44 protein-coding genes (2 of these 44 running past the window's edge) are annotated in these 57,671 nt (G+C 45.8%); 8 read left to right on the top strand and 36 right to left on the bottom strand.

From position 1 onward, the window contains the following. The 4 genes from AC1DOV_RS00925 to AC1DOV_RS00910 form a co-directional block, all read right to left on the bottom strand. A protein-coding gene (locus AC1DOV_RS00925; RefSeq protein WP_477510760.1) for a stalk domain-containing protein crosses the window boundary here: on the bottom strand, positions 1-155 show its beginning. It extends 1,309 nt beyond the left edge of the window; only the first 155 of its 1,464 coding nucleotides appear in the window; the start codon lies at positions 153-155; the stop codon falls past the left edge of the window. Between the two features lie 61 nt (positions 156-216). Further along, a complete protein-coding gene (locus AC1DOV_RS00920; RefSeq protein ID WP_477548920.1) occupies positions 217-2,688 on the bottom strand; it encodes a FecR family protein in 2,472 nt (823 codons plus the stop codon). Beyond that, a complete protein-coding gene (locus AC1DOV_RS00915; RefSeq protein ID WP_477548919.1) occupies positions 2,685-4,448 on the bottom strand; it encodes a CHASE2 domain-containing protein in 1,764 nt (587 codons plus the stop codon). The genes AC1DOV_RS00920 and AC1DOV_RS00915 overlap by 4 nt, the downstream gene beginning before the upstream one ends. A gap of 26 nt (positions 4,449-4,474) precedes the next feature. Further along, positions 4,475-7,090 carry an SLC13 family permease gene (locus AC1DOV_RS00910; RefSeq protein ID WP_477548918.1) on the bottom strand — a complete coding sequence of 872 codons (2,616 nt, stop codon included), beginning with the start codon at positions 7,088-7,090 and terminating at the stop codon, positions 4,475-4,477. Positions 7,091-7,292: 202 nt separating this feature from the next. Between AC1DOV_RS00910 and AC1DOV_RS00905 the strand changes: the two genes are divergently transcribed. Then, positions 7,293-7,715: a DUF4395 domain-containing protein gene (locus AC1DOV_RS00905; RefSeq protein WP_477510756.1), complete on the top strand. Its 423-nt coding sequence runs from the start codon at positions 7,293-7,295 to the stop codon at positions 7,713-7,715. A 52-nt stretch (positions 7,716-7,767) separates the two neighbouring features. On the opposite strand, the gene AC1DOV_RS00900 is transcribed toward AC1DOV_RS00905, so the two are convergent. From AC1DOV_RS00900 to AC1DOV_RS00855, 10 genes are all read right to left on the bottom strand, one after another. Next, the gene (locus tag AC1DOV_RS00900) at positions 7,768-8,754 is read right to left on the bottom strand and encodes an oxidoreductase (protein ID WP_477548917.1); all 987 of its coding nucleotides are present in this window, start codon (positions 8,752-8,754) and stop codon (positions 7,768-7,770) included. 183 nt (positions 8,755-8,937) lie between these two features. Further along, on the bottom strand, positions 8,938-10,242 hold the full coding sequence (locus AC1DOV_RS00895; RefSeq protein WP_477548916.1) for a 6-phospho-beta-glucosidase: 1,305 nt from the start codon (positions 10,240-10,242) through the stop codon (positions 8,938-8,940). After that, entirely contained in the window at positions 10,227-11,222 is a 996-nt protein-coding gene (locus tag AC1DOV_RS00890) for an N-acetylglucosamine kinase (protein ID WP_477548915.1), read from the bottom strand. Before AC1DOV_RS00890 ends, AC1DOV_RS00895 begins: the two co-directional genes overlap by 16 nt. A gap of 149 nt (positions 11,223-11,371) precedes the next feature. After that, positions 11,372-13,021: an extracellular solute-binding protein gene (locus AC1DOV_RS00885; RefSeq protein ID WP_339206308.1), complete on the bottom strand. Its 1,650-nt coding sequence runs from the start codon at positions 13,019-13,021 to the stop codon at positions 11,372-11,374. 59 nt (positions 13,022-13,080) lie between these two features. Further along, the gene (locus tag AC1DOV_RS00880) at positions 13,081-13,974 is read right to left on the bottom strand and encodes a carbohydrate ABC transporter permease (RefSeq protein WP_076268524.1); all 894 of its coding nucleotides are present in this window, start codon (positions 13,972-13,974) and stop codon (positions 13,081-13,083) included. A gap of 22 nt (positions 13,975-13,996) precedes the next feature. Further along, positions 13,997-14,950 (bottom strand): ABC transporter permease, encoded by a 954-nt coding sequence (locus AC1DOV_RS00875; RefSeq protein WP_477548914.1) that lies wholly within the window; start codon positions 14,948-14,950, stop codon positions 13,997-13,999. Positions 14,951-15,092: 142 nt separating this feature from the next. Continuing rightward, a complete protein-coding gene (locus AC1DOV_RS00870; RefSeq protein WP_076268526.1) occupies positions 15,093-15,959 on the bottom strand; it encodes an AraC family transcriptional regulator in 867 nt (288 codons plus the stop codon). Positions 15,960-16,184: 225 nt separating this feature from the next. Further along, positions 16,185-17,561, bottom strand: a complete 1,377-nt coding sequence (locus tag AC1DOV_RS00865; protein ID WP_477548913.1) for a sensor histidine kinase — start codon at positions 17,559-17,561, stop codon at positions 16,185-16,187. Beyond that, a complete protein-coding gene (locus AC1DOV_RS00860) occupies positions 17,558-18,238 on the bottom strand; it encodes a response regulator transcription factor (RefSeq protein ID WP_076268528.1) in 681 nt (226 codons plus the stop codon). Before AC1DOV_RS00860 ends, AC1DOV_RS00865 begins: the two co-directional genes overlap by 4 nt. Positions 18,239-18,385: 147 nt before the next feature. Beyond that, positions 18,386-19,204, bottom strand: a complete 819-nt coding sequence (locus AC1DOV_RS00855) for a protein-glutamine gamma-glutamyltransferase (RefSeq protein ID WP_441877627.1) — start codon at positions 19,202-19,204, stop codon at positions 18,386-18,388. Positions 19,205-19,385: 181 nt separating this feature from the next. Here AC1DOV_RS00855 and AC1DOV_RS00850 point away from each other — a divergent pair, with 181 nt between their 5' ends. From AC1DOV_RS00850 to AC1DOV_RS00840, 3 genes are read left to right on the top strand one after another with little or no spacing between them, the layout of a single operon-like run. Next, positions 19,386-19,910 carry a hypothetical protein gene (locus AC1DOV_RS00850; protein ID WP_477548912.1) on the top strand — a complete coding sequence of 175 codons (525 nt, stop codon included), beginning with the start codon at positions 19,386-19,388 and terminating at the stop codon, positions 19,908-19,910. A gap of 23 nt (positions 19,911-19,933) precedes the next feature. Beyond that, entirely contained in the window at positions 19,934-22,093 is a 2,160-nt protein-coding gene (locus AC1DOV_RS00845) for an ABC transporter transmembrane domain-containing protein (protein WP_477548911.1), read from the top strand. A 17-nt stretch (positions 22,094-22,110) separates the two neighbouring features. Further along, entirely contained in the window at positions 22,111-22,632 is a 522-nt protein-coding gene (locus tag AC1DOV_RS00840) for a GNAT family N-acetyltransferase (protein WP_441877618.1), read from the top strand. A gap of 229 nt (positions 22,633-22,861) precedes the next feature. On the opposite strand, the gene AC1DOV_RS00835 is transcribed toward AC1DOV_RS00840, so the two are convergent. The 6 genes from AC1DOV_RS00835 to AC1DOV_RS00810 all read right to left on the bottom strand — a co-directional run bounded on the left by AC1DOV_RS00835 (position 22,862) and on the right by AC1DOV_RS00810 (position 30,039). Next, positions 22,862-23,245, bottom strand: coding sequence for a GNAT family N-acetyltransferase (locus AC1DOV_RS00835; protein WP_477548910.1), 384 nt, complete (start codon positions 23,243-23,245; stop codon positions 22,862-22,864). 106 nt (positions 23,246-23,351) lie between these two features. Next, positions 23,352-23,888, bottom strand: coding sequence for a GNAT family N-acetyltransferase (locus AC1DOV_RS00830; protein WP_441877612.1), 537 nt, complete (start codon positions 23,886-23,888; stop codon positions 23,352-23,354). 12 nt (positions 23,889-23,900) lie between these two features. Beyond that, positions 23,901-25,691, bottom strand: coding sequence for an ABC transporter ATP-binding protein (locus AC1DOV_RS00825; protein WP_477548909.1), 1,791 nt, complete (start codon positions 25,689-25,691; stop codon positions 23,901-23,903). Further along, on the bottom strand, positions 25,688-27,451 hold the full coding sequence (locus AC1DOV_RS00820; RefSeq protein WP_477548908.1) for an ABC transporter ATP-binding protein: 1,764 nt from the start codon (positions 27,449-27,451) through the stop codon (positions 25,688-25,690). The genes AC1DOV_RS00825 and AC1DOV_RS00820 overlap by 4 nt, the downstream gene beginning before the upstream one ends. A 281-nt stretch (positions 27,452-27,732) precedes the next feature. Next, positions 27,733-28,512, bottom strand: coding sequence for a Cof-type HAD-IIB family hydrolase (locus tag AC1DOV_RS00815; protein WP_477548907.1), 780 nt, complete (start codon positions 28,510-28,512; stop codon positions 27,733-27,735). A gap of 1,077 nt (positions 28,513-29,589) precedes the next feature. Next, a complete protein-coding gene (locus AC1DOV_RS00810) occupies positions 29,590-30,039 on the bottom strand; it encodes an SRPBCC family protein (RefSeq protein WP_477548906.1) in 450 nt (149 codons plus the stop codon). Positions 30,040-30,156: 117 nt separating this feature from the next. Here AC1DOV_RS00810 and AC1DOV_RS00805 point away from each other — a divergent pair, with 117 nt between their 5' ends. Then, positions 30,157-30,963, top strand: a complete 807-nt coding sequence (locus tag AC1DOV_RS00805; RefSeq protein WP_441877602.1) for an AraC family transcriptional regulator — start codon at positions 30,157-30,159, stop codon at positions 30,961-30,963. Positions 30,964-31,139: 176 nt separating this feature from the next. After that, positions 31,140-31,961 carry a hypothetical protein gene (locus AC1DOV_RS00800; RefSeq protein WP_441877599.1) on the top strand — a complete coding sequence of 274 codons (822 nt, stop codon included), beginning with the start codon at positions 31,140-31,142 and terminating at the stop codon, positions 31,959-31,961. A 65-nt stretch (positions 31,962-32,026) separates the two neighbouring features. Here the strand turns inward: AC1DOV_RS00800 and AC1DOV_RS00795 are convergent, their stop codons facing one another. The 12 genes from AC1DOV_RS00795 to AC1DOV_RS00740 all read right to left on the bottom strand — a co-directional run bounded on the left by AC1DOV_RS00795 (position 32,027) and on the right by AC1DOV_RS00740 (position 51,270). Next, positions 32,027-33,607, bottom strand: a complete 1,581-nt coding sequence (locus AC1DOV_RS00795) for an ATP-binding protein (RefSeq protein WP_430055866.1) — start codon at positions 33,605-33,607, stop codon at positions 32,027-32,029. Positions 33,608-33,879: 272 nt separating this feature from the next. Then, entirely contained in the window at positions 33,880-35,007 is a 1,128-nt protein-coding gene (locus tag AC1DOV_RS00790) for a copper amine oxidase N-terminal domain-containing protein (protein ID WP_441881089.1), read from the bottom strand. A gap of 86 nt (positions 35,008-35,093) precedes the next feature. After that, on the bottom strand, positions 35,094-36,230 hold the full coding sequence (locus tag AC1DOV_RS00785) for a bifunctional cystathionine gamma-lyase/homocysteine desulfhydrase (protein ID WP_430056212.1): 1,137 nt from the start codon (positions 36,228-36,230) through the stop codon (positions 35,094-35,096). Between the two features lies 1 nt (position 36,231). Beyond that, complete coding sequence (locus AC1DOV_RS00780; RefSeq protein ID WP_441910624.1) at positions 36,232-37,155, bottom strand: PLP-dependent cysteine synthase family protein; 924 nt, start codon at positions 37,153-37,155, stop codon at positions 36,232-36,234. Positions 37,156-37,442: 287 nt separating this feature from the next. After that, positions 37,443-39,497, bottom strand: coding sequence for a hypothetical protein (locus AC1DOV_RS00775; protein WP_477548905.1), 2,055 nt, complete (start codon positions 39,495-39,497; stop codon positions 37,443-37,445). Then, a complete protein-coding gene (locus AC1DOV_RS00770) occupies positions 39,484-40,938 on the bottom strand; it encodes a GH92 family glycosyl hydrolase (RefSeq protein WP_477548904.1) in 1,455 nt (484 codons plus the stop codon). The genes AC1DOV_RS00775 and AC1DOV_RS00770 overlap by 14 nt, the downstream gene beginning before the upstream one ends. An 11-nt stretch (positions 40,939-40,949) precedes the next feature. Further along, positions 40,950-41,675, bottom strand: coding sequence for a hypothetical protein (locus AC1DOV_RS00765; protein ID WP_477548903.1), 726 nt, complete (start codon positions 41,673-41,675; stop codon positions 40,950-40,952). A gap of 245 nt (positions 41,676-41,920) precedes the next feature. Beyond that, the gene (locus tag AC1DOV_RS00760) at positions 41,921-46,537 is read right to left on the bottom strand and encodes an S-layer homology domain-containing protein (RefSeq protein WP_477548902.1); all 4,617 of its coding nucleotides are present in this window, start codon (positions 46,535-46,537) and stop codon (positions 41,921-41,923) included. Between the two features lie 52 nt (positions 46,538-46,589). Beyond that, on the bottom strand, positions 46,590-47,699 hold the full coding sequence (locus AC1DOV_RS00755) for a SurA N-terminal domain-containing protein (protein WP_477548901.1): 1,110 nt from the start codon (positions 47,697-47,699) through the stop codon (positions 46,590-46,592). A 132-nt stretch (positions 47,700-47,831) separates the two neighbouring features. Continuing rightward, positions 47,832-49,295, bottom strand: coding sequence for an ABC transporter substrate-binding protein (locus AC1DOV_RS00750; RefSeq protein ID WP_477548900.1), 1,464 nt, complete (start codon positions 49,293-49,295; stop codon positions 47,832-47,834). Positions 49,296-49,444: 149 nt separating this feature from the next. Continuing rightward, entirely contained in the window at positions 49,445-50,329 is an 885-nt protein-coding gene (locus AC1DOV_RS00745) for a carbohydrate ABC transporter permease (RefSeq protein WP_477548899.1), read from the bottom strand. A gap of 11 nt (positions 50,330-50,340) precedes the next feature. Next, a complete protein-coding gene (locus AC1DOV_RS00740; RefSeq protein ID WP_441881097.1) occupies positions 50,341-51,270 on the bottom strand; it encodes a carbohydrate ABC transporter permease in 930 nt (309 codons plus the stop codon). A gap of 317 nt (positions 51,271-51,587) precedes the next feature. Here AC1DOV_RS00740 and AC1DOV_RS00735 point away from each other — a divergent pair, with 317 nt between their 5' ends. Both AC1DOV_RS00735 and AC1DOV_RS00730 read left to right on the top strand, forming a co-directional pair. Next, the gene (locus AC1DOV_RS00735) at positions 51,588-52,844 is read left to right on the top strand and encodes a response regulator transcription factor (protein WP_477548898.1); all 1,257 of its coding nucleotides are present in this window, start codon (positions 51,588-51,590) and stop codon (positions 52,842-52,844) included. Beyond that, positions 52,825-54,612: a sensor histidine kinase gene (locus AC1DOV_RS00730; RefSeq protein ID WP_441881099.1), complete on the top strand. Its 1,788-nt coding sequence runs from the start codon at positions 52,825-52,827 to the stop codon at positions 54,610-54,612. The genes AC1DOV_RS00735 and AC1DOV_RS00730 overlap by 20 nt, the downstream gene beginning before the upstream one ends. On the opposite strand, the gene AC1DOV_RS00725 is transcribed toward AC1DOV_RS00730, so the two are convergent. The 4 genes from AC1DOV_RS00725 to AC1DOV_RS00710 all read right to left on the bottom strand — a co-directional run. After that, positions 54,600-55,589 (bottom strand): cache domain-containing protein, encoded by a 990-nt coding sequence (locus AC1DOV_RS00725; protein WP_477548897.1) that lies wholly within the window; start codon positions 55,587-55,589, stop codon positions 54,600-54,602. The two genes, AC1DOV_RS00730 and AC1DOV_RS00725, sit on opposite strands and share 13 nt — an antisense overlap. Positions 55,590-55,814: 225 nt before the next feature. Next, positions 55,815-56,489: a methionine ABC transporter permease gene (locus AC1DOV_RS00720; RefSeq protein WP_076268553.1), complete on the bottom strand. Its 675-nt coding sequence runs from the start codon at positions 56,487-56,489 to the stop codon at positions 55,815-55,817. Beyond that, positions 56,479-57,507 (bottom strand): methionine ABC transporter ATP-binding protein, encoded by a 1,029-nt coding sequence (locus AC1DOV_RS00715; protein WP_441881101.1) that lies wholly within the window; start codon positions 57,505-57,507, stop codon positions 56,479-56,481. The genes AC1DOV_RS00720 and AC1DOV_RS00715 overlap by 11 nt, the downstream gene beginning before the upstream one ends. Before the next feature lie 73 nt (positions 57,508-57,580). Beyond that, positions 57,581-57,671, bottom strand: partial view of a MetQ/NlpA family ABC transporter substrate-binding protein gene (locus tag AC1DOV_RS00710; protein WP_441881102.1) — the 3' end only. The gene runs 734 nt beyond the window's last position; only the last 91 of its 825 coding nucleotides appear in the window; the start codon falls outside the window, past its right edge; it ends in the stop codon at positions 57,581-57,583.

Raw genomic sequence — 57,671 nt, 5'->3', positions numbered from 1 at the left:
CTTGCTTTCTCGATGACATTGGCAACTTTAGCGACGTTCTCCGTCTCTCTTATTTCTACTGGCTGCTCATTCGCCGCGAATGCTGTTGCATGAAACGAAACTAGCATCGTCGCAAGCGCCGTGCTTGCTGCTAGCCATTTAATATTGCTTTTCATAGCATTGCTCCTTTCGATATTTAATCTATAGTTATTGGCCTTATAATATGGAAGGGTATAATTATCTCGTCAATTTGTTCCTTTTTTTCATAATGGGTATTGTAATATTTCCCTCGCCTCTTGCTAGTTCCATACTGAAATAAGATCCTTTAAGTATGAGTTTTGTATATTCACCATCATTCTCGAGCTCATATGCATCGCTCTCTAGCGGCATACTTTCAAACCAAAAGCAAGATGGCTCTTCCACGCAAAAATTTCCATTAATCATTATCTCTCCCAGTTCATAACCATGTGTGTAGATGAAAAGCTCCTTATCCTTCACTATAGCGGGCCTGTTCTCAAAATCTACGTATCTAGGAAAGGCCGTTACTTTGCTATCTAAAGAGAAATGCTGCTCGTTTTCTTGCAAATCACCTTTAACTGGGTTCTTCCAAGCATTCGGTTTTACATACACATCAATATTTGAGTTGTATGCAATGGGATTTTTAAGCTTTACAATGAGCTGCGTTTGATTATCTTGGTCAACAGCAACACTCTCAATATCCGTTATGTTGAGGAGGGGCAGCTCCGCATTTCTACATGTTCTGCCCTCTGGAAGCTCTACCGCGTCGCATTTATAAATTATCAAACCATCTTTTGGAAAATAATTCCCAAAAGCAAGGCTCGTAGTAAATGGAAGCACTAACGTATACTCATCCTCCATAAATGCCGCTTTGGTTAAAGCCTCCGGAGGATTAGCTACCCGTACCGTAATATCAAGCTCTAGAAAGTTTTCAACCTGACCATTACTGCCGTTTTTTAAAGAAACACTTAAGCGATATGCTCCAGGCTGTAAATTGCCTTCGGCAAAATAATTTCCTTTTAACATAACCATTGCCGTATCAGGACCAGTCATGCTAAATAGTAAGGCACCGCTAAGGTTATATTCAAAAAACGGGTAACACTCCTCCGTTTCTTCAATTGGGCAAACTCTAGTTATTCTGATGTACGGGGAGTTCCCCTCAGAAGGCCATTCAGGCATTCCATAACCAAAAGTTCTAAAGAATATAGTTGTGTAGTAATCGGTTTTCCCTAAAATAAATTCAATTGGCGGGTATTCACTGTTATTTATAAATTGAAACCCTTGTTCCATTTCTCCTCTTGCTGTAACTTGTTCATTCGTCTGCACATCATTGGTTTCCGAATTTTTTAATTTATTTTCATAGACCGTTATACGAATTATTGATCCGTACTGCACAGCTTCTTTTAATTTAACCACCAGCTGATTAGGTTCAGATGGATGTATATCAACCGTCTCAACGATATCTAGACTTTCAAATTCACCAGCGTCATCCTGACGCACCTCAAATTTGACGATATTTGCACTAGAATCATTAAGAGCAAGTGTTGTCGTAAATGGCAAAATAAACGTTTTATCATTTTTCATATACGATTCTAAATGATTATAAAACATCGTTAAATCTAGCGTTGGCGGCACAGGTTCTGGCGTTGGTGTTGGCGTTGGTGTTGGCGTTGGTGTTGGCGTCGGTGACGCCGTTGGCGTTGGTGTTGGTGTTGGTGTTGGCGTCGGTGACGCTGTTGGTGTTGGCGTCGGTGTTGGCGTCGGTGACGCCGTTGGTGTTGGCGTCGGGGACGTCGTTGGCGTTGGCGTCGGTGACGCTGTTGGCGTTGGCGTCAGTGACGCCGTTGGTGTTGGCGTTGGCGTCGCGACTGGATTGCCGCCTCCACCGCTGCTGCCGCCTGTTCCCGAATTGTCCTCATATACAATAGTAGAGTTGGATTGTGAACCTCCACTACCGCTTGCAGCTGCCGCCGCTTCCTCTTGCTTTTTCTTTTCAATTAGTGCTTTAACTTGCTCAATTAATGCCTTATCCGCTTTGGCGTCCTTTTGAAGCAGCAGAAGATAATGCTCCAGGCCGACCAACGGAAGATCGAGATAATTCAGCTTTTCTTTTACTCCTGCCCCATCTTTATTCAGTGGCAGCTGTTCATTCGGATTAACCGTCGTCTCGTCCGTTAGCCCTGAACCATGCTTCGTTTTTACTGCGCCTTCAAATACACCCAAGTAGCTCTCGTTATTCTCATATGTAACGGTAAACTGCGTCCCCATAACGCCCATAATGGCAGTTGGCGTCTCGATCTCAAACCTAGAATCGCCATCAAGCTTCTTCTTAATCGTGACAAGAACCTTTCCCTTTAGCAGGCTCAGGCTCGTTTTGCCGCCCAGTGCCTTTGCGCTTTTGACCAACTCACTCACAACAAGCGTGGTATCCGTGCCAATCGTGACTTCTTTATCGCTGTCCAGGTCCATCGTTATTTTCCCATCACTGCCGGTTAGTATCGTATCACCTTTTGTTATAGCCATTCCTTTAAAAGCATTAAATTTCTTGGACCCGCCGCTCTTTTTCACTTCCGCTTTGCCTGAAATGGTCGTTACTTTTCCCGCCTTTTCCGTATCCTTTGCAAAAACAGATGTCGGCATAATAATGGCCATGACTAGCAAAGTCACAAAAACTAGCTTTAACGTCTTCATTTTAGTCCCTCCAATTCATAGATTGAGATGCCCTGTTCTTTTCCTTTTACCTTGATCTCGCCAAGAGCGTTTGCAATAACACGATCTTTAACAACCTGATAGACCGCATCGCTCATAATTATTTGTCCGGGCTTTGCATTGCTCTCCAGCCTAGCTGTCGTATTAACCGTGTCTCCAATAGCGGTGTAGTCCATCCTGCTCTTCGAACCTATGTTGCCGAAGACGGCTGGCCCCGTATGAATGCCAAGACCAAACTCAACACCAAAGCCAAATCGTTCAATTAACTTGCGCTCCAATGCGGCTGAGCCCTCTTTCATTGCCCACGCCGCTTCCACCGCTCGCATTGGATGGTCTTCAAGAAGCAGCGGCGCATTGAAAATTGCCATGGCTGCATCACCGATAAACTTATCCAGCGTACCTTCAAATTTAAAGATGCAGTTGGCGGCAAGATCCAAGTATTCATTTAATATTTCAACGATTTCCTCCGGCTCCGCCTTCTCTGAGAGAGGCGTAAAGCCGCGAATATCGACAAAAAGCACAGTTAACTCACGGCGCGTTCCGCCCAGCTTTAGGCCCTCTTCACCATTTTTCAAAATCTGGTTAACGACCTCAGGCGCCACGTATCTGCCGAATATATCCGTCACTCTGCGCCGCTCCAGCAATTCCTCTACGTAATGGAACCCAACGACAATGATGCAACTAATAATTAGCAGCGGCACCACGTAGCCGATTGATATAATAATTCCCTGACCGTACAAGTAGCTGCTTCCTACTACAAACGCAACAAGAATAACCGCAACCGCCAAAAACGAGATAAGCATATTCCACTTCCGGAATAAGAAGTAGGCAAGCGAAGCCGCAAGGAGCAAAATCAACGCATTCCATTTCCAATTAAGCTCATGCTTAAGATCATTTTCGAGCAGAGCCTGTATAATGTTCGCGTGTATTTCCACCCCGTACATCATTTTTTTCACCTGCAATGGCGTCAGGTACTCATCCTTAAAGCCCGTGGCATACGGTCCAATAAGCACAATGCGATCCTGAAAATAATCCGCAGGCACATCCCCGTTCAGTACAGCAGCGTAAGGAATCGCTTCATATTGCCCTGGCCGCTCCGTATAGGGAATATGAAACTGTCCAAATGCATCAAGCGGAAGCATATCCGCACTTGCACTTTTGCCGAGGCGCTCCATGTACATTTTATAAATTGTCCAAGAAAAGCTTTCGACCTGCTCGCCTTCATACATAAAACGATACAAAGAGTTGCGTACAACGTGGTCGCGATCCGGTATCGTATTGATATGTCCAACCGCCGCTGCCGCTTCCTTAAGTGCCGGAAACGGCTCAGATATTTCAAGTGCATCAATTGCGCCCTGCTTGGCTGAAGCTTCAAATGTTCCATATACGGGAAAAACGACATTGCCCGCATTTTCCACTGCGCTGATTAGCGCTTCATCCGATGATGGATCGTCTGCCGACGGTGCAGGAAAAGTGACGTCAAACGCAATAACTGCCGGTTTTCCTTCGGAGAGCATATCGACCAATTGAGCATGAACATTTCGATTCCAAGGCCAGCTCCCAAATTCACTCACACTTTCATCATCAATAGCGATAATGGCAATTTGAGTTTCGACAGGGCTTTCCTTTTGCATAAAACGATCTTGGAAAAAATAGTCCATTCGATCAAATGTTCCTCTATACATGAAGAAAATAGCCAGTACAGCAAGTAGGCCCATAATATGTATAAGCTTTATTTTCATACTATCCTCCTTTCCCTTCTTTTCCGTCAAATGAGATGAAGCCACTTCCAATATGGAACACAGAGCACAGCTATAAGCAGAACCGCAAACGCATAACCGAGTGCAAGCTTCCCGGCTTGAAGATGGGTAAACGCTTTCCCCTCCGAGCTGTAATAGGCAGTTAAATAGGTAGGAGACTGATAGGCAAAGAAAAACGGATCTGTTGCAAGCAATATGACAAATACGAGCACCCAAGGGTGAATGCCTACTGTTTCTCCTAAAGGAACAATAGCGGTGATAAGTAAAATAACAGCTGGATCATCTCGAATGACTAGCGTAACGATAAAGGAAACGAGAATGACTGCAACAAGGAATAAGGCAGGCGTGCTGACAAAAACAGACATATACTCTCCAAGAAAGGAGGATAACAGCTCAGCAATTCCTAGCTTCTCGGCAACGCCCGCAAAGCTAAATGCAGCCCCAAGAAACAATAAAAAAGTCCAATCTATCCCTGTCGAAATCGTCTGTTTATCGAGCACGCCGCTAATAACTAAAACCGCAAAACCCATCAACATAATCCATGTACTCTCAATCCCGTGAAGCGGTTGAAGCACCATAAGCCCAATGCAGCATATAATCGTCCAGAGCGATACTCGCTCATCTTTTGTTAGCGGGCCAAGAAGCTTCAGCTGTTCACTCAGCACTTCGCCTGTGACAACTTTGGCAGGCTCGATCTTACGGAACATAAAGAGCAATACGATAATCAACACAGTGCCAAAAATAACAAACCCCGGCAGCGCATACAATAACCATTGCAGCCACGATACCGATTGCTCTGTAGAAGCAAGGCCATAAGCCATAATATTGGTGTATGAGCCTGTCATAACAAAAGGCGCGGTAAAGCCAAAGAAAATCATAGCAATCAGCCCAAGGCCAGCGGCTCCCTTGCTCCTCTCTTCAAAGCCGAGCGATTCGGCGAGCGTCTGTGCCATCGGAACGCCAAGCGATACCTTGGCAGAGGATGAAGGAAGCAGCGGATTAAGCAGGACCCCGCCTGCAATAATGCCCCAAAGCTGTCCGCGGTAATGGGCAGGAAATCTTTTTAAAGCATGGAGTGCAAAGCGGTAAAAAATGCCTGATTTTGTTATTACCGCACTTATTGCCATAATAGAAATCATGAAGAGCCACGAGCTTGACGCAAATCCCGAGAGTGCCGTTTCCGGAGAGGCAACACCCCCCATCACCCACAGCATAATCATGCCAAGCGCCACAATGTAATCCGGCATAATCGGAACAATCCACATAATGACTGCGGCTAGCGCAATTCCGATAAACCGCATGCCCGCCTCAGATAAACCGCCAATAGGATCTAATAGGAAAGAAAATATGATGCAGAGCAGTGCCGCCATGACAGCCCCTGCTTCTGCAGCACGATTCCCCTTCAACAAACGTCCGGCGCCTTTCACAAGCACCTCGCTGCGTTTTCTAGCCAGCTTTTGTTTGGCTAACCCATACGCCCGATCAGCATCCGGCAATTCAACTTTATTGAAGGATAAAGTGCTTGCTAATGCATCCGCCAGCTTCAAGTAATCCAGCGCTTGATTGTTTCTGCCCACACGTCTGCTAAGCTCCGTTCCGCACTCGTACAAAAACAAAAGCTCATGCGATTGAAATTTGTTAGGCTGATTTAAAGAGGCTTCTATAACAGCAAGCCCAATTTCCGGCGCATTTTTCTCACAGTAAGGAAGATAGGTTTGCAGCACCGTGTAATTTCCTGCAAGTATATCTCTAGGGCAGCGGCTAATGGTACGAAAAAGCTCTGCGCGCTGATGATCCGTAACCTCTCCTTCTATGCGAGCATACGTGTCTAGCGCTGCTGGCCAGTTCCCTTTATCCGCTTGGATCATGATGAATGCGACCCAGTTGCCTTGAGAAACATACCACGAGGTCGCTTTTTCCAGCCATCCAGCCATCTCCTCGTACCCATACCGTTCCTTGCTTATATCATTAAGAACTGGCTTGATACCGCTTGCAAGAGTCAACCATTCCGATGTTAATGGATCATCTTGAAAGCACTCCCGAAGGAAGAGATTTTCTGAAAGCTCCCTTTGCATCGTCATGCCATAGGTATGCTCCACAAGCCCTCTGCTAATAAGAGGAACATGTGCGCACCACTGCAGAAAACGAGCCGATAGCTCGCGCAATTGTCCAAGCTCATACGTAATTCGCTCGGATTCCGTTTTCTTAGATGCTTGAAGCTTCGCATTCGTTGCGATCAATCGTTGCGAAAGCAGCTTGATGAAATAGGATGAGAAAATTGCATTCTCAGCAACAAGGCGATCAAACATCCTGCTGTCAATGATATGCAGTACAGCATCCTCCGCAGCTACGGCCTCAGCAGACCGCGCTTCCCCAGTAAGCAGAGCCATTTCACCAAAAACCTCGCCTGGCCCAAGCACGGCAAGCGAACGCCGAACGCTGTCATCCGTTTTTGAGAATAGCTCAATCGTGCCGCTTTCTATGATGAACATTTGATCGCCATGCTCGCCTTGATGGAACAACCTCGTTCCCGCAGGAATCTGTTGTTTATCAAGCATCCCCAGCAGCTTCGCAAGCTCTACATTAGAGAGCCCTTTAAACATATCGATACCTGTGAGCTTCACTAATCTATCTACCTCTTATCAAAGAAATTAGTTCTTTAGTATTATTAATCTATTATATATGAATATTGAAAAAAATTGGTAGTTATCGAAAGTTGTCATTTAATAATATTTTTGATCGATTAATCATTTGGTTATTGCCAAACGAGCTTAAATTATCTACTATTAAATTATATAAATCCAATACGGAAAGTTGGTTTTTATAATGAAGGAGATTCCCATTCCATTTGTTCGAAGTAACCAAGTCGGTATCGTTGCCGTACTGCTTCTTGCGATAGGCCTGCAGTTGCCTTGGCTTATTGCAGCACTTTGGATTATTCAAATAATTGGACTTATCTTCGGTCCCAAAGCTAATTTATTCATTATTGCGGCTCGCCCTTTCCTAAACGGTCGAATTTCTTCCGCACAAACAGAAGCAGCTGAGCTGCAGCGCTTCAACAACTCCCTAGGTGTAGGTTTCCTCACCTTCTCGCTGCTTAGCTTTACGCTTGGCTGGACTATAGCTGGTTATATATTTGCTGGAATGATGGGAGCTGCTGCTCTAGCCGCCATTCTCGGCTTTTGCATCGGCTGCACGATCTATTTTCAATACAAGCAATTCCGCGCACGGAGATTAAAACGCGGTTAGCTTTAAAAAAAAGAGCAATTGCCCGCATGAGGGCAATTGCTCTTTTGTATCATTATAGCTTTACAATGGCTCTGCCTTTGGCTTGCCCATTCAAGAGAGTAGCTACCTGGTCGCTCACCTGATTCAGGCCAATTTCCGAGAATAGTTCGCCCAGCATACTTGGCTTATAGGCATCAGCCAATAGCGCCCATATTTTGCTGCGAATCTCCATCCCTGCCATGACGGAATCAATACCGATCAGCCGCACTCCTCTTATGATGAATGGGTATACGGTCATCGAAAGGCCCGCTCCACCTGTCAAACCGCTCGCCGCTACAGCGCCGCCATATTTTAATTGAGACAGCACCGCGGTTAATGTCTCCCCGCCCACACAATCAATAGCTCCTGCCCATATCTGCTTGTCCAGAGGCTGCTTGGAACCAGATAGAAGCTCTTCTCTTGGCAGAATTCGCTTCACGCCTAAATCAAGCAAATACTGCTGCTTATCCAGTTTCCCCGTACTCGCTGCCACCTCATATCCAAGCTTCGCCGCAATTGCAGCAGCAATACTGCCTACTCCTCCAGTTGCACCAGTAATGAGAATAGGACCATCCTCTGGCCGAATGCCATTTTGCACAAGCTCATATACGGACAAAGCCGCAGTAAAACCTGCCGTCCCCAGTATCATGGCTTCCTTCATCGACAAACCTTGCGGCAGCTTGATCGCCCATTCCGCAGGCACACGGGCATATTCGCTAAAACCGCCGAAATGATTGACGCCGAGCCCAAATCCCGTGACCACAATTTCGTCGCCCTCTTGGAATCTCTCATCTTCACTTGATACAACCGTGCCTGCCAAATCAATGCCCGGTACAAAAGGATAGCTTTTTACAATACCGCCTTTAGGCAAACAAGCTAACGCATCTTTGTAATTCACACTGGAATACGCAACCTTAATAAGCAATTCACCCTGCGGCAAATCATTTAAGTCCAACTGCTGCGTGTTTGCGATAATCTCATTTTCTACTTTGTTAATCACAAGCGCCTTAAAAGATGACATATACGCAACCCTCCATTATATAAGCTTATAAACAAGCTGAAATTATACGGAACCTATGCCTAACTCATATTTTAATTCTAATGTAACAGTTATTGCGGGCGATTGCGACTGAGCTTACTAAGCGCAAAAAAAGACGTCTCTCACCCTAATCGGCGAAGACGTCTTCGTTCATTTATATTCTGCTTACTCTGCAAAAAACTGCGGCAAATACACTTTGTTTTGCTCCAGCATTTCATCCAGCATACGCTGCGCGTCATTCGTTGAATCAACGAGCGGGTGATGTGCGAGTGCCAGCAATGCTGTATCCCTATTGCCGGATACAGCTGCCTCAATAGCCAGCTGCTCATACACTTTCACAGCATGAATGAGTCCTTTCGCTGCCGCTGGCACAATAGCTACGGGCTGCGGAATTGGACCTTCCTTCGTAACGACACAGTTTACTTCAATACAAGCGTCATCCGGCAGAAAGTCCAGCACCCCTTGATTTGGCACGTTTAACGTTTGAATATCACCGCTGTCGTTATATAGCGAGTTCATCAGCTTTACAGCCGCCTCCGAATAATAAGCACCGCCGCGCTGTTCAAGCTGCTTTGGTTTCTCCGACAGATTCGGGTCCTTGTAAATTTCGAATAGCTCATCCTCAAGCCGCTGAACCGTCTCCGCCCGCGTTTCACCTTTGGCAGCTGCTGCTTGCTGCTCGGCCAAGATTTCGCGCTGCAAATAAAAATATTTTAAATAATAGGACGGGATTGCTCGCAATGAACGAAGCAGACTGCCATTCCAAGCGTACTGAGGTACGTTTTTAGCGGAGTACCCGTCTTGGTCATTCAGCAGCTCATCCAGCTTGGATTCACCATTAACTGTAATGGAGCTAATCCAGTGCAGGTGATTAAGCCCAGCGAATTCACATCTAATGCTATCAACCGGCACTTGGTACAACGATGACAGCCATTTATATGCTGCTATTGGAGAGTTGCATAGCCCAATTGATTTGATGCGTGAATGCTTATGGATAGCCTCTGTAACCATGCCGGCCGGGTTCGTGAAATTAAGCAGCCATGCATCTGGGCAAAGCTCCTCCATATCCTTGCAAATTTCAAGAAGAACAGGAATGGTGCGCAGAGCCTTCATCATCCCGCCTGCACCCGTCGTCTCCTGCCCAATCATATTGTATTTGAGCGGAATAGACTCATCCCAGCCGCGCGCTTCCAATCGGCCGACACGCATTTGCGTCGTTACAAAGTCAGCATCCGCCAGCACCGAGCGTCGATCCAGCGTCAAATCCAGCTTAATAGGCAAGCCTGATTTCTCAATCATGCGTTTGGCAAGCTGACCGACAATAGCCAGCTTATTCCGTCCCTCCGGTATGTCTACCAGCACAATTTCCGTCACAGGAAAGGTCGCATAATTTAATATAAAACCTTCAATCAACTCTGGCGTATAAGAAGATCCTCCGCCAATAACGACTACCTTTAATCGATCACCCATTCTGCTTGCGCCTCCTTCACTGATAAACATTGTTGTAAACAAGCATATACAGACTCTTCAATAGAAGAAGTCGTTTTATCCATAGCTAGTAAAATCGCGCCTGCCACAGGCTCCATCGTCAACACGGTCAAGCTGCAATTTGGAGCTGCCCGTTTCACATGCTCCTCCAAATAAGGCGCAACGTAGCGGCTGTCGCCGCGGGTCAGCACACTGCCAACCATAACGAGATCAAATACATCATGATTCATACTCAGCTTCGAAATGACAGCACTCGCCGTCATGCCAAGCTCCTCACCCTGCCTCTGCAGAATGCTGCAAGCTACCTCATCCTTTTGCTCCGCCGCTTCAAACAGCAGCTTCGCAAGCTGGTGAGGAATCATCCTGCCCTGATTCAAGTAGTCGTGGAACATATTTTCAACGGTGTCGTAGCCTAGTTGTTCAAGGGTCAGATCCGTAAGCAAGGTAGCTTGCCCTCTGCCCTCCCATGAGCGTATAACTGAACGAAAAACTTCCACTGCCAGCAAGCTTCCTCCGCCAAAATCACCGAAAGCATAACCGAATCCGCCGCATTGCAAGCTCTCGCCATGGCGATTAACGCCAAAGCTGTTTGTCCCGCTGCCGCATATGACAACAACCCCATCCGGCTGCTTCGTACCGGCTCTCAGACCGATTACCGTATCGCAAACGATCTCGTAGTTTTCAAACCCAAGCTTCGCGATCATCGGCCTTAATATTTCAAAGTCAGCTTCGCGATCTGCTCCCGCCAAACCAAATACTGCATACGCAATCTGCTCCTGTGTTACTTTTGCATGCATCATGGCATGGATAACAGCAGCCTGAATATTGCTTCTAGCAAGTTCTACTCCTAATTGATGATTGCCGCAGCCGCTCTCACTAGCGCCCACAACCCTCCCCATTTCGTCACATACAACAGCGATCGTTTTACTGCCTCCACCATCCACACCCAAATAATATGTCAATTATATTCTCTCCCATGCGAATACTTGGTTTTGGAGGCTATTCTCTTCTCGCCATGCATGCAAACTAATCGCTTAAGCATGAACAATAGAGAATATAGCCTCCAATCCCACTGCTGCAGTTGAAGCCAGCTAGCCTGTAATTAAAAACACTATTTTTTTAATTTGCTTACGTTTTCTTGCCACTTCTCTGTCTTGTATTTCAAAAGCTTCTCATAACCAGCTTGCTGTGCATCGGCTTCAGCCTTATCCAAAATTTGATTAACTTCTGCATCGGAGGATGCATTCATAATCGCTTTCGCTCTCGACTTCTCATAGATGGAGAATACGCTTGAACCAACGATGCCCTCATCTGTATCTCCAGCAGGGTCCAAGTTAACGAACTCTGTCGTATCGAGCTGCGTTTTCCACGTAATTTCCGATTGCCAGTATGTTTCCCAGCTCCGTTTCTCCACAGGCAGTGTGGATTCAAACTTCATCTTCGAGTTGTCTACATATACCGTATTTCCTACCCATTGAAAGTTAACGATTGAAGCCATTAATGCCTCGCGCTCTTCCACGTCATTTACAAACTTATCGGTGAACAATGGCGCTTCATCAGCATCCACTCCGTCCCAATAAATCCCCTCTGGTCCCCACATACTAAGGCGCTGTCCTTCTGGACCCGTGAACCAATCCAAAAATGCGAAGATCGCTTCTGGGTTTTTAGCCGCTTTCGTAATGACACTGACGTTCCAGCCTAGCTGCTTGTAATCGCCAGGGAATATTTTGTTTTTATCAAGTCCCGCTTTATGAACCGGCCATGTGATGAAATACCCCGCACTTGGGTCCTTGGCCGCCAATAGCGCATTCCCCTTTGCACCATACTCCGTCGGGCTGGAAGCCGCGTAAACTGCTATTTTTCCCGTTACAATCTTCTGCTCCACCTGCTCAGCCTTTTGCGTAAAGCTATCTTGCGAAATCAGTCTTTCACGGTATAATCTGCTTGCGTATTGAATCGATTCCCGGTAGACAGGATCTGTAAAGATCGATACCAGCTTATCGCCTGACGGTACAGCCATCATTGCATTGTACGTATAAGGACGATTTTCAGCAAAAGCGGATGCCATAATATCGATACCCGAAGCGCTTTGTCCTACTTCCAGAGGGACTACATCCGGATATTTCTCTTTCACCAGCTTCAAGTAAGCATAAAGATCGTCCGTTGTTTCCAAGCTCGGCTTGCCAAGCTCATCATGGATCTTCTTGTTTACCAAATAACCTGCATTGCCATTAGGCTGCGTCGTATACCAGTTCGGAAACTGATACAGCTTGCCGTCGGATGAGCGAAGCATATCCAGCGTAGCCTCACCAGCCCATTTCTTCAAATTCGGATATTTATCTAAGTAATCGTCAAAAGCAACGAGCATTCCTTCTGAGCGCAGCTTCTCTACGTCTGCGTTGCGCTCCATCCAGATCACATCAGGCAGCTCTCCCGCTACAATCATCGTGTTGAACTTTTGTTTCGCATTGCCTCCTGAGCTGATTGGCACCACATTTACTTTCTTATTCTCCTTAATCCATTTCGTCGATAAATCGTCGCCCCAAGGAGGCATCGTATACCAATCATAATGGCCGTAAAAAGAAAACTCGAGCGGTTGATCCCCAAGCACAAACGCAGCTTTGCTAGAATCCGGCTTGTTGTCGGTTCCTTCCTTTACCCCGGAATTCGCCCCATTATTGCTTGAACATCCTGTTAGTGCAAGTACAACGACAAGTGTGATTGACAATGCTGCATGAAAAGCTTTACTGAATTTAGCCATCGCTTAAACTCCCTTCTGCTTGTCTATCTATGGTTAAAGCTGACGCTTTAAACCCTTGGTTATTCCTTCAAAGAACCAACGAGAACACCCTTCACGAAATACTTTTGTACAAAAGGATACACGCATAAAATCGGAACGGTCGCCACCATCATGGTTGCCATGGATAACGACTTTGAAGTTACCGCTTTCATTGCACTCATTCGGCCTTGTGCCGCTGAATCCATTTGGGACATTTGCTCCAGCATAATATTGGAGTTCAATATTTGCTGCAGCTTCGTTTGAATCGGCAATAGGTTAATATCTGAAATATAAAGACTCGGTGAAAACCAATCATTCCAGTGATACACCGCCGTGAACAACGAAAGCGTTGCAATGACAGGTCCCGATAGAGGAAGAACAATGCGAAATAGAATACCCCAGTTGCTGGAGCCGTCAATTTGTGCTGATTCCTCAAGTCCATTCGGAATGCCAAGAAAGAAGGTCCGGAATATGATCATGTTCCATACGCTGATAATTCCCGGTATGATCATAACCCAGAACGAATTCATCAAATGAAGCTCACGAATGAGCAGGTAGCTCGGAATTAATCCGCCGCTAAAGTACATGGTCAACACGCAAAAGATCATGTAATACTTTCGTCCAACTAAATTTCGCTTACTCATTCCGTAAGCAAAAATCGCTGTTGCTGCAATGGATAGGAGCGTACCTATGACCGTACGAAGAATAGAAATAATAAATCCATCTATAAGTCGTTTGTCCTTAAAAACGACCTCATAATTGTCTAACGAGAAGACGCGCGGCCAAAATGTAATTCCACCGAGCATCGTATCGGTTCCCGCATTAAAGGAAATCACTGCAGCATTCCAGAATGGATAGAAGGCTGTGAAGCCTAACACAAACAATAGAAAATAGTTGACTGCCATAAATGTTTTGTCGCCAAAGGATAATTTCATCGTTTCGCCGCCCTTTCTCTCTTTACCACAAGCTGTTGCCTGACCGGCGAGCCAAATAGTTTGCTCCTGCTAATAAGCCGACGCTAATAATTGCTTTGAATAGACCGGCAGCCGTTGCATAAGAGAAACGGGAATTTTGAATACCCAGCCTATACACATAAGTGTCGATAACATCACTTACGTCGCGCAGCACAGGGTTTCCAGCTAGCAGCAAAATATCTTCAAATCCGGCATTCAACAGGTTGCCAATTGCTAATATCGAGAACACAACAACAACGGGCATAATCGATGGAATCGTAATCGTAACAATTTGTCTCACTCTGCTGGCTCCATCAATTGAAGCCGCCTCATACAAATGCGGGTTAATGCCTGCAATAGCAGCTAAATAAACGATAGAAGCAAAGCCAATTTCCTTCCAAACACCGGTTGTGACAAGGATCGCCCAGAAATACTCCGGTAAGGATAAGAAATTGATTGGCTCTTTAATGAGATTCACGGATTCCAGCAGCATATTTAAGCTTCCGTTATCGGTGGATAACATCGATATAACGAAGCCCGATACGATAACCCATGACAAGAAATGAGGCAAATAGCTAACCGTCTGAATAATTCGTTTAAACGTACGGTTATTAATCTCATTCAGCATCAGTGCCAGCACGATTGGCGCTGGAAATCCAATGCCCAGCTTCAGCAAACTGATGACGAGTGTATTTCGCATAACCACCCAAAACTCAGGAGCATTAAAAAACATTTCAAAATGTTTAAACCCTACCCACGGACTGTGCAAGAACCCTTTGAAAATGCTGTAATCCTGAAAAGACATCAGCACCCCATACATGGGAATGTAGTTAAAGACAAAAATGAAGAGCAACGCTGGTATAACCATGAGCTGAATATCCCATTGTTTGATAAAGCGTTTCGTCTGCCCGGGCTGCTTGTACACACGCTGTTTGGTTTGTAGATCTGTTTGCAGCATGCTCCCCCCCTTTTTTCTAATGTTAGTTAAAGTAACATAAATGCGTTATCCATTCGTCATGTGTTTATTTTATCTTTTCCGCTGTGTTGATTCTCCTCTTAAACGATTGATAACTAACACTATCTTACTGTTTCCAAATGATTTAGCCTCTTGCGATTTTCGGGCAGGAGCCAATGTGCTTCTTAAATAAACGGTTGAAATTAGATAAGCTGCGAAAACCGCATTCCAGTGCGATTTCTGTAATTTTCATATCACTGGTTTCGAGCAGCATGACGGCATGCTCTAAGCGAATATGAATCAAATAAAGTAGCGGAGGCGTCCCTACTGTACGCCGGAAAATATCGCTAAAACGGGAGGGGCTTAAGTAAACAAGTCCTGCGAGTTCCTCAAGCGTCCATGGATATGCAAAGTTTTTTTGCATGTCGTAAATGACCTTGCGCATTTTGTCCAGCTGCCTTGCGCCGATGCTGTCCTTTCCCCGATTTAACCCCTCTCTGCGGAAGTAACGATTTACGCATGCATGAAAGCGGATTAAATTTGAATAAACCAAAGAACCGTAAGAGGTTTGCTCCTGATCATGTTCATCCTGAATTTCAAGAAGCAGGCTTCTAAGCTCGTTCATATGAGGCTCATTGCGGTCCAGCAAATTAGTGAAATGGACCCCCATTTCCTTATAGGGATGCAAAATTTCTGAATCATAACGGACAATATTTAGCAGCCAAGAAGCATCAAAGCAGATCACTTGCATGACCAAATCCTTGGTTTCGTAAGCGCAGTGCAAATCATTCGAGTTAATAAGCAAAATATCACCTTCTTGAAACTCAAACGTTTGCCCGTTAATGATGTAATAGCCGGTTCCTGATTTAATTAAATTGATTTCAAGCACATCATGCCAATGAAGCTTCTGATAGGTCGCATTGACGCCTATCGTTTCCAATACTTGAATGGGATAATGCTTAGCCAATATGAGCTTTTCTTTCGGAATATCCATATTTAACAACTCTGTCATAAAAACCACTCCTCAGCATGAAAATGAGCTTCACAAAGCATGTAAATGACATAAAACTAACATAAGATTAAACAATTAAAAACCTTTTTTTATTCATGTTACAAGATTTGCAACCGAATAACCTCACATAAAAGATACATATTTACAAAATAAAAATACCTCATTCCCCTTATATTTAAAGGAATGAGGTATTTTCTATATTGACAACGATAATTACATAATAACTTAAGCTCGCGGAAGGGTAACGGTAACCGTTGTTCCAACTGCCCGCTTGCTTTGAATAGCGATACTGCCTTGATGCAAAGCCACCAATTTCTGCACGATAGAGAGTCCAAGCCCGCTGCCTGAAGTAGCATCATTGCGAGCTTTGTCCGCCTTATAGAAACGGTCAAAAATGAATGGGAGATCATCCTCTGATATGCCCGTTCCCTGATCTTCGATGACAACAGTAATGACGTCGCTCTCCACTATTTTAATGCTGATCGGCCTTCCTGCATCCGAAAACTTAATGCTATTGGCAATCAGGTTTAACCACACCTCATAGAGCAATTCTTGATCAGCATGGATCGTCGTATCCGGCAGCTCAAGCTCCAAATACAAATTTTTCTCCGACCATTGCCACTCGAGTGTAATTAACAGCTGGCGCAGCTGTTCGTCTAATCGAAAGCTTGTCTTATGGAGCGGCTTATTATCCTTGTCGAGCGCAGCAAGTGTTAGAAGCTGCTTGCTCATGCGGGATAGACGTTTGCTTTCTTTTTCTATAATGGCCATATAGCTATCCGTCTGCTCCGGCGTCGTTTCCTTATCGAGCACAGCCCGGGCTAATCCCTGCATAGATGTAAGCGGCGTCTGAAATTCATGCGAGACATTCGCCACAAATTCTTGCCGCATCTGATCCAGCTGCTTTATCGCCACCGACATCACCGAGAAGTTGCGAGCCAGCTCGCCGATCTCATCCTTGCGCGAGAGCTGCAGCCCCGCTTCAAAATCACCTGCAACGATCTTTTTCGTTGCTCTCGTAAGCTCATTGACCGGCTTCACAATGAGGCGCGATAAGAACACAATTAACAGCAAGCTGATGACGAAGGTAGCACCGATCAATATCGCTGCAATAATACGTATTTCGCCAATTTGCTGCTGCAAGTCAGGGCGGATAAACAGCGCTGCATACCCATCCTGTGTCTGAACTCTCATACCTGCTGTGTTCAAAACACTATTTTTGAAATAAGAGAACAGCTCCAGCCGTCCCTTCTGCTCCTCCAGCCCCCGATAAACCGCTCCGTTCAGCACCGATTGCATTTGCTGCTCGCTCAGCTTTCCATGCTTGAACGGCGAGCCATAGGCTTGTCCTTGCAAATGGTCATGAACCAAATAAATTTGAAAGCCAAGTGCTGCAATATGCGTCAGATAGCTATCCAGATCCATTTGCGGATTTTGCTCATATTGGGTGCTGATGTTTTGAGCGATCGCGATCATTTTTTGCTCATTGCTGGATTGCTGATTATTTTGATAGTACAGCCCCGTAAATAGCAAGCCTAGAATAAGGCTAATCATAGCAACCATCACAAACGTGAACACAATTCGAACATACAGCGACTTCATCCCTCATGCACCTCCAGCTTATAGCCGAGACCCCTGATCGTTGTTATCGTGAAATCGTCCTGACAATCCGCGAAGCGCTCGCGCAGCCTTTTAATATGAACATCAACCGTGCGGCTGTCTCCTTTAAAATCCGCGCTCCAGATGAGCTGAATAAGCTGTTCCCGTGTATAAATGCGGCCTGGGTGGCTTGCAAGCTGTGACAGCAGCTCAAATTCCCGCAGCGGCAGGGTAATCACTTCATCGCCTATTTTAATTTCATAGCCTCTTCGATCAATGGAGACGTTCCCGAGCTTAATAACCTCAGAGGATACAAGGCGATAGCGGCGCAGCAGCGCTTTTATACGAAACAAAAGCTCCTTTGGCTCAAACGGCTTAACTAAATAATCGTCCGTCCCGGAGTCAAACCCTTGCTCCTTGTCCTCCATCTCCGCTCTTGCAGTCAGCATCATAACGGGAATGTCATAATGCTCTCTGATTTCGCGGCACAGCTCGTACCCATTTTTACCGGGCATCATAATATCGACGACAGCAAGATGTACCTGTTCATTCTCAAGCAAAATGGACGCTGCTTGTCCATTTTCCGCTTCGAGAACGACATAGCCGTCTTTGCCCAAAACAAAACGCAAAAGCTCCCGAATGGAAGGATCATCATCTACAATTAACACATGCATTCTCATTGGCTTGCTCCCTACAAATGATCATATTTATCATAGCTGTTTCCATTATACTCCTCCATGCACGCGAAGCGAAAACACCTGTATTCGAGAGCAGCAAACGCATCTCCTACAGGTGTCTTTTCACCTATCTCAAAGACCCGAATCATTTTAATATCTAGCCGAACCCGTGCCTATTCTTGCCGCAATGCCGAGCTGTTCGGAACCGCTTCCCCCATCCCACCAAACGTCCCTAACGTTTAAGCCGCGCAAGTATTCATAATCTGGATGTACCACAATATCCTGCAAGTAGGCAGATATAGAGGCATTCTCATAGCGCATGCGATTCAGCGCATTAATGATATCTAGGCTGGATTCAATACCGATGCCATGGCCGAAATACAAATCATCATCCAGCATAATGACATTCTCACCTTGCCATTCCGGTGTATCCGGATCATGGTGAGGGTTCTTGAAGTAGAGCGCGTCGCCGGGGTAGGCTTCATTTTTATCATAGGTAGTTATTAAGCTTAAATCACGGTCGTATTGCCAGTCTCTTAAGAACAGGTTTTTAAAATAAGCGTTGAACACAGCATCGCCAACCGTATCAAGCACTGCTTTATAAAAGATAATGATAATGGCGCCTGCGCATTCAAAGCCATACAAATGCCCATTTTCAAAAATATCGTTAATGCCAACCGAAGGCAGTACGCCTCCCTTTAGCTGAAAGCCGCCGTTTTCCGTACGCGTCCAGTATTGCTCATTGCATTTTGATCCTGCGAAGGTCGCAAAGCTCACTCCACTGGCATAAAGCGCTTTGGCTGCTTCAACCGTATGCATGCGCGTTTTCAGCTCAAATTCGAGCGCATCAACTGATGGATAGCGATAGACAACCTGGCTCTTCTGCTTCTCTTGCAGTATTTTTCGTTCAATCTCCGATAACGTCAAAGGATTAATCGAAAACGTAGGACTACCCGCAACAAGTATCACCTTAGTTTTCCTCCATTTCATTCCAAATCGATTAGGTTATTGTACGTGTAAATAGAAAAAATGTGAGTATGGATGCGGAATAGGGACGCTGCAAATGTTGTCGAATACACAATCAATCTTCTGTTCATTGTCAGATCATGGTATAATTTGGTCATTATCTTGAAAGAAGGTAATTAAGCCTATGAGCTATTATTTCAACATTTGCTCTACTGCCAAGTATCAAGAGGCCTACATCACTTTTTTGCTGGAACATTTCGTCCAGCTAAACCTGCCCTATTCCTTTCCTGTCTCTCTCAGCTACCTTTCAAGCCCTCTGTTTATGGAGAAAGAATCTATTTTATTTCGCAATCCCGATGATGAAATCATAGGCACAATAGGGTACATACACGGCACCGGAGATCAAAACTATGAAAATGAGCATATCGTTCAGATTCAGACGTTTTTTATTAAGGAAAGCTATCGAAGCACCCGATTGTTTCTCCAGGCTTCACAGTTTCTCGCTCAATACTTAGCCCAGTTGAAACAGCCTGTTACAGAGCTTCGGTTCTGGATACCCGCACAGCCGAATCTTCAGCGCCTTTGCGCGAAGTCAGCTAGGAAAGTGTCGGTTCAGGATTCGGATCATGGCGTTATTGAAGAGTATGTAATGGATTTCACCCATTGGCACGATGATGTGATGAAATACCCTCATGAAAATTATTTTTAAGCTCAGAAGGAGCACAATCCGTCATGGTATTTATTGTTCTTAAGCACTTAGCAGGCTATATGCGTGCCTACAAGCCTCTGGCTATATTTTTTTTCGTTACGCTATTTTTAGATCTCATCTTCATGTCACTAGCGCCATTGAGCTTTCAATTTCTAATCGACAAAGCCATCCTTCCTAAGGACCTGCATGCCTTTTCTCTTATCATCATCATTTTGGCGGCTAGCGGCATCTTCTGCCTCAGCGCTGGCGTTTTCAGCGATTATGCTCTTGCCAAGCTGAGTGCAAGGGTGCAGCAGGATTTGCGCAAACAATTATTTGAGCATATGCAGCAAGTGAACCTCGCTTTCTTCCAGAAGACGCGCTCAAGTGAGCTGCTTTCCTATTTCACAGTCGATCTTCCTTCCATTGAGCGAGCAATGAATGCAATTCTCACGGTAGGAATACAATCTTTTTCCGTTGTAGTCATTAGCACCGCGGTTTTATTTTATTTGCAGTGGAGTATGGCACTAGCCATATTGTTTGGGGCAGCCCTTATTTTTGCCGGTCCTTACTTGCTGGGCGCTCGCGCGCAAGCCATTAACGTCGCTCATAAGGAGCAACTCGATCATTTAACAGGCGACATACAGGAAAACATTAGAGCGCAAAAAGTAGTCAAAGGTTTTAATCTCCAGCAGGCGATGACACATAAATTTGTGGGCAGACTGCAAACGATGTATCTCATTCACTATCGAAAAAATGTGATTAACGCTCAGCTGGAGCGAATTCCGCTGATCAGCTTACTCCTGATCAATTTATCCATTATTGGGCTTGGCTCTTTTCTCGCACTTCACGGACATATTACGATCGGGGCTTTGGTTGCCTTTTTCACGATGTATACTTCAATGGGAAATTCCGTTTTTAATTTAACCGCAACGATTCCAGTCTTCACGGATGCTTCCGTCAGCATTGAGCGAATGAACAAGCTGCTGCAAGCGCCTAAGGAAACAACGGGTAAAGCACTTATGACGAGCCCCCTAAATCATTTGCCGGATATTCGCTTTTCAGACGTTTCCTTTCGCTATAACGAGGAGCAGGAAGCACTTAAAAAGATTAATTTACATATTAAAGCTGGAACAACGGCTGCATTCGTAGGCTCTAGCGGCTCTGGCAAGAGCACGCTCGTACAGCTGGTGCTGGGCTTCTATGACCCGAGTGCAGGTCAACTCGAAATCAATGGTATTCCCATGCAGGAACTAAGTCGAAGTTCTTACCGAGATCAGCTCGGCGTTGTATTTCAAGATAACTTTCTCTTTCGAGGTTCCATTATGGACAATATTCGCATCAGCAAACCAACGGCAACGAGGGAAGAAATCATAGAAGCTGCTAAACAAGCTGAAATTCATGTGTTCATCATGACGCTGCCAAATGGTTACGATACGCTGGTGCTGGATGATGGGTCTAATTTGTCTGGAGGGCAGCGGCAGCGGCTCGCCATTGCTCGCGCGATATTAAAAGATCCCCAACTATTATTGTTGGATGAAGCTACCTCTGCGCTAGACCCGATAGCTGAAGCATCTATTAACCGTACATTTAGGGATTTGTCACGCAATCGAACCGTAATAACCGTTACGCATCGTTTATCTTCTATAACAGGTGCAGATTGCATTTTTGTGTTTGATAAAGGTGAGCTGGTCGACATTGGGACTCACGAGGAAATGCTTGCACGCGGAGGCTATTATAAAGAATTATGGGAAAAACAGAATGGTATGCTGATTTCAAATAGCGGGCAGGAAGCTGATATTGATGAGGAAAGGCTCGCAAAGCTTCCATTCTTTCAAGGTATTGATAACGAAGTACTGAAAGAAATTAGAAGTCTGTTCAACACGGAGACATTTAGCGCAGGCCAACCTGTCATTCATGCCGGAGATCAGGGTGAGAAATTTTACTTAATTGCACGCGGCCGGGTTGAAGTATCACGCAAGGACGCAAATGCGATTGATGGAAAGCTTCGACTTGCCATATTAGAGGACGGAGACCATTTTGGTGAAATTGCTTTGCTTAACAATGTGCCGCGTACAGCCGATATCACAGCCATTACACCTTGCGTGTTCCTTACCTTGCAGCGGAAAGGGCTTCATTACGTGTTATCTAAACATCCTGAAATCAATAACCGAGTCAGGCAAACGCTGAAGGAACGAAAATAGAAGGAGGCTGCTTATCGATGCTTGCGCAGTACCGCGTTTGTAAGAATGATGCTGATTTAGCACAGTATGCCCTATATTTCATCAGGCATCGCACCGATTTCAGCAGCAAGTTCTCGCTTCCGGATACCTTATATCATATTTTACAGTCTCTACAGCAATCCAAAGTAATGCTAATCCTAAGCCTGGAGGGCGACACGATTGGATGGGCGCATTATAGATATTTGTCTACGGAATATGAGCCTGTTCGAGAAGGGGAAATTGCTTTCGTAGATTCCGTCATTATAAACGACGCCTATCGAAGCGGCCAATTGTTCATTAACGGCTTTCATTTTCTAGCAAACCATATCGCCGCTGAGAATCCGAAGGTCAGGACATTTGAATTTCACGCGCTTGCAAGCCATGCCTATCTGAACAGACTTTATTCCAAATTTGCGACTATAGTAGGACAAAGAGATGGGTACCATGAAATAGAAAACGCCTATTCCACTGATTTCAACCAACTTCTTCACTACTTAAATCGAACAAAAAATGACAATTGACGCCACTTTATTCCATATGTTACTGTAAATATATTCTATTATTAAAGGAGGTATTTACATGTATCCACCAAGAATAAATGCAAACAATAAAACCGACCGCAAACCACTTCAATTTTCAAACCTGCTTAAGCTGAATGAACAAGCTAGAGTAACTACTGCGAAGTAATCGTTATAGGCAGCAAAAGAGCCATCCACCTTTGTAGGTAGAGAGCTCTTTTTTTGTTGCTTATTAGTTGGACAATCCGCCACTTGCTGCACCCGCTCCGCTGGAGCTGTACGAGTCGGAATATTCCGTGTTGGTTTTATCCCATACATCCTCATATGCTGGATTCCGCTTGAACTCGGCTAGCGCATAGGAGCAAGAAGGAATAATCCGTCTGCCCTTCTCCCTAGCCTCTTCTACTACAAAATCAAGCAGCTGCCGCCCCAAATGCTGGCCGCGATAGTCGCCATCCACATACGTGTGGTCAATGACCCAGGTGTTTACGTCGACCATCGTGTAAGTGATCTTACCGATCGTTCCTTTGGTTGTTGTCAGAACGTAGCTGTTGCCTTGCTTTTGTGCCAATATTTCCTCTTCTACTTCGCCATACAAGTCTCTATCTGTATCCATTGTTGCCTGCACCTCCTAGAAAGCTGTTAGTTATAGCTTCTTATGGTCAAGCTATCGGTCTACTACTTCTTACCCCGATAGAGGAACAATGAATCGTATGGGCAATCTATTTGCTATTTTCCGAAGAGGAATTAGGCGCTTCCTTCACCATGTATAACACTAGTTCATCGTCGACACGAACCATGCTGCCGGGCTTCACAATAACATTCTCGTACGAAATCCCTCTACCGTCAGGAATATAGCCTCTGCGAGCGTAAATGCGCTGTGCACTGCCATAGCTAGGGTAGAGCCCTACACCGATGCCGACAATTCCGTATTTTTCAAATGCGATCTGCTCAATGCCATCCATCAAAGCATTCCCAATCCCCTTGCGCCGCAAGGCTGGGATCACATCAAAATTGTTTATTTCAGGAATGTTGTTTTGCTGAAAATAGGGATAATACGATTGTGACAGCAGATGCAGCCATCCAGCGAACTGACCCTTGTAGAAAGCGACAAGGGTGACGCGCTGTCCCGTTTTATTTTCTTCCCAGCATCTTGCGATATAATCTAATCGCTTACTAATATCTTGATGTTCAATCGCATGAAAAATGACATTGACATCATCATTTTCCATCGCTCTTATTTGCATGTCTTCACGCATTCGATCATCCCCTTACTCTTCTGCTTTTTCCATATTTTCTTCTTCCCATAACAATCTCATTTCCGCTGAAACCGCAAGCAAATGCTGTAGACTGCCTTGCGCTTCTATTTTCCCATTTTTCATGACGATAATATGATCGGCACGTTGCAAAGCGGCTTTGCGGTGGGAAACAATCAAGCATGCCGCATGCGGCGTCTGTTCCACTCGTTCCCAAAGCAGCTTCTCTGTCGTCACATCCAGCGCACTCGATAAGTCGTCAAATACGAGCAGCTCCGGCTCACGTACAAACATGCGGGCAGCCGCTGTACGTTGTGCTTGACCGCCAGACAGCTTCACGCCGCGTTGCCCAATCATCGTTTCGAGTCCATGCTCAAGCTGTAAAATATCTTTGTCTAACACAGCGGTGCGAATGGCTTTCTGCGTGCGGCTTGGTATATCTGGCATACCAAGCAAAATATTCGTTTCAAGCGTTTCGCTAAACAAATTAGGAACCTGCGAGGTATAGGCGCTGCGCGGCGGAATAAAAAAAGAATCCGGATCTGCTACGCGCTCGTCATTCCACCAAATTTCCCCCGCCTGAGGAGGCAGCAGCCCAAGCACAGAGCGGAGCAGCGTTGTTTTGCCAGAACCTATCCGCCCCGTTACAACGGTGAAGCTGCCTCTTGTCAGCTCCATGCTTATATCTTCAATTCCTCTGCCGGAATCCTTATACCGATAGCTGAGTCCCCGTACTGAAAGCGTACGAAATGGAGCCTCCTCCTGCTCCTTTGAAGCGCGATGGTTTTCAGGAAATGCACCGCCCAGCTGCAATTGGGTATGCTCGGTAAGCTTTTCGGTTGATGCGCCTTGCAGCAGCTGCACCATTCGCTTAAACGAAATGCCTGTTTGCTGCAGCGTAGCTAAAAATCTGCCAAAAAACGCAGTGAAATCGGTCACGAACGTTAAATAATAGACGAATAATGCAAAGTCACCAACACTCAGCTCCGAGCGCTGCATAGCAGAAGCGCCCAGCAGCAATATAAATCCTGTTCCTATATTCACGATATTAGAAAATACCGAATCAAGTATAGAGGTGAATAATTGATCCTTAAGCGCGGCCTGCCTGCGCTGCTTATTCAATAAGCGAAGTCTGTCGATAAACCGTTTCTCCGCGCCAGCAAGTTGAATGGCCTGCACCGAGCTGAACATTTCACCGACCATACCCGTAACTTTGCCCGTAGCATCGCGGCTGGTGGCACGGTAGGCCTGCAGGCGCTTGGAAGCAAGCTGGGTGACTGATACAACGAGTATAAGCGGCAGAAATACATAACAAGTAATGCTGACGTTAACCCGCAGCAAAATGAAGATTGCCGCTGCCGCAAATAACAATTTGCCAATGAAATCAAGCGTCCAGCTGATGGCATCCTCTGCTTGATTGGCATCGTCGCGAAATTGTGTGACGGCTTCGCTTGGCGAGATCGGAATGGCCGCCGCTGCCGGCTGACGCAAGATCCAGCGCAGCATGTTCCACCGAAGCAAAGAGCCCATACTAAAGCGGTGGATCGTATCTGTCAAAGCACCCGCATAAATCGTAACGATTCTCGCAACAGCTACAGCCATTAACAAGATGGCTAGATTTGATGCGCTAAGCGACCAGCTGGCATGACCTGTGAGCGAATCAAAAAATTGCTGAATGATTAAGCCGGGCAGCAATGGGAATAGATGAATGGTCGCCCAAAGGATAGCATTGGCAGAATAGAGAACCGGGCGATAGCAAATAAGCCGCCACATGGCTTGCACCGTTGTCATTTCTTTGCTGTTCATACAAGCACCTCCACAGCGCTGGTTTGCAGTAATTGGTATAGCCTTGAGCTTGGATCAGCCGCTAATTGCGATCTATTGCCGGATTCCACAGGCGTTCCAGCATCTAAAATAAGGATGTCATCCGCTCGTTTAATTGTTGCAAGCCGGTGGGCAATAATAATGGCAGTGCGCCCTTCAAGCAGCTTATCGATCGCTCTCTCAATATGCGCTTCCGTAGCAGGATCGAGCCTTGAAGTCGCCTCATCAAGAATGACGAGACCCGGATTAGAGAGAAAAGCACGGGCAAATGCAAGCAGCTGCGCTTCTCCAGCCGACAAACCGCTTCCTCCTGAGGCCAGCTGAGTATCAAGCCCTTCGCCAAGCGAAGCTAACCAGGCGCCTAGCCCTAAATCTTCTAATACATCATGCAGCCGCTCATCCGAAATTGTTGGATCGTAAAGCGTGAGATTATCTCGCACGGTCGCTTGAAACAGCTGAATATTTTGAGATACCATCGCGATTCGGCCTCTCAGGTCAGCTAGCGTATAATCCCTAATATCTGTACCGCCCAGCTCAATAGACCCTGCTTTCACATCATAGAAGCGAACAAGCAGTCTAGCCAACGTACTTTTACCGCTCCCCGTTCGACCAAGCAAACCGAGCACTCGGCCGGGCTGAAGATTAAAATCGACATCGTGGAGCACTCGCTCCCCGTCCCCTTCCTCACCTGTGTAAGCGAATGCGACATTCGAAAAGCTTACTGAAAGCGCGCCTTCAGGCATATCAGCCGCTATCTCTTTCTCTTTTAGCTTCGATTCCGTAGCGAAAAGCCCGCTAACCCTTACAATACTAGCATCCGCCCGTTGTAAATCTTGAATTTGTGTACGGATTTGCTCAAGCGGATGATTGAGCAGCTCGGTATACGTAAAGACCAAATAAATCGTGCCGAGGCTCATCGAATCCGTTGTCCACAAATATGCGCAATATAATAATGCAAGTGATCGGCCAAGCGTAAATACAAAAATAGTGGATACCCACATCGAATATCCGCCTATGCTTGCTTTCAGCGTAATCGGAAATATTTTGCGGAGCAGTCCATGAAATCGCCTCATCACAAATTCGCTTGCTCCATTTGCGCGTGTATCCTCTGTTCCCGCCAAATGCTCGCCAACAAACCCATAAAACTCCGCCTGCACTTCGCTTGATTTCACCCAAAAAGGCGAAAAAGCCGTTCGTATTCGTTGAAGCACGAATATCGTCAATACAACGAACACCGTCATGCCTGCCCCTAAGCGCCAATCCTCGCGAAACATTAACACGAGTACACCTGCTATGAGCAGCAGATTCGCAACCAGCACGAATATGAAATTGGAGAAAAAATGCGACAGCTCATTCACATCGCCATCGATCCGCTGAATTAATTCACCGCTCGTTCTCTCCTTATGAAAGCTCTGATCGAGGTGCAAGCAATGCTTCGCCAAATCACCTCTTAGCTCATTCGTTGCTGTCCAGCCGACTTGTTCTCCAATATAGCCTGAGGAAACGCTAGCGAGCTGATGCAGTAGCGCAACTGTAATAAACAGCAAAGCGCTGCCGATAAGATCATTAATTTGAATGCCAGGCTGCAGCGCGCTATCAATAAAATGCCGTATGATTTGCGGATTCCAAAGCTGCAAACCAATGCTGGCAAGCAGCAGTATAGAGAGCAGAACGAGCTTGTGCCGCTCATGCTTTAAATAAGTGCTTAACAGTCTCCAATATTGTTTAATGGGGATATTCATTTTCTATTGCCTCCAAACACACCATCCATATATTTCATATTTATCTTAAAATGAGGAGAGGACTGGTGGCAAGGTAAAGAACAGTTATAGCCGCTTAGCACAGAAAGCGATTATTAAAGGTTATAACGGGTAAGGGGCTAATAAGGAAGCGAAAGGATTCCACCGTTTCTATCTGAGGATGTAGATTCAAGCGGCTACTAATAAGAAAAAGCCAACGCTATAAGTACGCGTCAGCTTTTTTTGTTTACTTTTATTTTGCATATATTCACACAATCTGAGTCTTATCCCTCTAACAAACCAGCCTTGATTAATCCGTTGCGAATCCCCTGATCATCCACATGCGTTGTTACATAATCTGCGAATGGCAGCAGGTCTGGATGCGAGTTGCCCATTGCGATGCCTAGGCCTACTGTCTCCAGCATTTCAATATCATTCAAGCCATCGCCAAAAGCGACCGCATCGGCAGTCGTATAGCCGAGTTTCTCGAGCAATGCCTCAATTCCTTGAGCCTTGGAGCCGCCTGCGGGAAGAACATCAATCGCTTGAGAATGCCAGCGAATAAGCTTCAGCTCGTCATGCAATCCATCATACAGATGCTCGTCATGGCTCTCACAGTGTAGAAATACTTGGAAAATATCATCCGTTTTCCAAAATTCCGGATTATAGCCTGGCAGATCTACCTTTAATGAATTTACCGAATCTATAATAAAGGGATGATCCTCTTTGTCCGCAAAAAAGTTATGCTCCCCTTCAAATACGAGTCCATGATTATGCTCAGCTGCAACCTTTACAAGTCGCTCCAAACGGCCTTTTTCGATCTCTCGTCTGTATAGCGGAGTTCCTTTGTACACAACGTATCCGCCGTTTAGACATACGAATGACTCGATGCCAAGCTGCTCAGCAAGCGGCTTTATAAAGTAAGGCGCTCTGCCTGTTGCAATAACCGGCTCCACTCCACTTTCCTTCAGTTCCGCAATAGCTTTGATCGTATCTGCCGGAATTTCCTTATGCTCATTAATCAGCGTGCCATCGATATCAAAAAAAACGATTTTATACCCCATTCTCTGTTCTCTCCTATCCGTAGTCGCAGACGTATGACGCCTGTCCTTTTTATACAGTATAAAGAATTAAGCCATGAAAAGAAATCTTTCGCCTTATTTTGCAAGCTCGACCCGCCATTAAAAGCCTTGCCTCACAGCACGCAGCGTGCAGCATGCAGCATAACATGTAAAATCTAACGGACATAGAATCCGCTATTTCATGAAATATAGGCAAAAGTGGCGGGGTAACGGACATACGATACGCTAATCGGGCGGATTAGGTTGTTAAATGAGCTTTTTAACCCAAATAAGGGCCTATATGTCCGCAAGCTTAGCAATTAATGGGGAATTTCGCAAAATAACGCATCTCATGTCCGTTGACCTTATTGTTGTTAAGAGCTTCGACAAGCGTTTACCGAATTCAACAAAAAGAACCACCAGCAGCTGCTGGTAGTTCTCAATTAATAAAACAAAATGATTGATCTTTTAATGATCAATCATTTTTAGGCTCTGGAGGCTTTCTTGTCAGTCTGGAAATACTTACACTATTCTCTTTTCACATCGATTACCTGGAAACATAAACTGAACTTTTATCGTTTAGTAGGTAATCCCTTACATAAAACGAGGAGGAAATCCAATTGTTTAGAATGGCCTTGTTCATGATGTCCATTATAATAGTTGCTTCGGGCTGTACAGTGGCTGATGATGAACCCAAAAATTACGAGAGCTTTTCCTCGGAAACATATTACATGTGGATCATGTATCACTAACAAATGGATCCTCAGGAGAAAAAAAGTCTGTCCGTGATGCAGTATAAATTAAAGAGTGGCTGCAATCTATACAAGACCTAGAACTTATTCCTTCTTCAGATCAGAGTAAGAAAGATGGTTTTCTTTATTCGATCGATTTGTTTGAAGGTGATGACAAAAAAATGTCTTTTACAACCAACTCTGTTGATGGAAAATACTATATAGCCAGCCCAATACTTACTGACTCTATAAAGGTTTTTTTCGAGAAGCATTAAATTAACACAGCAATTACGAATGAGCCGTTAGAGTTAGTCGTAGATTTAATATCTATATATCTAAAACCATATCGTTACCAACCATAATCCAGTTCCTTGCCCGTCTCAACAAAGGTTTTCAAATTGCTTAGAATCATCCACCACTGACTATCCGTCGTTGGAATCGAAGGATGGTCTTCAGTAAATTGGTCATTAACCAAAGTTAGCTTCGTCGTAGCCCCAACCTCTTCTAGCGTAAAAGTGATCCTTGACTCCAGCTCTGCATGATTCGACCGATAAGAAGGACCTGGATGCTCCAAAAAGCTAAGTATTTTGCTTGGCTCATATGCTAAAATAGTACCATAAATATGAACGGTTTCATCGCCTTCCGTACCTGGCCCAACATATTTAAGCGATGAGCCTACTTCGAAAGTTGATTCAATAATACAGCCAAAAAATGTTTGACGCGTTCCCTCAGGCGATACGAATGCATCCCATACTTTCTCGGGCGCTGCACCAATATAAAACTCATATTTAAACTCCATGTGTTACACTCCTTTTTCTATTTAAAATGGTTGATGTTTTCTACTCGTAGTATAAAACTATCTGCTAGGATCGTATTGTAAAAACGCGACAAATTGATCAATAGGAGTGATATAGTAATGAACACTATCGACCAAAAACGCAGTTTGGGTATTTTACAGCGGAGTGAGAGCGAGAAAAAATTTCAGCTTTCCCGTTATGCTCCTTCCGAACCTCTCCTTCCATTCATTAAACATTACTGGATAATAAACTGGGATTTAGAAGGCCATGCTCCTTATTTTCAGGATGTCGTCCCGAATCCTTGCGTCAATCTCGTTATCGAAGACCACCAAAGCGGCATTTATGGCGTTGCCAGTCAAATGTATACAAAAAAAATTGAAGGCAAAGGACGAGTATTCGGCATAAAGTTTCAGCCTGGCGGTTTTTATCCTTTTCTAAACTCGCATTTAGCAGAGCTTACGGACCAAGCGTTGTCGATTCAGGCTGTTTTTGGGACGGATGCTATCGCGTACGAGCAGCAGCTAAGGTTGGCAGCAGATCCTACTGGCATGATCGCACTTACCGAGGCCTTACTTCTTCGTCATCTCCCGCAGCCGGATGAGTCGATTACACTCGTCAATCAAATCATTTCACGGATACATGAGGATCAAGAACTGACCAAGGTAGAGCAGCTATGCGAAACCTTCGATATTAACAAAAGGAAGCTACAGCGCCTCTTCAGTCAATATGTCGGAATAACGCCAAAGTGGGTGATTAAGCTGTACCGACTGCAAAATGCGGCGGAAGCGATCGATAAGAGCACTCATTATGATTCACTTAAACTCTCAGCAGAGCTTGGCTATTATGATCAATCACATTTTATTAAAGACTTTAAATCCATTATTGGGAAAACGCCAGATGAATATGCAAAGCGACAAGCTTTGTAGTTTGCCTGTTGCTTAGCCAATTTGACTGAGGCTTGAATGATCCTGTATATTTATAAAAATTAATAAAATAAGCACGGCTTACGATGGAAGCACCCGTAAGAGAAGGCGTATACCGCCTATCTTGCAGGTGCTTTTTTTGCGTTGTTTGCCCAAAACCAAAGGAGGTTTTATCGATCATGCCATCTGCTTCCAAATTAACTGTAGTTTTGTTTGTTCTCTTGCTTGCGTTTCTAAGTCCAACTACTATTGCTGCCGCACCGTTTGAATTCAGCGTTACTGCCAAAACAGCTTTTGACAAAATGAAAGGAACCGCGGATAAAGGTACCTCTGCCAAGTTAACGTCTCAATACACGGAATTGCAAGAAATTCAGAAGCTGACCCTTGATTGGGATGTGCGGATAGACAAGCTCCATTACCAAAACGAGGAGACCGTTCTCGCTACTCGCAAGCGGATTAAGGAAGTTGGTGCGGAGAAGCTGGTTCAGCTAGAGGCAGCTGTCGTGCAAACCAAAAAGAAATACGAAGCCCTATTCAACCTTTATGATTCCTTGAATCAACAGCTGAGCCTCGCCAAATCGTTCAAAGATAAATGGCTTACGAATGCGCTGAAGCCGCAGGTCGAAACGACTAAAGCTGCCGTTCAGCTCGCCAAGCTAGATATACGCAGCAAAGAAACGGCGCTTAGAACAGCCAAAGCGAGCACCGCCAAAACGATTAAAGATTTGCGCGAGCTGCTGAGCGGCATCGACCCGCTTAAGGTGAAAATCAAAGCATCCAAGAGCACCATCAGCAGTATAAAGAAACAGTTCACGACGGAGACATCTATTTTGAATCAAGTGTTGAAAAAAGGCGATTCAACAGCAACCTCAAGCTCTTTTACTCGCATGCTCGCTTACACAAAGCAAATTAACGAGCAGAAACAAAAAACATACAACTATGAGCAGCAGACGATGAGCATTATAGCTAAAGTCGACGCGCAAATAGCAGCTATCAAGTAAGTAAAGCACAGCAAAAAAGCGCGTCTCGGCATCCGAAACGCGCTTCCATCTATGATTCGTCATCTTTATACAGTAGGGAGCCATACCTCAACAATAGTGCCTACACCAAGCTCGCTGGACAACGATAATCGTCCCCCATGCGACGATACTATTTTATCTACAATCATCATGCCTAAGCCGTTCCCGTCCCGCCTTGTCGTATGGAACGGTTGTCCAATACGCCGCATCACTTCATCCGTCATACCTACACCGTTATCGATAAATTGAATGCGTTGATAATTATCCACCACATCGAGCTTAATGTTCACTTCTCCGCCGAAGGGCAGAGCTTCCATGCAATTTTTTAAAATATTTAAAAATACCTGTTTGACTTGATCACGGTCGCATAGAATTTTTGTCTCGCCTACTTTTGCGCTCCGTATTTGAATGCCGTTCATCTCAAATTGAAGCTCGAATACCGAAATGACCTCTTGTAAAATAACATCACAATCTTCTTCTTTATACTGAATCGCTTGCGGCCTTCCCAATATTAAATATTCGCCCACAATCGCATTCATCCGCTCCAGCTCTGACATCATCAAGTTGTAATGATGGGGATTCGTCGTTTTGCTGGACAATTGAAGCATGCCTTTTACTGTAGTCATAGGGTTTCGAATCTCATGCGCGATGCTGACGGCTAGCTGGCCTGCAAACACAAGCTTCTCACTATTGCGAAGCAGTTCTTCCGCGATCTTCATTTCCGTAATATCCCGCAAGCTGCCGACAACCCGCGTAAGCTGGCGCTCGCTGTCGTAGATAGGAACCACATCCAGCATGTAGTAGCGCAGCTTCTCTTCAACTAGAATAGATAGCTCGATTCCTACACAGGACTCACTGCGTTTCATAACGCGTTCAAAATACGTCCCAATGATGCCGACTTCAAATACACTTGTGCCTAAGCAGCCATTTTTTTCATGATCCGAATTGTTCAATATCGCAGCGCAGTATTTGTTTATTTCTACAATTGCACCCTGCGCATCGGCAATAATGACACCATAATAATCCGTTTCCAGAAGAACCTGATTTAAGATTTGAAGCTGTGTATTGTGTTTACGGAGCAGCAGCTCTCGCTCGATAGAATCAACGATTGTGCATAAAAGTGCAAGCAAATGAGGATGGGCAAACTGAATTTCTGTCATGATCGAAATCGAACCAAGCAGCTGACCGCTGTCCTCCATAAAAAAAGGAGCTGTATAACAAGCTAGCTGATGTAGTACTTTCTGATAATGATCTTCGCCTACGAGCTGAATAGGCAGCTGTTCACGCAAACATAGATCAACCGAGCTCGTACCGATCTCTTCACAGTATCGCACGCCTTCAACAATACCTAGCTGGCGCACCTGATTAATAATAGAAGCATTGCCTCTGAACTCAAGGATATACCCCTCATTGTCTGATATGGCAAGGAAAAAAGGGTCATCTGCAACGGTCGATAAAAATTTTTCAACAAACACGCTGATAACTTCAATCGTTTCTTTATAATGGCCCTGCTGAGCTTTAAGCTCCGCATCCGTAAACCGCTGGGTAAATATAGGCAGTTCATCACGATTAAGTCCATACCGCTCGCATTTTCGATGTGATTCTATGATTAAATCGTTATTTATCATATGGTATACCAATTAACCTTTCCAGGACAGCTAGCTTCCATTTTGTTGGACATTATCCAATATTCTAGTTTAACCTGGCATATTCCTTCCCAAATTCATTAAAAATCACTTATTATCTACAATAATCTCCAAAATCAGCGTCGAGACCCCAAAAAGCGACATTCCTTCGTTCGAAATTTGCACCAAATCAATCCTAAAATAAAAAAAAGCGATGCTTAATAGTTAAAAACCATTAAGAAATCGCTTTTTTTCAATGTTATGCAATGTTATGATTAGCCCTTTGGTGAAAGCTCAATTTTCATGTCATCAAGGTACAAAGTTGTCAGACCCTCATAGCCGGAGTCGCTGCCCACAATGACATAAAGCTCACCCTTCTCGTTGGTTTGCAATGTTGCCGTATAATCCATGGCGACTGGCTGAAAGCCTTTCAGCGAATCATCCGGCTGCACCATGTTTCCAACGATCTTCATATCTTTGCCTTCGGTCTTCTGATTGCCTTTATCCAAATTCATTCGATAGTAATGATCGCCACCGCTATCAACCTTGACAGCTTGAGGCTCCTTGCTTACAAATCCTGCTTTAATGCTGACAGCTTCTCCAGGAGCTCCGCCAACACCCATCATGCCGCCCGATTGATCCGTATACAGCTTAAAGGATAATGATGCTTGATATACCGTGTTTGGCTTCAGCCCATCGATCTTCTTCGTCGCGAACATAAACAAATCATCGCTGCGATTCATCCCTTTAAGCTTCAGTGCGTAATTGGTCTTGTTATTCGCAAGAGGAAGCAGTTCTCTAGCGTATTGCAGCTCGTAAATATCCGGATTGTAGTCTACTGGCAAATCGGCAAAAGCTCCATTCCAGCCTTCCTCGCCTTGGTCAAAGTTATAATGGAGCGATAGCGCAGCCTCACTCGTTTGCACGGTAACTTTTTTCTGCTTCGCGTCCCAGCTCGTTTTTGCTCCTAACAGCTGTGCTACCATTTTTGCCGGTATGAAGGTCGTGCCTTTAATAACAACAACTTTGGCAGGCAGCTTCACGTTTTTAATGAAGCTCCCAACTACCGCATCGCTATTTTGAGTGAGAGTCACTGCAAGTCCAGCACGGGTTAAAATAATTTGTTTCGCTGCCGCATCCAATTGAATGTTTGCTTGCAATCCCTCAGCCAGCGCTCTGACAGGGACCATCGCAATACCGTTCTGTAAATAAGGCGCCACCGCAAGCTTATGCTCTCCGCGGTAATCAATCGATTTGGTGCTTCCTATTTGAAATTGAAGAGGAGCAGGCGAAACGGCTGAAGCGCCATAAGCGGTTGCTCCGCTAGCTGCTGCACTAAGAAATAAAGCGGTTGAAAGAGATGCTATCATGAGGTTTTTATTTAACAATTGTTTAAAGGCCATTTGTCTACCATCCTTTGTTGTTAGTCTTTTGGTGCGTACCCAAACTAACGAACAAAGATGAATATAAGTTGCAATTGGCTAATTTTTCATGACTTAAGACTCTGCTCTAGATCTTCAAGCAAATCCTCGCTATCTTCAATCCCGACTGATATTCGCACTAAACCATCCGTAATGCCAAGCTGCTTCCGCCGCTCGCTTGGTATAGATGCATGCGTCATTCTCGCGGGAACGGAAATAAGACTCTCTACAGCACCTAAGCTCTCGGCAAGCGTAAAATATTTCAACTTTTTGATCATCGCAGACGCTTTCTCCGCGCTGCCTACGTCAAATGATATAATGCCGCCAAAGCCGCGTGCCTGCCTCTTCGCAAGCTCATGCTGCGGATGGCTCGGCAGCCCCGGGTAATAGATGTTTTGTATGGTTTCCAAACGCGATAAATAAGCGACGATTGCCTCAGCATTCTCTTCATGAGCTTCCATGCGCAGGCCAAGTGTCTTCAACCCGCGGATGAGCAGCCACGAATCCTGAGGACCAAGCACGCCTCCCGTCGCATTTTGCACAAAATGCAGCTCTTCCCCCAGCTTATCGTTGCTCACAACAGCCAGGCCAGCAACAACATCGCTATGCCCGCCAATATATTTGGTAGCAGAATGAAGCACGATATCAGCGCCTAGTGTTATCGGGGTTTGCCAATATGGCGTGCTGAACGTATTGTCCACAATGAATAGCAGCTGCCTTGCTTTGGCCCAAGCGGCAACACCTGCAATGTCCGTTACTTTAAGCAGCGGATTTGTCGGTGTTTCCACAAACAATGCTTTTGTATTCGGCTGAAGCGCCTTCTCCATATCTTCTAGGCTCGTCGTATCCGCAAAGGTCGCTTCAATCCCCAGTCGGCTGAGCACCTTCGTCACAATGCGATACGTTCCCCCATACACATCATCCGTCAAAATAATATGATCGCCAGCGCTCAGTAGCGAAAATACAGCGTTAATCGCTGCCATGCCTGAGCTAAAAGCAAAACCTCTTGCACCTTCCTCTAAATCAGCAATATACTGCTCCAGTGCATGACGCGTTGGATTGCCCGTACGTGAGTATTCATAGCCTTTATGAACGCCGATGTCGTCCTGTTTATAGGTGCTCACTTGGTAAATGGGAACACTGACTGCACCTGTAAAAGGGTCAAAAGGGCTGCCTCCATGAATGAGCTTTGTTTTTCGCCTCAGCTTAAGCACCTCCGTTGTAAATCTGTTTGCTTAAGTACCTCTCACTGCCATCTGGAAAAATAGTAACGATTCGGCTGCCGGGCGCAGCTGCTTCCGCTTCAAGCAGCGCAGCATGCAGAGCGGCGCCCGATGAGCTGCCGACAAGCATTCCTTCGAGCTGCGCCAGCTCCTTCACCCTTGCAAAAGCATCCTCATCCTTTATCGTATGAATGGCATCGAAATAGCTGCTATCCATAAATGGAGCCAGCTTCTCCACGCCAATTCCCTCTATCCTATGCGGCCCTAGTGCTCCGCCGCCAAGTATGGAGCCTTCCGGCTCAACAATAACCGTCTTCACCTTTGGGCTCTGCTCCTTCAAATACTGCGCTGTTCCCATGAAGGTGCCCCCCGTTCCCGCTCCGGCAACAAACACATCAACCGTACCATTCAAATCATGCCATAACTCGGGGCCTAACGTTTTGTAATAGGTTAACGGATTTGCTGCATTAGAAAACTGCCTTGGCGAATAGGAACCGGGTATTTCCTTCATCAGCTCTTCCGCCTTCTGCACCGCGCCTGCTATCCCAAGCTCTGTTGGCGTATTTACAACTTGTGCGCCAAGCGCCCTCATCAATTGCTGCTTCTCTATGCTGAATTTATGGGGGACAACAAAGATCGTCGATACTCCCCGTCCGATCGCCGCCAATGCCAAACCTATTCCCGTATTGCCTGCTGTCGCTTCGATAACGGTTCCTCCGGGCTTCAGCTGTCCGTTTGCGAACGCGGCATTCAACAGCTCGACACCAAGCCGATCCTTGACGCTTCCTCCCGGATTTTTATACTCAAGCTTCGCATAAAGCGTTACACCTTCTGGCAGCGCAAAACCTGTAAGCTCAACTAGCGGCGTATTGCCAATTAGTGCGTGGATATTGTGATACAACGCCATTTGCAATCCCTCCCACGACTCCTATTTCCTCCTACGCGCATCCTTTACTCGGGCTATACTCTTCATCATATGAAGCTGCTTCTCTTTGTGTTTATGTCCCGTAAGCCTACTTTTAGGCGTTATTCAAGCCTACAAGCAAAAACGCCTTCAGCGTCCTCTGGATGCTGAAGCAGCTTTGACGGAGAAATATAAACCCTATATTAGCTAAAAAACTTATAAATTCTTATATTTTAAAAAAGGGATGCTCCTCAAGTAGAAAAGTCTACTTAAGGAGCATCCCCTTATCATTAAGCCTCGCTCAGTCCCCACCCGATTGCATGTTTTGTCGTCTGTTCAAGCCACTCATTGCTTGCGAAGTTTGGTATGTCCTTTGTTACCGTAAGCGTCGACTGTCCTTCAAAGCCGGGATGAGGGCAATGTACAGCCGTGTTATCCCACTTCTCCGAACCATTTCTTCTAAAAAGCAAACGGTATTCATACAACCCCGGCTTAATCTTCTCTGACACGATCTTAACGGTTTTCTCAAAGGAAAATGTCGTGCGATAGCCTTCCAACTGGCTCATCGTACCTGCCATGAGAACAACGGGCTCCGCCCGTTCCACCTCGCTCGAAGGATGCAAAATCAATTCGTATTCCATGCCCGGCTCGCCATAGACAATAAGAAGAATAGGCAGTCCCACAACAGCAATTTTGGGCGCTTCCACAAATACAGGCTGATGTGTCGGCTCGAATAGCTCCGATCGCTCCCACTCTTCCTGCACTTCGCTAGCTCTGCGATAATGCCATGTCCCCTCTATTGGCAAATCCACTTTATTCAGAAGAGCTGTTAAGCAGGTTTTTGCGCTTTGGAATGGATCTGTACAATTGTTATGTCCGTAACGGTAGCCGATTTCATGCCTAACGTCCACGCCCTGCCTGCGGGCTCGATCAGCCCACTCAAAGGACAGCCAGCTTGAGGTATACGCGTCATGCGTCCCGTGTGTCAGCCAAACCTTAGTCCCTTTGGACTTCAAGGCATGTATGATTTGATTCGACGCAGGACTTCGCTCGCTCGCAATAAGCTCCATATCATCAGTACCAAGCAGCGTTGTGAAGAATAGATCAACTGCGCTGCGACCGTCCGCATCCTGCCAGCCAGGCTGCCACGCGTATTTATAACCCGTATCCTCACAAACCGCGCGCCAGCATACCGGACAGGTAGGATTAAGCATTTCCTTAAAAGGTTCTCCAAAAGCGAGCGGCACATTATAGCAGATGGCATAACGAACGGAGTACATACTGCTATTCGGATTACCCGCCGCAATTAAGCTTGTTATGCCTCCGCGTGAGCCGCCAACCGTCACAACAGCATACCCATCCACGGCGAACTGCTCGATAGCGGTCAGGAACAGATCGTCCAAGTTCTCATATACGGAACCATGCATCGTTCTCGTACCGAACGAACCTCCGCCGTTCCATAGGATGCCGACTGCACCTTTCCCTGTGTCCAATAACGTCTGGCCAAGCACGTTTAGAAGAGCTGGCCCAACGTTTGCAAACACATTTTCATTCTGATCATAAAACCCGCTGAATAAAGCAGGATACCGTACTGCAGGTGTACGAGACCACTCTGGAGGAAGGATGTAGCTAACCATACTGCGATGCTCACCTTGACCTGCAATACGTCCATGCACAAGCTGAAAGGCAGGTACTCCTTCTAGTTCGTCAAGTGCCGTCCCCGGATTGCGGAAAATGACAGGATAACCCGTAAGTTTCATCACTTCATCCGATAGCTTCAAAGCTACTTCATCCGTCACGCGAACCACGCTATACGTCTCACCAATATAGCGTTCATAGGCTGGCGTCCTTTGATGCTCGCCGTCTTTTTCCGCTGCAAACAAAGCATAAGCATCCGTCCGGTAATAATAAGGACTAGTGATATCATTGTCCTGCAGCGGAAGTTCGACTTCACGTTCGCCCGTTTCCTCATGCAGTCGAAGAACGCCGATCCCATCGGTGCCACCTGCCTGTGAACCGCCTCTGCCGCCATTTAATGCGGCATTCCAATTCGTCAAAATCGGAAAATCATTACACAGCTTCTCTGTGACAATGGTATAAATGCCAGCTGTCGCCGATTGTATTCGAACAAGCCCACGATAGAAATCCACCTGCTCTACTTCCAAAAACTCAACCTTTTTATCCGTATAACGAGCCGCTTTAATCGTTGCTTCGCTTTCCGTAAGAGCCGCTAAAAGCTTCGGGTTCACCTTTATATCTGCGAACGACGAGGTACCGTCAAGACTAGTAAACGAGCTAATAGGGACATAACGACCAGGAGCAAAAATCAAATTATTTGGGCTCATAAGCAGCCTCATTTTTCATTGAGTATGGTAAAGTATTACTTAGCGTTACCGACCCAAAAGGCGCGTCCACCATATGAAATTGAAGCTCCGCTCCAGCCGCCAGCTGATCATGACTGATCGACAATTTATGCCACGGTTCGCCGTTTACACTCAGTTTATCCCAATATACATTTTCAGCGCCGTTGTTCACCGCTTCAATGACAAGCTCCTTGCCGTTCTCCAATTGAATGGTCACTTTACGGAACAAGGGGCAGCCCATGACATATTCCGGAGTTCCGGGACAGAATGGATACATGCCAAGCGCACTCCATATATACCACGAGCTCAAGCTCCCATTATCCTCATCGCCAGGCAGTCCATCAGGCCTGCTGCTGAATAGCTCTTTCATCGCTTTTCTTACCCAATATTGCGTTCGAGACGGCTTGCCGATTACGGTATAAATATAGGGAATATGGAAGCTAGGCTGATTGCTAATGGCAAACTGGCCGAAATCTATCGCAGCCATTTCCGACATTTCATGAATTTCCGTGCCGTACGTGCCCGTTTTGAATAGAGGAGGCATCGTCATCAGTTCATCGAGCATTTTCGCAAAAGCATCATTTCCGCCCATCAGCTCTGCTAACCCAGCTATATCATGCGGTACGGACCAGCTGCACTGCCAAGCCCCGCCTTCACAAAACGGGTTGCCCCATTGCAAAGGATCGAAGTGCTCCTGCCACTGCCCTTGCTCATTGCGCCCTTTCATGAAACCCTCGCCAGCATCAAACAGCTTGTTATAGTTCGCCGCTCTCTCCATAAAGAAACGATAATCCTCTTCTTTGCCGAGGCCTTTTGCCATCTGAGCAATGCAGAAGTCACCGTAATAATAATCCAAGGCGTTGCTCACGCTTTCGTGGAAAAGATTATCCGGCAGATAGCCATATTCGATATAAGCTGCCAATCCTTTTCGTCCATGCTTCCCATCACTGGAAGCGAGTGTGGCATGCTTGCGCAGTCCCTCGTAAGCCGCTTGCACATCAAACCCTTGAATGCCTTTCACATAAGCATCCGCTATCGCAGCATCGATCAATGTACCCGGCATGGCACTTCGTTCCGCAGGCGAAATCCATTTGGGCATCCAGCCGCTTTCCTTATAAATATGAACCCATGCTTCTGTCATTTCACCCAGCAGGGAGGGAAATAAAAGGCTGTACAGCGGAAGGCTCGTACGATAGATATCCCAAAAACCAATATCCATATACATAGGGCCTTTATGAACGTTACCGTCATAAGCACTAAAATGCACTTGTTCCCCAGCAGGGCTGTATTCATGCCATGTACGAGGAAATAGACAAGTGCGATATAAGCATGTATAGAAGGTGCTCATCTCATCCTTATCTTCACTTTCCACCTTTATTGTGCTCAGTCGTTGCTCCCAATCCTGTGCAGCTTGTTCCTGCAATTGCGCAAAGCTTAAATCCCCCAGCTCCTGCTGTATATTCCAAAGCGAACATTAACGATCCCAGACGCAGGGACATCAAGTCCAGCGAATGCGCCTACTCGTTCTCCCGCTCCTGCCAGCTGCTCGCGCACAGCAAAATCCCCATTAAATGTACCGCTTTGCTCTTCCTGCAAATCACAATCAAAGTCCATAACAAAGTACATCGCAAAATTCTCATGTACTTCCCCGTGATGAGCACGAGTAAAGCCCGTCACGCGTCGATTGACGCTATCAATTAAAATCGAGGATTCCCCTTCAAAAGGAGACACGATAACTCTGCAGTCCTCTCTCCTGTCGAAAGTAAATTTAAGGCGCGCACTCCTCATTCCCGGAACCAGCTCCAGCGATGCTTCATAACGAGGAAGCCGAATTCGAAAATAATGCGGCTGCACGACCATTTCCTCTGGTCTGTAGGAGGAAGCACGGGAATCCGCATCTAAATAAATAGGCCCGCTCTGCGGCATGACAACAAGATGCCCATAATCCCTTATCCACGGGCTAGGCTGATGCGTTAGCCGCAGGCCTTGAAATCTGCGGTGGGAGGGATGGTAAAACCACCCCGCTCCGTCCTCATGGGATTGCGGACTCCATGAAGCAGTACCCCAAGGTCTTGAAACGAGCGGGAGCGTATTTCCATTCGAGAATGTATACACATAATCCGTTCCTTGCAGCGGATTAACATAAGACAAATAGTTCATGGAAACGACCTCCGAGTAGTTGGCTAATGTTGATTTGGCCTGCCATTTTCATCTTATGATAGCGCTTTATATCGTAGGATAATATCCGACAACCCTGCGAAATGGTTAAGTAGGCTTCCTTTTTTGCTTAATTTCCTATAAAACCCTTGATCTCCTTGCAAATTTCCAGCAACCAGCCGATTTTACAATAGAAAAAAAGGACCACCCTCCTGTTTTTCAACAAGAGTGCAGTCCTTTCAACAAACCTATAACCCCATCAACCGGAAAATAACTGCTGCTGCTTCCGCGCGGGTAGACAAGCCTTTTGGTTTGTATAATCCATCCTTGTACCCTTTGATGAATCCCGCCTGCTGCAAAGCCATAATTCCCTCCAAAGCGTAACCGCTTATTTGGCTCTGGTCCTTAAAAATATCCGATTCGCCAGCTGCTTTTGGCAGCTTCACAACCGCCTCTATTGCGCGGAAAGCAATGACAGCCATTTCCTCACGTGTAATGACATCCGATACGCCAAACGAGCCGTCCCCTTTTCCGTTTACAATACCCAGCGCCTGAGCTGTGGAAACCGCAGCATAATACCATGCTTCCTTACGGACATCCGTAAAGCTGCTAGACCCTGCAGCAGCAGGTGCCAAATCGAGGGCATTGACGAGAAGCTGAACAAACTCGCCGCGGGTAATGGAACGGTTAGGCTCAAACCTGCTCTCCCCCACACCTTTCACAATTTCACGAGCTGCTAAAGCTTCAATAATCGTCCGCGATGCAGCGTTGACGTCTGTAAAATGTACATTCGCATAGGCTGCTGCGTAACGGCTAGAAAGATTAGTCTGGAAAGTTACCGTCCCCGTAACGGAATCGTATTTTACTTGTTTCACCACTTCTACACGGCCATCTTCTAGAATTGTATATACAACAACCTGATGAGCCTGCTCTTCTGGCTTCAGCTCGTATTTCATTGTCGCCGTCATTGGCGACTTCGAATCAAACTTGCGGGCCGCTGCTCCATCAGCCTTAACGAAGAAATCGTAAATCGTATTGCCTTTCCATTTTTGCTGTAAGCTTTGCGGAAGCGAGGCATCTCCTTGCTGGATAATTGAGATCTCCACCTGCTTCGAGCCAGCTGGAAGGCTACCTAAGAGAACTTCTACTGGAATGGAAAGCGATGCGCCATTTGCGGTGACCATCAATTCTTTTGCCTTGGCGTTCCCATCCTTTAGCGCTGCTGCGGAAATGTGAATGGCAGCACCCTTCGCATCTGCTCCAGACGGTACCACATTAATAACCAATTGCCCGTCTTTCGCTCCTTCGAGTGCTTTGTTAAGCTCCTCGTTGGAAATATTAATTTGAGCAATCCCCTTGTCGATACTAGCTCCTTTTGCTGTAATGATGCCCTTATCAATCGTGTTCAAGCTGCCATTGCTGCCGCCTGTGCTTCCCCCTGGTGTCGGTGGAGTGACCGTTGCTTTAGCCAGCAGCTGGAAAGTACGGAATAGCGCCGGGTCCTTCACTCCGCCAATACCCGAGCCCCACTCGATATATCCTTTGCGGCCTGCACCATCATTATCGTTGACCAGCATCGAGAAGCTTAATGCTTGATTCGCAGCGGCTTGGATCGGATAAAGCTCGCTCCAAGGAAGCTTCAGCTCATAGAAAGTTACCTTCGTTTCTTCATTTCGCGTTACGTTAAGCGTACCGTTCGTTACTGAACCTGTTGCTTTGCCTTGCATCGTAAGCCAGCGATAAATTTGCGGCCCGTCCGGCGTCTGCGAAATGCCGTATTCATACCAGGACTGGCTCTCGCCGGGAACACCCGGCGCTACGCTGAACTGAATACCATCGTTTTGCCAAATCGAGCTGCCGGAGGCTGCATGGTTAAACACATCGTCTTTTATGCTTGCTGAGAGATAGAAAAAGCCTTCATCCCAGCGCAGCTTGGCTGTACCGCTTAAGTCATCGTCACCTTGAAAACCTGTGATCACATTGCTGCCTTTCGCCAAATCAATCGTTATAGGCTGGCGGCTGTCCGTTTCATGCAATATGCGGTTAAAATCAATCTCTCTTGTCATATGAATGTTCTCATATCCGGCAATTTCAACCTTCAAATCAAGCGGATATTTAACCCCTTCAGCCAAGCCCGGCAAAGGAATGACATACGTCGATTGCCCGCTTGGCGCGACGACAGGGACTTTCGTATCCGTACCGCTGATTGTGCCGAGACCCGAACCTTTGCCAACCTCCCAAGCGATCTTTCCAACCGTTAAGCTGTCTTTTTCAGAGCTGTTTACGAACTGAAGACGGAGCGACTTGCTGCCGCTTTCATCATCAGTAATACTTGGTATGACCTTCAAGCCTTGGAAATACAATCTCAAATCATCGATAGGCGGCTCCGGCAGCGTCGCCGGATCTAGACCTGCTCCATTATAAGCGCCAATATTCGGAGCTTCCGTGCCCGATACCGAATTCCCCCAATAATCAAGACCGCCATTGTCGGCAATGAGCGTACCCGCACCCAAAGCAGGAGAACCGGCTCTTAGCTTGTACCCATCAACCGTATTCCAGCCTTTGCTGCCGCCGCCTTGATAAACGAGCATCGGGTTAGCCGTAACTTTATTCGGGTCAGCAGGCTCGTTGATCGGATGGTTGCCGTAAAACAAGTTATGGTCAAAAACGCCATTCATGCCCGGCACATGATAATCGCCTGTTCCAAGATTATAGATAAGATTGTTTTTGAATGAAAAAGCCGCCTGCAAATCCCCTGCTTCATTCCATTCATGATCCATAATTTTTGTATTTTGACCTGTTCCGATATAAATGCTGTTGTTATAAATTTGCGTATTAGGCGAAACTCCGCCTGCAAAGTTAAACGTATGAGTCAGGTCGTTTTGGCTGATATTGTATCTAACCACATTGTTTGAAGAGCCAACCAGCACGCCTGGTGTTAACCGCGCATCCACAAAGAGAATAAAGCCGCCTTTATTATCGTGGCTGTAGTTGTATTGAACGACGCTGTTGTTCGTATCAATATCTAAATTGAAGCCTTGACCGTCACCTTCCGGCTTATTCGTATTAAAGGATTCATTAAACTGCACCACATTGTTTTTGCCTCGAGTCGGCCAAATGGCAGCTGAACCGTTAAACTCACCAACCTCAGAGTAATTGCCGCCGCCTTCTGCCACATTATGTTCAATTAACGCACCATCGACGCCGAAAGTAAGAATGCCATCGCTATCGGCTTGCTTCACATAGTTTTGACGGATTTTCACACCAGTTGAAGCAAAATCCTGCCCATTCCAGCGCTGATCCCATACGACAATGCCCGTTCGTCCAATACGCTCCACTGTATTTCCTTGAATAAGCACTTGATCGAACTTATCCTTTGCGGTAGTGCCACCTACATATACGGAAATGCCCCCAAAGGCATGTGGTCCGCCCTCTGCTCCTGATTCAGTCGGATATCTGAAACTGCTTGATACGTCATGCACATAGTTATCCAAAATCTGAATGTTTGTCAGCGTACCCGCGTTTGCATTTTCAACAAGAATGCCCTCTCGGTACGTCGTTCCGCGTTCAGCGGCGTAGTTGGTTACCTCCAAATTTTGAATAACGACGTTCGAAGAATTGCGAAGATATACAGCGCCCCCGGCCATGCCGCCGCCGTTAATGATTGGTTTGCTGCCGCTGCCGTAAGATGTAATCGTTATTGGCGCTTCCGCTGTCCCGCTGCCCTTTGGATACAGCCGCTCGTTCCATACGCTGCCTTTTTTGAGCAAAATGCGATCACCCGCTGCAAAAGTCGTGTTATTGACGTTGGCAAACGATTTCCATGCCGTGCTTTGCGATTTGCCGTCATTGCTGTCGCTGCCAGCCGCGGCATCTACGAAATAATCGCCATCGCCTCCTGTGCCGCCGTTTCCAGGCACCACATTCGCAAGCGTTACAGAGCCCAGCTGCATGAGCCAATTCGCCAGATCGCCAGATAATTCTACTTTCAAATAATTAATGTCTGCAGGCAGCGGATCAGCCGGCGTATATGTAGCTCCTGACCAAGCCCCGTCCCCGGTCGATTCAGGCGTATCATGTATAGCACCAAGCTCTGTCCACACCGCGCCATCCGGCGAGCCATAAAACGTAATAACGCCCGTTGAACCTGCGAAGGAGTGAAGCCTTGCTGCAAAATGCTTAATGCCATGCAGATGATAAACGACTGACTCATCCGACACAGCCGTTCTCACGATTCTAGAAGCATCCCCGCCAAAAAAAGCCGGATTGGTAGTGTCAATCGACCAATTAGCCGTAAACGAAGCAAGCTTGGAAATGTCATCAAGCTTATCGTCAATCGTCTGAGGTGCCGTTGACAGATTTGAAACCGTAATCGATCCAAGCTGCATGAGCCAAGTATCGATGTCTCCGCTCACTTCAATTTTCAAATAATCGATTCCGCTTGGCAGTGCTCCCGAGGAGCTGTATTCCGTTCCATACCAGCCGGAGCCTGTTCCTACAGGATCTGAATATTGAGAAGGAATTTCTGTCCAAGCAGAACCGTCCGCTGAGCCATAGAACGTAATGACCGCAGTTGATCCGGAGAAATAATAAGCTTGCAACGCAAAGGACAGAATGCCATCCAGCCTATATACAGCATACTCCGTCGTCGTTGACGTTCTAACCGCCCTAGAATCATCGCCTCCAAAAAAATGCGGATTCGTATTGTCAAATGTCCAGTTTGGCGAACTCGCAAACATCTTGGAGTTATCCGTTAACGCATCTTCAATCGATACTGCATCATGCGCAGATACGCTCGCAGCTGGCAATGCCAGCATGCTGAGCAGCGTGAGGACCAGCATCGCATTCATCCACTTCTTCAACATTTTTCATGGCTCCTTCTTAAAAAAGAATAGAAATTCATTTATTAATAAAAAGCTATAATTTCGTTATACCTAGCCAGCTTCGTGCAAGGCGTTCTGCACGCTCGTTATCCCAATCAACATTCGCTAGTCTTGATTCCTGCTGAGCGATTTCGCGAAATTGTTCAGACATCAACTCGCTTGCGATCGCGTCTTTCACTTTCTCATAGGATTGGAGAATTGGCTCTCCTTTAGAAATGCAATACAGTAGATTCAGCTCCCCGTTCTCTTCAAAAATATCGCTCAATTGATCTGCCTGGATACGCTCTGCTTGCTGCACCGCTATTGGACTCTCTAAAGCCGCGGTACGACGAGTTGCACTCGTTAAGCTTGCATCCATCACCTCTATCGCAAGCTGCTTGGCAGAATCGATGAAGCTTGCTTGGTCTACAGCTGCTTTTTTCAACTGTTCCATAACGCGGAGAGCCTCGTTCTTATTAATCAAAGCGGCTCCATCTCCATAAGGCAGCACCGCCCATCTAAGCTTTACATGCCCCGGTAGCGAATACTTCGTCTGTTTATCCGTTTCATATGCCTGTTTTACTTTGTCATTTGGAACAGAGAGCTGGCCGCTTTTTTGCATTGCTTCAAGTGTCGCGCTTTCCAAATTGCTCATGTAATAGCTGTAATAAGCTTCGATTTCGAAGGAAGTGGGTCCATATACGATTTCACCGTCTGCTGCAGCCTTACTGCGCCTGCTATTCTCAGCTTCCATCCCGCTGAGAAACGATTCGTAGCTGCCATCCACAGCAATCCCACTCTTCTTCGCCAGCTGCTGCAAAACTATCGTTTTCGTCAGCTCCGCTTTAGCTTCCTCAATTAACCTCTGCAAAGGCATTTCACCGGAGTAGGAAGTCGTCCAGAACTGATCTGTATATTCAGCTCCGTAGGTTTGCTTGAAATAATCAGCTACGAGCGCTTTTTTCAACCCTAAATACATTCCGAATTGTTCTGCTGAAGCTGCATGGCCGTTAACGATTAAGGGTTCGGAAGCAATACTCGATCGTTTTTGCGAAGCGCCGACCAAGAAGAAAACTGCTGTAAGCGTTATCAATAAAAACAAAATGAAAAACTGCTTTTGTTTCGCACGCAACCCCTTTATCGCCATATCCTTCTGCTTCCTCACGACATCCATTCTCCTTCCACATTACATGTTGTCCTTTGCCATTCGCAGAGGCTCCGCCGCTGCCCTATTGATTGTAAATCCCCAAGGCTGACTGCCCTTGGGGATTTAGAGTTCACCGAAAACTTCCGATGCTTATTGCACTTTATCGAGATAGTCCTTTTGGAAATCGGCAGCTGCCTTCTCAAGCAGTGCTTTCGGATCTGCATTCTTGTTCGTTAATACAGCTTGGATAGCCACATCAAGCGTTTTGTAAAGCTCTTGCGCATTGACTGGCACCTCAGGGCGAAGACCAGCCGAACCATTCGTCATGTAATCATTGAACATATCCATATTTACATTGGTGTATTTATCAAGAATAGCTTGCTCTGCTTTAATACGATCCTCGTTCACCCATACGCGAAGTCCGTGCGGGCCAACGATTAAACCTTGCTCGTTAGCTGTTTTGGATTGCGTTTCAAGTCCAAGCAACGACTCTTCACTCGTTTGCGGCGAGAAGCCCTTCACATCCAGCCATTTGAAGGCTGAATCCAATTGCTCAGGCGTCGCATCCGGCGCAAACATGTATAATCCGCCGCCTAGAAGCGTCGCATTTCCTTTTGGTCCTGTCGGCAGTGCAGACATAGCCAGATTATCCTTTGGCATTTTCATGTTTTGAACGATCGCATTACCCCAATCGGATATGCCGAAGCTCATCGCCACTTGCTCTGTTCCGAACATTTGGAATAAATCAGTACCGACATCAACTAGATTGTTTGCAGGAAGCACGTCATATTTCCATTTCAAATCCTTTACGTATTGAAGCGCTTCAGCAGCCTCTGGGGAATTAAATACAGCTTTCCATTTGCCATCTACCTGCTGTTCAAAATCAGCGCCATATGCCCAGGCGATATTCATGAACATCCAGCCGCCTTGATTGTTTTTGGTTGGGAAGAAAAAGCCGGACTTTCCTGTTTTCTCTTTGATCGTTTTAGCGGTTTGCGCAAGCTCCTCATAGGTTTTCGGGAAATTCGGCACCCCTTTGTCATCTACAAGACCTGCTTGCTTGAACAGGTTTACGTTGTACATAAGGCCCATCACGTATCCGTCTTTTGGAATGCCGTAATATTTGCCGTCTTTTTGCACCAGCTTCAGCAAATCTGGGTTAAGCGCTTTGTCGAACTCATTTTTAGTCATAATATCCGTAATATCAGCGGCATAATTAGCCTTGATAATTTTGTCTGCTTCAGTAAAAAAGGTTTCATACACGGTAGGAAGCTCACCGCTTGCCGCCTTTGGAAGGAACGAGCTTACATCATAGCCCCATTCATCCTTATCCACTGTAATAAGCGGATATTTCTCTTTCATCTTGGCAACATAATCGGTGTAAATTTTGACCTGAGCTTCCTCATTCGGCTTTGGCCAGTTGCTGACCTTGATCGTTGTAGGCTTCGCTTCGGAAGGCGCTTCCGTCGCTGGATTATTTTCGCCGCTATTGCTGCTTGCCGTCGGCTCCACAGCATTATTGCCGCTATTTTTACCGCAGCCTGCGATAACGAGAACAAACACGCACAACATAATAAACGTAAACTGCCAAGTGTTTCTTTTTTTCAAATTCATTTGTAATCCCCCAGCCTTCTATTTGGAATGATGACATTACGAGCTTTTGAAGCGCTTTCTTATTTGCCGGCAACTAAATGCTATCATACTCATTATCGCATTCAGTAGGGCACAAATCTGCGAAACAGTTTAATATTCTGCGCGCTTCCTTAACCTTTGATGCTTCCGGCAATCGAATAGCCCTGCATAATATAGCGCTGGAAGACTAGAAATAGTAGAACCGGCGGAACGATGGCAAATGTTAAGCCAAGGAACTGGATATCTGCAGGCAGCGTAGCCTTTAAGTTGAAAATAGCAACGATGACCGTCCACTGCGACTGGTCTTTCAGAATCATATACGGCCAGAAAAAGTCATTCCATACGCCGTTGATCGTTAAGATCGAGATTGTGATGAGCACAGGTCCACTCAAAGGCAAAATAATCCGCAAAAAAATGCTTAGCTTGGAAGCTCCGTCAATATGGGCAGATTCGACCAAGGAAGCTGGAATCGTGTCGAAAAAGTTTTTGAAAATAAGAATGACAACGGGATTGACCGCCGCCAAAAACCATAATGGCCAATACGTATTCGTAAAGTTAATATGGAACAGTGGAAAATCGACAATATTGCCGAACAAAGGAACAATTCCGACTGTACTCGGCAGCAGCACTGTCCAAAGAATGAGCAAAAAGAAAAAGGCGCTTCCTTTTGGCTTCAGCTTAGAGAAAAAGTAACCTGCCAATCCATTAAACAACACCGTAAATACAAGCGTTCCGATCGTCACATAGGACGTATTCACATAATAACGCATAAACTTGAACTCATTCCATGTGTCCCAAAGCTTCTCGATGTGAAAAGACCGCGGAATAATGGTAGGCGGAATTTCGTAAAACTCCTTCACATCCTTGAAGCTGGACAAAATAACCCAGACAGGAGGCAGAAGGCATACGAGTGAAATGATCGTCATGATCGCAAAAAATAGCCAATACATAATTTTAACCTTAGGTATTTTGTATTCCAGATCCCCAATAATTCCTGATGATTTAGCCATTTTCATTTACTCACTCCTTACTCCTTGTCCCATTTTTTCTGCAATTTGAAATAGTAGACGGTCATAACCATCAAAATCATAAAGGTAATGACGCCGAGTGCCACCGAATGACCCGCCTCGAAATAACGGAAGGCATAGAAGTAGCTTTGCAGCTGCAGAGTCATCGACGAATTATTAGGGCCGCCCTCTGTCAAAACGAGAGGCTCATTAAAAATTTGGAAAACGCCGCTAATTTGTAAGATCAGCGTTAAGCCGATTAAAGGTGAAATCTGTGGAAGCGTAATGTTCCAAAATTTTCGCCATATGCCTGCGCCATCAATTGAAGCCGCCTCATACAGCTCACTATTCACACCCTGTAAACTGGCGAGAAATAGAAGCGTTGTTGCCCCGAAGCTTCTCCATGTGATCGTGAGCACGATCGTAATAATCGTCAAGCTTGGGTCCTGCAGCCACCCCTGCGGATGAATGCCGACCATGCCTATTATTTTATTGACCAAACCGTTCTCACTCGGCTCAAAGAGGAACATCCACAGCATGGATGCTGCAATTCCCGGAATCATGCTTGGGAAAAAAGCCGAAAACCGGAAAAAAGAGCTCCAATGCCGCATTTCATTAATCATGACAGCAACGACGATCGGAATGACAAATCCAATAACAAGAGACCAAAAAACGTACATAAACGTATTGATCAAGGTTTGCTGGAATACCGAATTGGTGATGACATCGATATAATTTTGCAGCCCGATAAATGACTCTGCTTTAAATCCCTTTGTCTTAAAAAAGGATAACCAAATGCCTGACAATAACGGCTGCCATGAAAAGAAAAAGAAAAAAAGCAGCGTGGGAATAATTAAAAGCCACGAGGACCATTCCTTCATCCAATACATAAAAAAAGTCGATTTTTTCTGCTTAGGAGTATACGTGGGTGTACCGGCGTTTACGCTCATGTTGGCTTCCTTTCCTAAATGATGTATTTAATTAAAATGATAACGCTTCCTTGCGAAGAGCGACATCCTTCAACCCTGCGAAATGGTTTGACATGGTGTGAAATATAAGCGCCGATTGCTGCTAACGTTGTTCTCCCTTCTTCATGGCAATCGCTGCTTTAGCTCATGGTAGCACAGTAAAAAGATTTGCCAGTAGGTTGTTATCCTGCGAAAGGGTGGATTATTCTGTCGGAACCTTCCATGGCACTGACGAAATAAGGACGATATATTATAATAAAATGGATCGACAACAATGGGTTATGGGGGAGTCGGACACCATGTTGAAAGCGCTTATCGTCGACGACGAGTATTTAGTTCGCACAGGAATCCGCGAGACCATCGATTGGGCCGAATATGGGGTAGAGATTATTGGAGATGCAAGCAATGGCGTGGAAGGGCTGGAGCTCGCACTGCTTCATCAGCCCGATGTCATTGTGACTGATGTGCGTATGCCTTATATGAACGGGCTGGAGTTTTTGGAGAAAATAAAAGAGCATAATCTGCATTGCGGCGTTATTGTGCTCAGTGGATACGATGAGTTTCAATATGCCCAGGAGGCGCTTCGCCATGGCGCAGCCAGTTATCTGCTTAAGCCGGTAAATATCGATGAGCTGGCAGAAACGGTCCAGCAAATTGGGCGGCAAACGATTGAAAAACGAGCAAACCGCATGCAATTTCAAAAATATAAAAAAGAAGAGAGCGCCATCTCCTCGCAATTTTGGCTTGATTTATTTTACGGGCGACTCTCTGACACCACATTGATTCAGGAGAAATATGATTGGCTGAATATCGCGATTGCGCCTGAGGATAAGCTGATTGCTGCTGTCATCTCTATCATTCCAGACACCGTTACAGCGATAGATTTTGTGGATCAATCCAAATGGTCGGCAATTGAACAGCAAATTCGCCAGATCTTAAACAACCATTCAGTGAATACTATAGCTGTTTTGCAAAGTGCACCGACAGAATGGACAGTCATCACGGCTTCGAGCCTGCCAATCATCGATTTTGCATCCACCATGTACACTTTTGGTTACGCTGTCATTAAAGAAATAAAAGACTCCGCCGGCTTCCAATTGACGGTAGGCTTCACTGAAGCAGCTGACCGCTATACTGGCATACACACTGCTTTTGTGAAAGCACGCGAGGCGGCACGCAAATCCATCTCTGGATTAGGCGGCGTCTTATTCGAATCAGAAAATGAACGTTCAGGCTCAAGACGCGAGGTTCGGGACGCGCTCGCCTATATTAGACTTCATTATGCAGATAACATTACAGCCGACATGGTTGCCGAGAAGGTTCATGTCAGCCCAACTCATCTGATGCATTTGTTTAGGAAGGATCTGAACAAAACGTTTTATGAGTGCCTGACGGAATATCGCATCGATGAGGCTAAGCGTTTGCTGCGCTACTCCTCCTACCGCGTTTATGAGGTCGGTCTGCATGTTGGCTTCGGCGATTCCAAATATTTCAGCCAAATTTTCCGCAAAATGACCGGGATGTCTCCTAGCGAATATGCCAAATATCAACAATAAGCAGGATCGCAGCGACAAGTCGTCCTCTATTTTGCGTAAAATGAACATTAGAACCCGAATCGTCTTTGTCATCATCGCCGGATTGACGCTGCATCTCACTTTGATGCTGGGTGTGTTCAACATTTACGCGCACACGTATCTCAAAAACAATTTGTACAATCACATTGGCAATATTCAAAAAGAGATCGGACTCAGCTTAGAGCTGATCGTCGATGATATCCAAATGCTTTCGCTCCGTTTCCTCGTCAATACAGACATTTACCGCCTGATCAGCGACTCGTCCATTGCAGAGGATGAGAAAAAAACGCGTATTCGTTCGCTGATGGAAGGCATCGTCGCCAAGAACGAGCTGATCGGCGACGTGGTGGTCATTACAAATGAAGGCACCCGTTACCGATATGTCGCCGATACAGAAATTTTTGAAGATCCGGATGACCTGCTGCTATCCAAAATCGAGGAGTCTATTTTACCTGTTATCGGTAAGGTGAAGCATAACGCTAAAGGTGACGCCTATATCGTTTTCGGACAAAAATATCGCAATTTCAATACTGGCCAAAACATTGGTACGATTCTCGTCTATGTGAAGGAATCTTCGCTGTTTAATCTTTATAAGCCAGCGTTTGAGGGGCTAGGCTATTCCTATATTGCCTCGGTCACTAATGAAGTGATTTCACATCCGGATAAACGGGTGGTCGGCAATACTCTTCTGGAATCGGATTCGTTCCATCCCGGAGAAACGGCAGGTTATCGAAACGTATCATCGGGGCATGAAAACTATGTTTTGAGCACGTATCCACTGAGCGACCGCCTGAACCGATTCGGCGTCAGCTGGAAGCTTGTTTCCGTTGTATCGCGGCCACAATTGTTTGCAGCGATTACGGAAGGAAACCGCAACGCGCTATATTTCGCTTTGCTCGTTTTTGTTGGTCTCTTAGCTCTATCTTTTTATTTGGCATCCAAAATTACGGAGCCTGTCTTCAATCTGACAAAGAAGCTGGGTGCGATAGGAAAGTCCGGGCTGCAGCTCATGAATGATCGAAATAAACCGAGCGACGAAATCAGTGAGCTTGAAAACAGCTATTACACGATGATCGACCGAATCAACAACCTCATTCACGAAAACAATGAGGAAAAGGAAAAGCAGCGAGTGATGGAGCTAACCGCTTTGCAATCGCAAATCAATCCGCATTTTTTGTACAATACGCTCGATGCGATCACTTGGACGGCCAGGCTGAAAAAACAACCTGAAATCGAGAGAATGATTTCTGCGTTAGCGACCTTCTTCCGAATCAGCCTGCATAAAGGGGACAAGCATATTCCCGTTGAGGAAGAGATTCGGCTGGTAAAAAGCTTTGTAACCGTTGAGCTGATGCGTTTTCCAGACAAATATGATGTCACCTACGATATCCCAGAGCCGCTTCGGAAAATTCGCATCTTGAAGCTTATTCTTCAGCCATTAGTGGAGAACGCCATTAAACATGGCATGAGTGAGAAACAAGGAAAAGGATTAGTCGAGGTTAAAAGCTGGCGAGACGAGACCTATCTGTATTTTGAAATTAAGGATGACGGGGTAGGGTTCAAAAGCAAATCCAACATTCAAAGCACCGACAAAAATGTGTTGTTTCAAAGCGGTTACGGCCTCAGAAACGTTGACGAGAGGATTAAGCTCGAATATGGCAAGGAATCGGGGCTCACGATAACGAGCGAACCCGGAAAAGGAACGACTGCCCTTATTCGGATTCGCCTCAGCCTAGATCAAATCTCATGATGTCTGCGCATTTGTTTGTACAAATCCTTTAATGGATCTAGAATGCTGCGAGACAGCCGCTTAATCAGTATAAAAAATAGTGCCAAAATAAAAGCGCCAACTCCGATCAGCGTATTTCTTAGCAGTCGGAGTTCGCTTTTGATCGGCTCGCCTGAGATTAGAATCGCGATTCGATCATCAGAATGATACAAGCGATATAACAAAACAATGCCCTCTTCCGTCTGATTGATCGTCATTTCCTCATTCGCTTCTTTTTGTGTATCCTCCTGCAGCGTTTCCCAAATCACATCGTTAGGCTCTTCCTGCAAGCCATTTGCATTCAAAATCGCATGATCATGCGTAATAATATAGGTAGGATGACGGCCATACAATTCAGGATCGTCGGCATGATAGAAGCTGCTCATCTTCTTCAAATCCACATTCATGAGAAGCAGGCCCGTTATCTTCTCGTTTGTATCGATGATTTTGGCCACATAAACCAGCTTTCTGCGTGGATCTGTGTTCTTGTACACGAGCGAGCTCGAAGCTTGAACAATCCATTCGGACGTTAAATCTGAGCTTAAAAACTTCGTATATTCGGGAAGCTTCTGGGTCTCCTGGAACGAGCGTATCGCCGATACGTTGCTTGATGCGTACACGCTGCCGCTATTCCCGTACATCACCATATCTAAAATATAAAGGTTGGATGAAATCATGCCGTCCAATATCGGCGGAATGGTATTGTCATATTCGTTGCTTGTGAGGGAAGCATGAACGGCTGTATTGTTTGTCACCAAACTAGCCATTTCCTCCATCCATTTCATAAACAGCTGGGCGTTTTTGTGCTGTTGGCCTGTATATTGTAGGGAAAGCTGACGCTGCATTTCCGAGCTTTTGTTCTCCATGGTTCGAAATACGAGCATGCTGGACAAGATCACATATAAAATAATGACCGATAGCAAAATAATTTTCATTTTCTTATCAAGCGATCTAAACACCGTATCCCCTCGTTCCCCAGTTGTCCTCATTTCTATTTTAACGCAAGCTATAATGAAGCGCTTTCTTTTATTGCCCATCGATAGTACCATACAAGCTGCTTATAAAAAAGCCATTAAAGCTGCGAAATGGTTTGCAATCGCAGGATGAATGGATAAACGAAAAAAACTCCCGATTATATCAGGAGTTCATTCGCAGAATGTGGGCAGGCCGCTAAAACGTTTCAACTAGTGCTTGCGCAGCTTCTTCGATATGCGGTTGCCCGCTGACTGCATCAGCTGCACGAGCAAAATAAGAATAATGACGCAAACGTACATCACGTCGGGCTCCCAGCGCTGGTAGCCGTACCTAATCGCCACATCGCCTAAACCGCCTGCGCCAAGTACACCCGCCATCGCTGTTGCGCCAATTAATCCAATCGTTGCGATGGTTAAGCCAAGCACGATCCCAGGTCTTGCTTCCTTCAAAATAACCCGCCAAATGATTTGCCGGCGCGAAGCTCCCATCGCTTGAAATGCTTCAATAACACCGGGATTCACCTCCAGCAAAGCCGATTCGATAAGCCTCGCAATATAAGGCGCAGTATAAAAGACAAGAGGCACGATTGCTCCTTTCACCCCGATAGTCGTATGCACAATCCATTTCGTAATAGGAATGATCGCTATCAAAATAATGATGAACGGGACAGACCGCAGCACATTGATGACTGCGTTTAACAGATGATAGAGCACCTTGTTCTCATAAATATGATTTGGGCGCAGCACGACCAGGCAAATGCCCAGAAACAAGCCAATAATAGTGGAGAAAAACAAGGAATAGACAACCATCGCCGCCGTTTCCCCTAGCGCTTCCGTGTATAGATCATGGTTCTCGGCGAGGCTTCTGAAGAAGCTATCCAGCATGCTTAAGCACCTCCACCTGCATTCCGTTTTGTACCATGTATGCAATTCCTTCTTCTATGGCAGTCGATTCGCCCGGCAAACTAATTAAGAGAAAACCAAATATGGTATCTTTAATTTTCGTTATATTCCCGTACAAAATGCTTGGCCGAAGCTGATAGCGCAGCGTCAAATCTGCGAGTATAGGCTCGCTTACGGTTTCGCCAATGAAAGAGATGCGAAGCAGATGTTTCGGCTCTGCAGGGTGGTTGGCTTTGTAAAGCAGCTCCTGCGGCAAATCCGCATCAAACACGCTTTTCGTAAATTTTTTGGTCGTATCCGTTTGCGGTTTCGTAAACAGCTCCAAAATAGAGCCCTGCTCTACAATGATGCCGTTCTCCATAACGGCTGCTCGATCACATATCTTTTTCAACACATACATCTCATGGGTAATCAGCACAATCGTAATCCCATAGGAACGATGAATGTCGAGCAGCAAATGCAAGATCGAATCGGTCGTCTGCGGATCAAGTGCCGATGTCGCTTCATCGCATAACAAGATTTCCGGCTCGTTGGCAAGCGCCCTTGCAATCGCCACACGCTGCTTCTGCCCTCCAGACAATTGAGCGGGGTAGCTGTCTCGTTTATCCGTAAGTTCCACAAGCTTCAGCAGCTCGCTTACCCTTGCTTCAATTTGTTTTTTGGGGACACCTGCAAGCACGAGCGGAGAAGCTATATTTTCATAGACGGTACTCGACATAAGCAAGTTAAAGTTTTGAAAAATCATCCCGATTTTCCGCCGCATAATGCGCAGTTCCTGCTCGCTAAGCGATGCCAGATCCGTGTCATTTATACGTATACTGCCAGCAGTCGGCCGCTCCAAATAGTTGATGCAGCGTAGAAGCGTGCTTTTGCCTGCTCCGCTGTAGCCGATAATGCCAAAAATTTCCCCTTTACGAATATGCAGATTCGCGTCCTTAATTGCATGGATGTTCTGTTTGCCCTGTTGATACGTTTTGCTGACATTTTCGATCCAGATCACTGTACAACCCCGCCTCTGCTAAAATGTTAAAAAGGTCTCTTCATCTAAGAAGAGACCAAGGTCTATAATTGAGTTACCAAGATGCGACAATGTACGTGCCGTATTTTTCTTCTACGAATTTCTTGACTTGGTCGGAATGATAAGCCTTAATCAATCTTTGGAAT

It is taken from the genome of Paenibacillus sp. 01T47 (assembly GCF_056398245.1).
The sequence above is the reverse complement of the archived record's forward strand: the minus strand, read 5'-3'. Positions and strand labels throughout refer to the sequence as shown.

Bases quoted from the DNA above. Each gene is read 5' to 3' on its own strand.
- AC1DOV_RS00920 (WP_477548920.1), bottom strand. From the start codon at position 2,688: ATGAAGACGTTAAAGCTAGTTTTTGTGACTTTGCTAGTCATGGCCATT.
- AC1DOV_RS00915 (WP_477548919.1), bottom strand. From the start codon at position 4,448: ATGAAAATAAAGCTTATACATATTATGGGCCTACTTGCTGTACTGGCT.
- AC1DOV_RS00905 (WP_477510756.1), top strand. From the start codon at position 7,293: ATGAAGGAGATTCCCATTCCATTTGTTCGAAGTAACCAAGTCGGTATC.
- AC1DOV_RS00900 (WP_477548917.1), bottom strand. From the start codon at position 8,754: ATGTCATCTTTTAAGGCGCTTGTGATTAACAAAGTAGAAAATGAGATT.
- AC1DOV_RS00895 (WP_477548916.1), bottom strand. From the start codon at position 10,242: ATGGGTGATCGATTAAAGGTAGTCGTTATTGGCGGAGGATCTTCTTAT.
- AC1DOV_RS00885 (WP_339206308.1), bottom strand. From the start codon at position 13,021: ATGGCTAAATTCAGTAAAGCTTTTCATGCAGCATTGTCAATCACACTT.
- AC1DOV_RS00880 (WP_076268524.1), bottom strand. From the start codon at position 13,974: ATGAAATTATCCTTTGGCGACAAAACATTTATGGCAGTCAACTATTTT.
- AC1DOV_RS00875 (WP_477548914.1), bottom strand. From the start codon at position 14,950: ATGCTGCAAACAGATCTACAAACCAAACAGCGTGTGTACAAGCAGCCC.
- AC1DOV_RS00870 (WP_076268526.1), bottom strand. From the start codon at position 15,959: ATGACAGAGTTGTTAAATATGGATATTCCGAAAGAAAAGCTCATATTG.
- AC1DOV_RS00865 (WP_477548913.1), bottom strand. From the start codon at position 17,561: ATGAAGTCGCTGTATGTTCGAATTGTGTTCACGTTTGTGATGGTTGCT.
- AC1DOV_RS00860 (WP_076268528.1), bottom strand. From the start codon at position 18,238: ATGAGAATGCATGTGTTAATTGTAGATGATGATCCTTCCATTCGGGAG.
- AC1DOV_RS00850 (WP_477548912.1), top strand. From the start codon at position 19,386: ATGAGCTATTATTTCAACATTTGCTCTACTGCCAAGTATCAAGAGGCC.
- AC1DOV_RS00845 (WP_477548911.1), top strand. From the start codon at position 19,934: ATGGTATTTATTGTTCTTAAGCACTTAGCAGGCTATATGCGTGCCTAC.
- AC1DOV_RS00840 (WP_441877618.1), top strand. From the start codon at position 22,111: ATGCTTGCGCAGTACCGCGTTTGTAAGAATGATGCTGATTTAGCACAG.
- AC1DOV_RS00835 (WP_477548910.1), bottom strand. From the start codon at position 23,245: ATGGATACAGATAGAGACTTGTATGGCGAAGTAGAAGAGGAAATATTG.
- AC1DOV_RS00830 (WP_441877612.1), bottom strand. From the start codon at position 23,888: ATGCGTGAAGACATGCAAATAAGAGCGATGGAAAATGATGATGTCAAT.
- AC1DOV_RS00825 (WP_477548909.1), bottom strand. From the start codon at position 25,691: ATGAACAGCAAAGAAATGACAACGGTGCAAGCCATGTGGCGGCTTATT.
- AC1DOV_RS00820 (WP_477548908.1), bottom strand. From the start codon at position 27,451: ATGAATATCCCCATTAAACAATATTGGAGACTGTTAAGCACTTATTTA.
- AC1DOV_RS00815 (WP_477548907.1), bottom strand. From the start codon at position 28,512: ATGGGGTATAAAATCGTTTTTTTTGATATCGATGGCACGCTGATTAAT.
- AC1DOV_RS00810 (WP_477548906.1), bottom strand. From the start codon at position 30,039: ATGGAGTTTAAATATGAGTTTTATATTGGTGCAGCGCCCGAGAAAGTA.
- AC1DOV_RS00805 (WP_441877602.1), top strand. From the start codon at position 30,157: ATGAACACTATCGACCAAAAACGCAGTTTGGGTATTTTACAGCGGAGT.
- AC1DOV_RS00800 (WP_441877599.1), top strand. From the start codon at position 31,140: ATGCCATCTGCTTCCAAATTAACTGTAGTTTTGTTTGTTCTCTTGCTT.
- AC1DOV_RS00795 (WP_430055866.1), bottom strand. From the start codon at position 33,607: ATGATAAATAACGATTTAATCATAGAATCACATCGAAAATGCGAGCGG.
- AC1DOV_RS00790 (WP_441881089.1), bottom strand. From the start codon at position 35,007: ATGGCCTTTAAACAATTGTTAAATAAAAACCTCATGATAGCATCTCTT.
- AC1DOV_RS00780 (WP_441910624.1), bottom strand. From the start codon at position 37,155: ATGGCGTTGTATCACAATATCCACGCACTAATTGGCAATACGCCGCTA.
- AC1DOV_RS00775 (WP_477548905.1), bottom strand. From the start codon at position 39,497: ATGAGCCCAAATAATTTGATTTTTGCTCCTGGTCGTTATGTCCCTATT.
- AC1DOV_RS00765 (WP_477548903.1), bottom strand. From the start codon at position 41,675: ATGAACTATTTGTCTTATGTTAATCCGCTGCAAGGAACGGATTATGTG.
- AC1DOV_RS00760 (WP_477548902.1), bottom strand. From the start codon at position 46,537: ATGTTGAAGAAGTGGATGAATGCGATGCTGGTCCTCACGCTGCTCAGC.
- AC1DOV_RS00750 (WP_477548900.1), bottom strand. From the start codon at position 49,295: ATGAATTTGAAAAAAAGAAACACTTGGCAGTTTACGTTTATTATGTTG.
- AC1DOV_RS00745 (WP_477548899.1), bottom strand. From the start codon at position 50,329: ATGAAAATGGCTAAATCATCAGGAATTATTGGGGATCTGGAATACAAA.
- AC1DOV_RS00740 (WP_441881097.1), bottom strand. From the start codon at position 51,270: ATGAGCGTAAACGCCGGTACACCCACGTATACTCCTAAGCAGAAAAAA.
- AC1DOV_RS00735 (WP_477548898.1), top strand. From the start codon at position 51,588: ATGTTGAAAGCGCTTATCGTCGACGACGAGTATTTAGTTCGCACAGGA.
- AC1DOV_RS00730 (WP_441881099.1), top strand. From the start codon at position 52,825: ATGCCAAATATCAACAATAAGCAGGATCGCAGCGACAAGTCGTCCTCT.
- AC1DOV_RS00720 (WP_076268553.1), bottom strand. From the start codon at position 56,489: ATGCTGGATAGCTTCTTCAGAAGCCTCGCCGAGAACCATGATCTATAC.